Source organism: Cyclobacterium xiamenense, assembly GCF_900109255.1.
In the GTDB taxonomy this organism is placed as follows: domain Bacteria; phylum Bacteroidota; class Bacteroidia; order Cytophagales; family Cyclobacteriaceae; genus Cyclobacterium; species Cyclobacterium xiamenense.
In genome coordinates this window covers 1,038,087-1,094,773 of record NZ_FNZH01000001.1, presented here as the reverse complement: position 1 = coordinate 1,094,773, position 56,687 = coordinate 1,038,087, and the positions used below count along the sequence as shown (strand labels likewise).

56 protein-coding genes (2 of these 56 cut by a window edge) are annotated in these 56,687 nt (G+C 47.7%); 19 read left to right on the top strand and 37 right to left on the bottom strand.

The genetic code is table 11. From position 1 onward, the window contains the following. From BMW71_RS04120 to BMW71_RS04105, 4 genes are all read left to right on the top strand, one after another. Window positions 1-1,315, top strand: the 3' portion of a protein-coding gene (locus BMW71_RS04120; protein WP_092169777.1) for an aldolase/citrate lyase/malate synthase family protein. It extends 572 nt beyond the left edge of the window; 1,315 of the gene's 1,887 nt are visible here — the last part of the coding sequence; its start codon lies beyond the left edge, outside the window; it ends in the stop codon at window positions 1,313-1,315. A gap of 18 nt (window positions 1,316-1,333) precedes the next feature. Further along, the gene (locus BMW71_RS04115) at window positions 1,334-3,043 is read left to right on the top strand and encodes an L-lactate permease (RefSeq protein ID WP_092169775.1); all 1,710 of its coding nucleotides are present in this window, start codon (window positions 1,334-1,336) and stop codon (window positions 3,041-3,043) included. A gap of 91 nt (window positions 3,044-3,134) precedes the next feature. Next, window positions 3,135-3,749 carry a SatD family protein gene (locus tag BMW71_RS04110; protein ID WP_092169773.1) on the top strand — a complete coding sequence of 205 codons (615 nt, stop codon included), beginning with the start codon at window positions 3,135-3,137 and terminating at the stop codon, window positions 3,747-3,749. Continuing rightward, window positions 3,746-4,456 carry a DUF3307 domain-containing protein gene (locus BMW71_RS04105; RefSeq protein WP_092169771.1) on the top strand — a complete coding sequence of 237 codons (711 nt, stop codon included), beginning with the start codon at window positions 3,746-3,748 and terminating at the stop codon, window positions 4,454-4,456. The genes BMW71_RS04110 and BMW71_RS04105 overlap by 4 nt, the downstream gene beginning before the upstream one ends. Window positions 4,457-4,741: 285 nt before the next feature. Here BMW71_RS04105 and BMW71_RS04095 read toward each other — a convergent pair whose 3' ends face one another. From BMW71_RS04095 to BMW71_RS04075, 5 genes are all read right to left on the bottom strand, one after another. Continuing rightward, window positions 4,742-7,237 (bottom strand): zinc-dependent metalloprotease, encoded by a 2,496-nt coding sequence (locus BMW71_RS04095; RefSeq protein ID WP_244891070.1) that lies wholly within the window; start codon window positions 7,235-7,237, stop codon window positions 4,742-4,744. Between the two features lie 282 nt (window positions 7,238-7,519). After that, window positions 7,520-8,683: an FAD-dependent oxidoreductase gene (locus tag BMW71_RS04090; RefSeq protein ID WP_092169765.1), complete on the bottom strand. Its 1,164-nt coding sequence runs from the start codon at window positions 8,681-8,683 to the stop codon at window positions 7,520-7,522. Window positions 8,684-8,924: 241 nt separating this feature from the next. Then, window positions 8,925-9,773, bottom strand: a complete 849-nt coding sequence (locus BMW71_RS04085; RefSeq protein ID WP_092169763.1) for a 5-oxoprolinase subunit C family protein — start codon at window positions 9,771-9,773, stop codon at window positions 8,925-8,927. Beyond that, window positions 9,766-10,488, bottom strand: coding sequence for a 5-oxoprolinase subunit B family protein (locus tag BMW71_RS04080; protein WP_092169760.1), 723 nt, complete (start codon window positions 10,486-10,488; stop codon window positions 9,766-9,768). Before BMW71_RS04080 ends, BMW71_RS04085 begins: the two co-directional genes overlap by 8 nt. Next, window positions 10,485-11,216, bottom strand: coding sequence for a LamB/YcsF family protein (locus BMW71_RS04075; protein ID WP_092169757.1), 732 nt, complete (start codon window positions 11,214-11,216; stop codon window positions 10,485-10,487). The genes BMW71_RS04080 and BMW71_RS04075 overlap by 4 nt, the downstream gene beginning before the upstream one ends. Before the next feature lie 130 nt (window positions 11,217-11,346). Here BMW71_RS04075 and BMW71_RS04070 point away from each other — a divergent pair, with 130 nt between their 5' ends. Then, entirely contained in the window at window positions 11,347-11,904 is a 558-nt protein-coding gene (locus tag BMW71_RS04070) for a DUF4136 domain-containing protein (protein WP_092169755.1), read from the top strand. Between the two features lie 13 nt (window positions 11,905-11,917). Here the strand turns inward: BMW71_RS04070 and BMW71_RS04065 are convergent, their stop codons facing one another. After that, entirely contained in the window at window positions 11,918-12,505 is a 588-nt protein-coding gene (locus tag BMW71_RS04065) for a Maf family nucleotide pyrophosphatase (RefSeq protein ID WP_092169753.1), read from the bottom strand. A 260-nt stretch (window positions 12,506-12,765) separates the two neighbouring features. Between BMW71_RS04065 and BMW71_RS04060 the strand changes: the two genes are divergently transcribed. After that, a complete protein-coding gene (locus tag BMW71_RS04060; protein ID WP_092169750.1) occupies window positions 12,766-14,016 on the top strand; it encodes an aminotransferase class I/II-fold pyridoxal phosphate-dependent enzyme in 1,251 nt (416 codons plus the stop codon). Between the two features lie 96 nt (window positions 14,017-14,112). Beyond that, window positions 14,113-14,286, top strand: coding sequence for a histone H1 (locus BMW71_RS04055; RefSeq protein WP_174238248.1), 174 nt, complete (start codon window positions 14,113-14,115; stop codon window positions 14,284-14,286). 45 nt (window positions 14,287-14,331) lie between these two features. Here the strand turns inward: BMW71_RS04055 and dapA are convergent, their stop codons facing one another. The 10 genes from dapA to BMW71_RS04005 all read right to left on the bottom strand — a co-directional run bounded on the left by dapA (window position 14,332) and on the right by BMW71_RS04005 (window position 23,696). After that, the gene (gene dapA / locus BMW71_RS04050) at window positions 14,332-15,225 is read right to left on the bottom strand and encodes a 4-hydroxy-tetrahydrodipicolinate synthase (protein ID WP_092169748.1); all 894 of its coding nucleotides are present in this window, start codon (window positions 15,223-15,225) and stop codon (window positions 14,332-14,334) included. A 4-nt stretch (window positions 15,226-15,229) separates the two neighbouring features. Next, on the bottom strand, window positions 15,230-15,724 hold the full coding sequence (locus BMW71_RS04045) for a DUF6913 domain-containing protein (protein WP_092169746.1): 495 nt from the start codon (window positions 15,722-15,724) through the stop codon (window positions 15,230-15,232). A gap of 19 nt (window positions 15,725-15,743) precedes the next feature. Then, on the bottom strand, window positions 15,744-18,212 hold the full coding sequence (ligA, locus tag BMW71_RS04040; RefSeq protein WP_092169744.1) for an NAD-dependent DNA ligase LigA: 2,469 nt from the start codon (window positions 18,210-18,212) through the stop codon (window positions 15,744-15,746). Between the two features lie 104 nt (window positions 18,213-18,316). Continuing rightward, complete coding sequence (gene xseB, locus BMW71_RS04035) at window positions 18,317-18,532, bottom strand: exodeoxyribonuclease VII small subunit (RefSeq protein WP_092169741.1); 216 nt, start codon at window positions 18,530-18,532, stop codon at window positions 18,317-18,319. Beyond that, the gene (gene xseA, locus BMW71_RS04030; RefSeq protein WP_092169739.1) at window positions 18,529-19,839 is read right to left on the bottom strand and encodes an exodeoxyribonuclease VII large subunit; all 1,311 of its coding nucleotides are present in this window, start codon (window positions 19,837-19,839) and stop codon (window positions 18,529-18,531) included. The genes xseB and xseA overlap by 4 nt, the downstream gene beginning before the upstream one ends. A gap of 127 nt (window positions 19,840-19,966) precedes the next feature. Beyond that, entirely contained in the window at window positions 19,967-20,428 is a 462-nt protein-coding gene (locus BMW71_RS04025; protein ID WP_092169736.1) for a Spy/CpxP family protein refolding chaperone, read from the bottom strand. Between the two features lies 1 nt (window position 20,429). Then, window positions 20,430-20,804: a hypothetical protein gene (locus BMW71_RS04020; RefSeq protein WP_092169733.1), complete on the bottom strand. Its 375-nt coding sequence runs from the start codon at window positions 20,802-20,804 to the stop codon at window positions 20,430-20,432. Window positions 20,805-20,837: 33 nt separating this feature from the next. After that, the gene (locus BMW71_RS04015; protein WP_092169731.1) at window positions 20,838-21,386 is read right to left on the bottom strand and encodes an RNA polymerase sigma factor; all 549 of its coding nucleotides are present in this window, start codon (window positions 21,384-21,386) and stop codon (window positions 20,838-20,840) included. A gap of 141 nt (window positions 21,387-21,527) precedes the next feature. Further along, window positions 21,528-22,475, bottom strand: coding sequence for a methionyl-tRNA formyltransferase (gene fmt / locus BMW71_RS04010; RefSeq protein WP_092169728.1), 948 nt, complete (start codon window positions 22,473-22,475; stop codon window positions 21,528-21,530). A gap of 6 nt (window positions 22,476-22,481) precedes the next feature. After that, complete coding sequence (locus BMW71_RS04005) at window positions 22,482-23,696, bottom strand: exo-beta-N-acetylmuramidase NamZ family protein (RefSeq protein WP_092170284.1); 1,215 nt, start codon at window positions 23,694-23,696, stop codon at window positions 22,482-22,484. Between the two features lie 38 nt (window positions 23,697-23,734). Here BMW71_RS04005 and BMW71_RS04000 point away from each other — a divergent pair, with 38 nt between their 5' ends. After that, a complete protein-coding gene (locus BMW71_RS04000; RefSeq protein ID WP_092169725.1) occupies window positions 23,735-24,955 on the top strand; it encodes an ABC transporter permease in 1,221 nt (406 codons plus the stop codon). Here BMW71_RS04000 and BMW71_RS03995 read toward each other — a convergent pair. The 12 genes from BMW71_RS03995 to BMW71_RS03940 form a co-directional block, all read right to left on the bottom strand. Continuing rightward, window positions 24,942-25,688, bottom strand: coding sequence for a polyprenol monophosphomannose synthase (locus tag BMW71_RS03995; RefSeq protein WP_092169722.1), 747 nt, complete (start codon window positions 25,686-25,688; stop codon window positions 24,942-24,944). The two genes, BMW71_RS04000 and BMW71_RS03995, sit on opposite strands and share 14 nt — an antisense overlap. A 119-nt stretch (window positions 25,689-25,807) precedes the next feature. After that, window positions 25,808-26,614: a tetratricopeptide repeat protein gene (locus BMW71_RS03990; RefSeq protein WP_092169720.1), complete on the bottom strand. Its 807-nt coding sequence runs from the start codon at window positions 26,612-26,614 to the stop codon at window positions 25,808-25,810. Window positions 26,615-26,869: 255 nt separating this feature from the next. Beyond that, window positions 26,870-27,970 carry a bifunctional histidinol-phosphatase/imidazoleglycerol-phosphate dehydratase HisB gene (gene hisB / locus BMW71_RS03985; RefSeq protein ID WP_092169717.1) on the bottom strand — a complete coding sequence of 367 codons (1,101 nt, stop codon included), beginning with the start codon at window positions 27,968-27,970 and terminating at the stop codon, window positions 26,870-26,872. Between the two features lie 9 nt (window positions 27,971-27,979). After that, a complete protein-coding gene (gene hisC, locus BMW71_RS03980; RefSeq protein WP_092169714.1) occupies window positions 27,980-29,059 on the bottom strand; it encodes a histidinol-phosphate transaminase in 1,080 nt (359 codons plus the stop codon). 2 nt (window positions 29,060-29,061) lie between these two features. Further along, entirely contained in the window at window positions 29,062-30,354 is a 1,293-nt protein-coding gene (hisD, locus tag BMW71_RS03975; protein WP_092169712.1) for a histidinol dehydrogenase, read from the bottom strand. A gap of 92 nt (window positions 30,355-30,446) precedes the next feature. Further along, a complete protein-coding gene (hisG, locus tag BMW71_RS03970) occupies window positions 30,447-31,307 on the bottom strand; it encodes an ATP phosphoribosyltransferase (RefSeq protein WP_092169708.1) in 861 nt (286 codons plus the stop codon). Window positions 31,308-31,630: 323 nt separating this feature from the next. After that, window positions 31,631-32,875 (bottom strand): glutamyl-tRNA reductase, encoded by a 1,245-nt coding sequence (locus BMW71_RS03965; protein WP_092169706.1) that lies wholly within the window; start codon window positions 32,873-32,875, stop codon window positions 31,631-31,633. 294 nt (window positions 32,876-33,169) lie between these two features. Beyond that, on the bottom strand, window positions 33,170-33,634 hold the full coding sequence (locus BMW71_RS03960) for a DinB family protein (protein WP_092169703.1): 465 nt from the start codon (window positions 33,632-33,634) through the stop codon (window positions 33,170-33,172). A gap of 97 nt (window positions 33,635-33,731) precedes the next feature. Further along, entirely contained in the window at window positions 33,732-34,751 is a 1,020-nt protein-coding gene (gene arsB, locus BMW71_RS03955; RefSeq protein ID WP_092169701.1) for an ACR3 family arsenite efflux transporter, read from the bottom strand. 208 nt (window positions 34,752-34,959) lie between these two features. Next, a complete protein-coding gene (locus BMW71_RS03950; protein WP_317041125.1) occupies window positions 34,960-35,727 on the bottom strand; it encodes an arsenate reductase/protein-tyrosine-phosphatase family protein in 768 nt (255 codons plus the stop codon). Between the two features lie 25 nt (window positions 35,728-35,752). Continuing rightward, window positions 35,753-36,637 (bottom strand): arsenite methyltransferase, encoded by an 885-nt coding sequence (locus BMW71_RS03945; RefSeq protein ID WP_092169698.1) that lies wholly within the window; start codon window positions 36,635-36,637, stop codon window positions 35,753-35,755. A gap of 37 nt (window positions 36,638-36,674) precedes the next feature. Further along, window positions 36,675-37,010, bottom strand: a complete 336-nt coding sequence (locus BMW71_RS03940) for an ArsR/SmtB family transcription factor (RefSeq protein ID WP_092169695.1) — start codon at window positions 37,008-37,010, stop codon at window positions 36,675-36,677. Window positions 37,011-37,505: 495 nt separating this feature from the next. Here BMW71_RS03940 and BMW71_RS03930 point away from each other — a divergent pair, with 495 nt between their 5' ends. The 3 genes from BMW71_RS03930 to BMW71_RS03920 all read left to right on the top strand — a co-directional run bounded on the left by BMW71_RS03930 (window position 37,506) and on the right by BMW71_RS03920 (window position 40,671). Beyond that, on the top strand, window positions 37,506-38,651 hold the full coding sequence (locus tag BMW71_RS03930; protein ID WP_092169690.1) for a sialidase family protein: 1,146 nt from the start codon (window positions 37,506-37,508) through the stop codon (window positions 38,649-38,651). Between the two features lie 247 nt (window positions 38,652-38,898). Continuing rightward, a complete protein-coding gene (locus BMW71_RS03925; RefSeq protein WP_317041124.1) occupies window positions 38,899-39,936 on the top strand; it encodes a dienelactone hydrolase family protein in 1,038 nt (345 codons plus the stop codon). A 303-nt stretch (window positions 39,937-40,239) separates the two neighbouring features. Continuing rightward, on the top strand, window positions 40,240-40,671 hold the full coding sequence (locus BMW71_RS03920) for a nuclear transport factor 2 family protein (RefSeq protein ID WP_092169685.1): 432 nt from the start codon (window positions 40,240-40,242) through the stop codon (window positions 40,669-40,671). A gap of 219 nt (window positions 40,672-40,890) precedes the next feature. On the opposite strand, the gene BMW71_RS03915 is transcribed toward BMW71_RS03920, so the two are convergent. Then, complete coding sequence (locus tag BMW71_RS03915; protein WP_092169683.1) at window positions 40,891-41,571, bottom strand: aspartate/glutamate racemase family protein; 681 nt, start codon at window positions 41,569-41,571, stop codon at window positions 40,891-40,893. Between the two features lie 437 nt (window positions 41,572-42,008). On the opposite strand from BMW71_RS03915, the gene BMW71_RS03910 reads away from it, so the two are divergent. After that, window positions 42,009-43,349, top strand: coding sequence for an aldehyde dehydrogenase family protein (locus tag BMW71_RS03910; RefSeq protein WP_092169680.1), 1,341 nt, complete (start codon window positions 42,009-42,011; stop codon window positions 43,347-43,349). A 717-nt stretch (window positions 43,350-44,066) separates the two neighbouring features. Continuing rightward, window positions 44,067-44,975, top strand: a complete 909-nt coding sequence (locus BMW71_RS03905; RefSeq protein ID WP_092169678.1) for an SAM-dependent methyltransferase — start codon at window positions 44,067-44,069, stop codon at window positions 44,973-44,975. 48 nt (window positions 44,976-45,023) lie between these two features. On the opposite strand, the gene BMW71_RS03900 is transcribed toward BMW71_RS03905, so the two are convergent. The 5 genes from BMW71_RS03900 to BMW71_RS03880 form a co-directional block, all read right to left on the bottom strand. Beyond that, window positions 45,024-45,449 carry a DUF4221 family protein gene (locus BMW71_RS03900; RefSeq protein WP_092169675.1) on the bottom strand — a complete coding sequence of 142 codons (426 nt, stop codon included), beginning with the start codon at window positions 45,447-45,449 and terminating at the stop codon, window positions 45,024-45,026. Window positions 45,450-45,539: 90 nt separating this feature from the next. Beyond that, window positions 45,540-46,922, bottom strand: a complete 1,383-nt coding sequence (mnmE, locus tag BMW71_RS03895; RefSeq protein WP_092169672.1) for a tRNA uridine-5-carboxymethylaminomethyl(34) synthesis GTPase MnmE — start codon at window positions 46,920-46,922, stop codon at window positions 45,540-45,542. Further along, window positions 46,923-47,375 (bottom strand): thioredoxin family protein, encoded by a 453-nt coding sequence (locus tag BMW71_RS03890; RefSeq protein ID WP_092169670.1) that lies wholly within the window; start codon window positions 47,373-47,375, stop codon window positions 46,923-46,925. 106 nt (window positions 47,376-47,481) lie between these two features. Continuing rightward, window positions 47,482-48,153 (bottom strand): metal-dependent transcriptional regulator, encoded by a 672-nt coding sequence (locus BMW71_RS03885; protein ID WP_092170279.1) that lies wholly within the window; start codon window positions 48,151-48,153, stop codon window positions 47,482-47,484. A 254-nt stretch (window positions 48,154-48,407) separates the two neighbouring features. After that, entirely contained in the window at window positions 48,408-49,334 is a 927-nt protein-coding gene (locus BMW71_RS03880) for a glycosyltransferase family protein (protein WP_143057547.1), read from the bottom strand. 231 nt (window positions 49,335-49,565) lie between these two features. On the opposite strand from BMW71_RS03880, the gene BMW71_RS03875 reads away from it, so the two are divergent. Both BMW71_RS03875 and BMW71_RS03870 read left to right on the top strand, forming a co-directional pair. Beyond that, window positions 49,566-50,384: a 2,3,4,5-tetrahydropyridine-2,6-dicarboxylate N-succinyltransferase gene (locus tag BMW71_RS03875; protein ID WP_092169665.1), complete on the top strand. Its 819-nt coding sequence runs from the start codon at window positions 49,566-49,568 to the stop codon at window positions 50,382-50,384. 17 nt (window positions 50,385-50,401) lie between these two features. Beyond that, entirely contained in the window at window positions 50,402-51,004 is a 603-nt protein-coding gene (locus BMW71_RS03870; protein WP_092169662.1) for a tetratricopeptide repeat protein, read from the top strand. 31 nt (window positions 51,005-51,035) lie between these two features. Here BMW71_RS03870 and BMW71_RS03865 read toward each other — a convergent pair whose 3' ends face one another. Continuing rightward, entirely contained in the window at window positions 51,036-51,758 is a 723-nt protein-coding gene (locus BMW71_RS03865) for an outer membrane protein assembly factor BamD (RefSeq protein WP_244891068.1), read from the bottom strand. 343 nt (window positions 51,759-52,101) lie between these two features. On the opposite strand from BMW71_RS03865, the gene BMW71_RS03860 reads away from it, so the two are divergent. The 3 genes from BMW71_RS03860 to BMW71_RS03850 all read left to right on the top strand — a co-directional run bounded on the left by BMW71_RS03860 (window position 52,102) and on the right by BMW71_RS03850 (window position 54,285). Further along, window positions 52,102-53,316, top strand: coding sequence for a BaiN/RdsA family NAD(P)/FAD-dependent oxidoreductase (locus tag BMW71_RS03860; RefSeq protein WP_092169659.1), 1,215 nt, complete (start codon window positions 52,102-52,104; stop codon window positions 53,314-53,316). Next, window positions 53,313-53,660 (top strand): hypothetical protein, encoded by a 348-nt coding sequence (locus tag BMW71_RS03855; protein WP_092169656.1) that lies wholly within the window; start codon window positions 53,313-53,315, stop codon window positions 53,658-53,660. Before BMW71_RS03860 ends, BMW71_RS03855 begins: the two co-directional genes overlap by 4 nt. A gap of 223 nt (window positions 53,661-53,883) precedes the next feature. After that, entirely contained in the window at window positions 53,884-54,285 is a 402-nt protein-coding gene (locus BMW71_RS03850) for a response regulator (protein WP_143057546.1), read from the top strand. Window positions 54,286-54,297: 12 nt separating this feature from the next. On the opposite strand, the gene lhgO is transcribed toward BMW71_RS03850, so the two are convergent. Together lhgO and BMW71_RS03840 are read right to left on the bottom strand one after the other, a co-directional pair. Then, window positions 54,298-55,497 (bottom strand): L-2-hydroxyglutarate oxidase, encoded by a 1,200-nt coding sequence (gene lhgO / locus BMW71_RS03845; RefSeq protein WP_092169651.1) that lies wholly within the window; start codon window positions 55,495-55,497, stop codon window positions 54,298-54,300. A 98-nt stretch (window positions 55,498-55,595) separates the two neighbouring features. Further along, a complete protein-coding gene (locus tag BMW71_RS03840) occupies window positions 55,596-56,291 on the bottom strand; it encodes a hypothetical protein (RefSeq protein WP_092169649.1) in 696 nt (231 codons plus the stop codon). Between the two features lie 139 nt (window positions 56,292-56,430). Between BMW71_RS03840 and BMW71_RS03835 the strand changes: the two genes are divergently transcribed. Continuing rightward, window positions 56,431-56,687, top strand: the beginning of a protein-coding gene (locus tag BMW71_RS03835; protein ID WP_092169647.1) for a Gfo/Idh/MocA family protein. Its footprint extends 937 nt past the window's final position; 257 of the gene's 1,194 nt are visible here — the first part of the coding sequence; its start codon is at window positions 56,431-56,433; its stop codon lies off the right edge, out of view.

Genomic DNA, 56,687 nt, shown 5'->3' with positions numbered 1-56,687 from the left:
GGGTTTTACTACCAAAATTTTCCGGGCAAGGGGTCTGCATTTGGATGATAGACACATTGAATTGGCAGGCGGGAATTCGTTTTCGGCGGCTATAGCTGACCTCACCTTGTACGTCACCAACAACTACCGGGCACTAATGGATGCCGGGTCATCGGTGGTCCTGTATTTACCAAAGATCCAAACCGCTGAAGAGGCGGGATTGTGGAACCGCCTAATCACCGCACTGGAGGAACACCTGGGATTAGCGATTGGTACGGTGAAAGTATACGTCTTGGTGGAACAATTGGAGGCTACGTTCCAGTTGATGGAAATTCGGGCGGTTTTGGGAAAGCACTTTGTGGGATACAACACCGGCCGCTGGGATTATATCAATAGCGTATCGGATGCCCTATCCTGGGATCAGGAGTTTATCAATCCCAATATAGAATCCATAGGCATGACCTATGGGTACATGCGAAATTACGAAGATAGGGTACGGAGGGCTGTAAATACGCCCGATAGGCAAGGAAACTACGCCTTATGGCAGGGAGGAATGGAACCGAATATCCCGGTTGGATCTGATGCGGGGGTTCAGTCCAGCATGGAAAAGGCGCTGGCCGGAGCAGGAAGAGAACAGCGGGAAGGAGCCAGCGGAAAATGGGTGGCTCATTGGAAAATGGTACACATCGTACGCCCCGTTTGGGAGCGTGTCGGCGAACCAAACCAAATGGGAAGGAAATTCCCACCGCTGGGCTATTCGCCCGAAGATGCGGCCGGATTGGTATTGCTGGAGGAGGCGCCACGGACCATACGGGGAGCAAGGAATCTGCTCAGTGTGGGCTTGCAATATGGGAATGCATTTGGTCAGGGGATGCAGGCGGCAGCGCTAAAGCCGGCGGATTTTTTCGGAAATGACGACGTTCTCTACCTGATGGAAGACATGGCAACGGGCGAAATTAGGCTGAGCATTCTTTGGGAGTGGTTACATAAAAAAGCAGTCATCACGGAAAATGATCCGGAGTCTGGCGTCAAGGCAGGCGATGTATTTACCCTGGAATTATTTGAACGATTACTTCGAGAAGAGTACGATAAATTACTGAATGCCAGTGATAAAGATGTACACGATTCGTCCAAAACCACCACCTTGCCCATTGCACGGCAAATCGTGGACGTATACGTAAAGGATTCCACCAAAATTCCTTGGTTTATTGACTTATTGAATATCAATCTGAACAACTATAACCAAAAAGAAGCGGAGAAGCGGATCAAGCTGTATGTGAAGCACCTGAAAGAAACAGGTCAGCGGATTACAGCAAATCTGGATTTTTCGGCTTGATTCTAACCTAATGAGCCTATGAGTCCAGACCTGATGTTTTTCCTTGCCATTTGTCCCATATTGGTGGCGGGATTGCTGTTGGTGGGTTTTAGAATCCCTGCCAGCACTGCCATGCCGATCACCTTTCTGCTGACAGTAGTAGTTGCCCATGTTTTCTGGGAGTTAACATTTCTTACCATTTTTGCGGCTGTTCTGCAGAGCTTCTTTATCACCTTTGACATCCTTTACATTGTTTTTGCTGCCATTCTCTTGCTTCATTTTCTAAGCTATTCCGGTGGGGTAGACACGATCCGAAATGGTTTCCAGGGAATTAGCCGGGACAAGCGCATACAGGTCATCATCATTGTCTGGTTATTTGGGTCCTTTATTGAAGGAGCTGCCGGATTTGGAACGCCTGCGGCCATTGTGGCTCCCTTACTTGTAGCACTCGGCTTTCCGGCTCTTTCAGCGGTGATTTTGGGATTGATGGTACAGAGTACTGCGGTGACCTTTGGAGCCGTAGGTACACCCATATTGGTCGGAATCAGAGGGGGCTTGGAGAATCCGGAGTTGACGGAAAGGTTGGCTTTGTTGGGTTGGGAATTTTCTGAAGTATTGCTAAAGGTAACGGCTAATTCAGCCATTATTCATGCAGTAGTTGGAACATTGATGCCGTTTTGGATGGTGCTGATGCTGTGTCGGTTTTTCGGAAAAAACAAATCCTGGAAGGAAGGCTTGCAGGTTTTTCCCTTTGCCTTGTTTTCCGGTTGTGCCTTTACCTTGCCCTACCTGTTGACAGGCCTGTATTTGGGACCGGAATTCCCATCCCTGATCGGCTCCCTACTTGGGTTGGGCCTGGTTGTGACTGCGGCAAAAAGGGGTTTTTTGCTTCCCAAAAAAACCTGGGATATCGAAGCCGAGGGGGATTGGCCGGAAAGCTGGAAAGGCAGCATGGATCTGCGTTCGGGAAAAGGGCACTCCTCCGAACCCAAATCGGCGATTTCCATGTTTCGGGCCTGGATGCCTTACCTGATTTTGGCCGGCTTATTGGTTATTAGCCGGCTACCCCAGTTACCACTGAAAGGTTGGCTAACCGGATTTTCGGTGGGTGTTGAAGACATACTGGGTACAGGTATTTCTGCGAGCAGTAACCCTTTGTACCTTCCCGGTACCTTGCTTTTGGTCGTTTGTTTGCTTACTTATTTCTTGCATCGAATGAACGGCCGGCAGGTTCGCGCGGCTTTTGGGGACAGTGGCCGGATGATTGTAAAGGCCGGTCTGGTGCTGTTATTCGCCGTTGCCATGGTTCGGGTTTACATTAATTCGGGAGAAACTGCTTCCGGGCTGGTGAGCATGCCGCTGTTGATGGCGGAATGGACGGCGAGAAAAGTGGGAATGGTGTATCCGTTTTTTGCACCGATGATAGGGGCGTTGGGGGCTTTTATCGCCGGAAGTAATACCGTTAGTAACCTGATGTTTAGTCTGTTTCAATACGGCGTTGCGACCAATTTAGGCATGGCACCTACCTGGATCCTGGCCTTGCAAGCAGTGGGGGCCGCTGCCGGTAACATGATAGCCATCCACAACGTGGTGGCCGCCTCTGCTACAGTAGGCCTGTTGGGAAAGGAGGGGATTGTGTTGAGAAAAACCATTTTCCCTACCCTGTACTACCTGGTTATGACCGGTTTGATCGGTTTGGTACTAGTTGGACTTATTGGCGTGGTGGATCGTTTTCTGATTAACGTCTGATTCTATCAATTAAATACATGATAAATTTGATTATCATCTAATTAATTGATATATTGGTTTATCGTATAAACGTACAATAAATGGACCCGATATGGTAGCAATTGTAACCGGTGACATCGTGGATTCGCGGAAGGTGGCGGCGGATCGGTGGATGAAGACCTTAAAGGAGGAATTGGCCACCTGGGGCAAAGCCGGTGAGGATTGGGAAATCTACAGGGGGGACAGTTTTCAGCTAAAGATTAAAAACCCGGAGGAGGGACTACTCGCGGCTGTGCGGCTAAAGGCAGCACTCCGCGCAATTAACGGATTGGATTGCCGCATGGGAATAGGGGTGGGGACAGAGGATTTTACGGCCACGCGTTTGCTGGAAAACAATGGTACCGCATACATTCATTCGGGAGAGGCCTTTGATAGCCTGGCCGAATACCGCCAGAAAATACGCATAAAGACGCCCAATTCGGAATTTGACGAGGAGATTAACCTTATGCTGAAAATGAGTCTGACTTTTATGGATCATTGGACGGCGAGTTCTGCCCGAATGATCCACCTCGTTTTCAAGCATCCGGATAAAAATCAAACGGAGCTTGGGGCCATGGAAAACATTAGCCAGCATGCGGTAAGTGCGCGCTTGTCGCGGGCCAATTTTTCTATTCTTGAATCCTTTCTGGAATATTTTCCCAAACGACTAAAAACGCAAGTTGGATGATTTTGCTGATAAAATTAGTGCTGGCCCACTTGCTGGGCGATTTTCTTTTACAGCCGGGGCGCTGGGTTCGGGCCAAGGAATCCAAAAAACTTCGCGCGGTGCCCTTTTACCTGCACCTATTGGTGCACGGAGCCTTGCTATTCGTGCTTTTGGCGGACCTGCGCTATTGGCCAATGATAGCCGGCATTGTGGCAACACACGGAATCATCGATATGGTGAAAATTCTCGCACAAAGGCCGACCACTCGTAGGTATTGGTTTTTCATCGATCAATCCGCGCACGGACTGGTTTTACTCTTGGCAGCCATTTATTACGAGCCCGGCCTTATCCCCGGGTTTTTCTTGTCCGAGCGCCATTGGCTGTTGCTTACCTTGTGGTTTTTTTTATCCATGCCCGCTTCGGTAATTATTCAGACCGTTATTTCCAAATGGACGCCATTGCCTGACGATACAGGCGCTTCCCTGGATAAAGCGGGTCAATACATCGGTATTTTGGAACGATGGTTTGTTTTCGCCTTTATTCTGGCTGGAAGATGGGAGGCCATCGGTTTTCTGGTGGCAGCCAAATCCGTTTTTCGTTTTGGCGACTTGCGCCAGTCAAAGGACCGGAAACTCACCGAATACATCCTGATCGGTACCTTGCTGAGTTTTGGCCTGGCCATTTTCTGCGGGCTGCTGTACGAGCTGTTTCTTTTGAGATATTCCTAAACCTTCTAGCCCTGAAAAATCGCCTGTAAAACAAGGGACTTGCTGGACCTGTTTTCAGGTACGGTAAGGAGGGGAACTGCCTTTCGGATCCGGAAAAAGAGGCTTTTGATGGCTTTTATGGAGGGTATCTTACTTTTCTGGCCCGGATTGGCGAAAGATCATTGGCTGAAATCGGTGCTTGGTGATCGACCAAACAAAAAAAAGGAGGAGGTAACCTACCTCCTCTTTTCCTTTCCAACTTATTAAAGATTAAAAAATTAACCCTAGTTAATGAATAAAAACCAATCAATAGAGGAGGCAGGGTTCGGCCCCATATTCCGTTAGCTGCCCGATCGGAGCTCCGGCCGGAGCGGGCAATGGTTCCAGTAGTACAAATTTTTCAGTCGGATTTTGTTTAAATTTCTCCAGTTGCTCCAGGCAGTACGCTATGTGTGCTTTTTGGGCAAATTCCGTTGGTTTTTGCTCGCCCATCCAACTTTTTAAATCCACCATTTTCGCCAGCGTAAGCGCCTTTACCTGCGCCGGCGCGGAAGCATTCGTGGCCAGTTCCATCAAATGCTGCAGTACCAGTTTCTCTACGGATCGCTTTATTTCAGCTAGATACCCGGATGGGGCCGGGGCGTACCAGGTTCCCTGGAGTATCCTTTCCAGGCATTCGTCCAGCCGGAGTTGTCCCGGGTCCAATGCCGTTTGGCTGACCAGCCTTGCTGCCCGTTCCGGATGAAAGAGGAAGCTTAGGCTGTGATGGGCCGCAATTTCTGCCGGAGCTATGGGGTCGAATACCAGCCCGGTATGTCGCTTGAATACTTCACGTGGATTTGGGTTGTACCCGAACGGCCTGGGAGGTAACTGCTCCAGAACGTGTACAGGAATGGCAAGCGTTTCCGGATCCAGGGTTTGGAGTAGCTGATCCAGAGCGCTTAGTTGAATGTTACGGGATACCGCTTTGTGAGCCTCCCTGCGGTCTCCCTTCAATGCATATCCGTAGTCAACCCCCCCAATGATCTTCGCAGCCGCTTCTACCTGGTACCGATGCAACAGGTACACCGGAACCAACAATTCTTCCAGTTTTGCCAAAGGGACTCCTTTTGGAAGTAGTTTGGGACCGAAGTTTGCCAATGCCTTGCTTCGGATTGCCAGGGTGTTTTCTAACTCCCGAACGGGGTCTGCACCATTGTCCCAGAGGTGTGTTTCCGGGTGGGCAGAACCCGCTGGTCGGGCATCTTGATCCGAAAGGAAATCCAGGCCCTCTTTTCGGTATTGCTGAACCCATCGGTCAAAGGCTTCCTGTTCACTAAGCCCCTCTGGTATGCTCGCATAGGCCATTTTAATCGCTACCTTATCCCAGCTGCCGATTCCTTCGGCGTAGGCATCCGACAGGTCTATGGAACCGTCTTTTGTAAGGGATAACGTGGGATGGGGGTAGTCCATTACCGAGGTCCTGCCTTTGGCGCTGGCAATGTAATTATGAGGCAAACCCAACGTGTGTCCCACCTCGTGGGCAGCCAACTGACGCATGCGGGCCAATGCCAGGTCCATCAGGGCTTTTTGTCCGGGTAGGCGCGCATCGAAATCCCCAGCCAATGCCTGGGCGATGAGGTAGTCTTGCCGCACGCGAAGCGATCCTAGCGTTACCTTGCCTTTAATGATTTCTCCTGTTCTCGGATCGGTTACCCCTCCTCCATAGGACCAGCCCCTGGTGGAGCGATGTACCCATTGTACCAAATGGTACCGGACATCCATAGGGTCCGCACCTTCCGGGAGAAGTTTTACCTGAAATGCGTCTTTAAAACCTGCTGCTTCAAATGCCTCGGCCCACCAGGAGGTCCCTTCCATTAATGCGGTGCGAATCGGTTCGGGCGTACCGGGATCGATGTAGTAAACAATGGGCTTTTCCACCTCACTGGGTGCGGTTCCTGGATTTTTTTTCACCAGTCGGTGCCTTCTCATGGTTTTTATTTCCAGGCTTTGGTCCACGCTGCTGGAGTAATCGAAATAGGTTAGTGCATTTACACCCGCTCTGGGATCGAAGGTCCGGCTTTCAAAACCTTCCGGTGGCAACTTCACAAAGGAATGGTGAAGCCGGAGCCGTATGGCGTTGGGTTCGGGAAGAATATCTCGAATGTAGTTGCCAGGTTGATTCCCTGTATAGGTAATACTTACTTCCACTTCCGTATTTTCCGGAAAGCTTTTCGTCCGCGAAAGATAGATCGCCGATCGGGAGGGGTCTACTTTGTAGGTTCCCTGTCCGGTTCTTTTGATGGTACTGCTCGCTTTTACGACATCCTGTAGAAAAAACTCCGTTCCATCCACCAGTATCCGGTCTTCTTCCCGGGCGAGGATTTTGAAACCCCAAAGTACCGAGGCCGCAAAGGATTCTTCCACGGCACGCTGTTCCAGCGTATGCTGCGAAGAGGCCCGGTAGGTGTAATTTTGGGCTTCCATCAACAATTTATTTCCGATGACCTTGAATTGTACGATTTGCGAAGGATACAATTTGCCTCTATCGAGCCCGATATCGTTTGATCCCAGCCCGGCCGCTAGGGAGGGATAGTACAGCATTTCCTCTTCATCGGCCGGAACAGCCATCAATAAATTACCGGTCTTTTCATCCCAATACAGATCGATGAAGCCGGATACTTTTTCCATTCCCGATGTGAGCGCCGCAATGGAGGTTGCTTTTTCAGATTGAGAGAAAACGTTTTGTGCAACAGCCAATTGGAAATAGAAACTACTGCAGATTAAAAATCCTAGGCGAATCGGATACGTAAATGCGTTCATGGAGTTTAGGGTTAGTACGCTATAAAAATAGGTCAACAGCAGGCAACTAGCAATTACTCCAGAGAATTGGCGTCGAGAAATCCCAGCTGGGATCCTTCATACCGTATCAAAATCAATAACCGGATTCGCAACAGTTCCGTTTTTAATCGGTTAATTGCTAACCTTACCGGTCTCAAAAAATGTTTTTTCAATAAATTTTTCATAAATTTGAAATGAATTAGTTGTTAGTGGCTAAGTTCAACCTGAGGAAGCTCCGGTCCTAATCTGGAGTTTCCTCTTTTTCTATCCTTTTAGGTTCTCCATCATCGTTTCCACGGTGGTTAAAAACTTTTCCTTTACCAGCGGATCCGGAGTGGTATCCCAATTTCCCTCGATATGATTGCCTCCCAGCATGATCCCATCCCTGCGGGGTATGAAATAAACGCCCGACATATTGGCCCGATAGGTTAGCTCAGGTTGAGGGATCAAAAAGCAAAGTTGTCCCGAAACCGGCACCAGGTCGTTGTCGCCAAATACCTTCATTGCACCCAGTCCCGTACAATTAACGACGCATTTTTCCGGAAGTGCATCCACATCTTCCGGCCGTCCAAATTCCTTTATTTCAAGTTTTCCTCCGGCGAGTAGAAAATCGTTGGTGAGCATTTTAAGGTAGGAGGGGATGTTGAAGATGGTGGTGGGGTTTTTGGTAACCTGTTTGAACTTAAAGGGGTTTTCCCGACGGGACAATGCCTCTCCTTTGGGATAAAAATCCATTTCCTTCGTGATCAATTGTATCTTCAGCTCTGCCTCTTTTGGATTCGAGGAAGTGGTATTTTCTCCTTTGATGCTGTAGTTATCCATCCAGTCGACCACCTGATTCAGACCCAACATGCGTTGGTACGTATGGTACGAATGGTAGTAAGCCCGCTTAAATTTTTCCTGGAATTCATTTGTCACTTTATCCGGCTCGATTAGCTTGTGCGAGGGCGACCAGGTGCCGGTTGCCATGGCCGAAGTGACGTTTGGATACACATCTTTGGTGTAGATGGTGACTTCGTATCCTTTTTGCTGCAAGGTTCGGGCGGTAGATAATCCCAAAACGCCGCAGCCCATGACTGCGATTTTCTTCAAACTGGCATCCTCCGGTATTAGTTCTGCAGCAAGCATGGCGGAACCCCAGGAAAGGGACCAGCCGCTTCCGCCATGGCCGTAATTGTGAATGATGTGTTTGTTCCCGAGCTCTTGGGACTCAATACGGGGGCCTGAGCGACGAAACGGTCGTAATCCTACACTTTCTTTGATCACACGAGATGCCGAGATTTTTACTGGCGGCAATCGGGTCTTGCTTAAAATAGCAAAATCTGCATGCGCTTTCAGGGACTGCGCATACAGTCCATTGCTTAGACCAGCTGCCCCCAACGCAGCGATACCGACTTTTCGAATAAAGTCCCTTCTGTGTTCAATCATGTCAATGTGGTTAAAGTGATGGTTGTCTGCTGTTAGACTGGGCTTATTGAAAAATTGGGTTGTAGTCGTGGTTGAAATACAAATCAATATTATCAAATATTTCACGTAAAGTCAAAAAATAGGGTGAAAAAATAATTAATAGATTCCGTTTCGTTATAAAAAAATTAATAATGAGATTAAAAACACAGCCAAAATTTGTGGAATGAATTCTTGTTACGATGATGGGGTTTTCCCAAGCCTGTTAGTGAAGTTGAAAACGGAACGTGGCACCGGGCCGTAGTTGTGCAAGCTGAGACATGGACGAAACCGGCAGTTGCAAAACCCGATGATACCCACCAGTCACTTGCGCATCTTTCATAAGTACAATCAGTGTCCCAGCGGGGGTAAGCTGTACCGTACCGGGATACGTAGGGGTAGAAATCATTTCCGCTAATGCATGAGGGACTTTTTCCTCCAGTTGTATACCCATTCTATTTTGGTTCCTGGAAAGAGTAAAGGGCTGGTTCTGGAGCATTTCCTGCTGAGATTGCGCCAATAGGTAAAACGACGGGCCTCGAAATGCATCAATCATCCGGCTGCTGCCGGAGTTGCCTGATTTTATTTTTAAAAAGGACGGGGAAATGGGTTTTCGTTCCGGTTGATACGCTAGCTCGTCTCCCTGCGTGAACCTCGATTTTTCTGATATTCCCGGGTAAAAGCTTTTGCTTCCCATGGAAGTTTGGGTAAAAAAGACCCCGTTCATCGCCAAATAGGCCCATTGTCCGCTTGAAAACCGGGGAATAATCAACCGGCCTCCTTCGGGTATCCCGATGATTTGATTTGTTGTGTACAACTTGTTTTCGCAACGACACTCAACCTCGGCGCCCGTAAGTACGAGTTGACAGGCTGCTTCAAACTGGAGTACTACGTTGCCCATGTACAGTTCGATGCAGGCTTCATTTGAGGAACGGCGCATCAGGTGGTTGGCCAATCGAAACGCCATTTCGTCCATTGGCCCGGATAAGGGTACGCCCAGGTCAGCATGAGCTATTCGTCCCAAATCTTGCATCGAGGTCTGCAATCCGGATTTTTCAATATACAGTCTAGCCATGCTCCTCCCATTCTTCCCAGGAAAGGGATTCTTTCTGCTGCAATTCGTCAAAATACGCCAGGGATACCGGGTCAAAACGCAGGGAGTCGCCTGGCCGGAAAGGAACCTCTAGCCTTCCTTGTTTAAAAAACACTACTGGCGTTTTTCCCACCACGTACCAGCCTCCGGGGCTATCCATCGGATAAATACCCGTCTGGCTGCCTCCAATTGCTACAGAGCCGGCACCGATCTTTCGGTCCGGGTTTGTTTTTCGGGGAATGTGGAGGCATTCATCCAGACCGCCCAGGTACATAAATCCCGGCAGAAAACCATAGCAATAAAGCCGATAGGTGGTACGGGTATGCATTTCAATAAACTGGCTCAGGGCGAGTGACTTTTCTTCCAGGTAGCGTGTAAGCTCCGGAACGAGCTGTAGGTCGTAACAAACCGGTACCTTCCAGGAGCGAACCTGAGGACGATCGACCTCTTGCTCCAGGGATCGGGGCAGCCGATCGCGTAACTCGCTGACGCAGGATTCTGTATCCACGCCGGCGTTGACTTGCATGCCCAGCACCTGGTAGCCCTGGTACATCCGATGGATCTTCTCTGCCCAGTGCCGGGCCAACCAGTTTTTGACGATGAGCAGTTCGAAAAGAATCGGCTCGCTAATCGTTTCCGGCCAATGTATTTCTACGATGTCCGGTCCGATAGACACGATTTGAATGGGGTGGTTCATGGGCGTTGCATTGGCTTTGTTATTCCGGCAACCAATTTGGCGATCGCTACTGCCTGCGGATGGTCTCCATGGATGCAGATGGTTTCGGCATTGATCGGATGAAAACGGCCATTTACGGTTTTCACCTGCTTTTTGTTAATAAATAAGGCCACTTGCTCGCCGATTTCTGCCAAATTGGTCAAAACGGCCTCTGGGTGAATTCTTTCGAGCAGTTGGCTGGCCGAAAGGTAACGCCTATCCGCAAAAACTTCATGGACTATCCGGACACTTCTAGCGCTTGCCGCTCGCTCAATGGCCGAACCAAAGGGCGCATAAATTTGCTGCTCGGGAAATTCACGCTGCAAAAAATCGATCAGATTCTCCGCCAGGAAACTGTTGGAAAGGCTTTCCAGATACAAGGCCCCATGCAGCTTGATATGATGCAGGGAAGCTTTTTGGGTTGTTGCAATCGCTTTTACCCGGTGAATTTGGTTCCGAAGGCTGCTTTGCAGTTCCTCAAAGGGAATATCAAGTGGTAGCCGACCGAAATTTTTCCGATCGGGATAGGAGGGGTGGGCGCCAACCTTTACTCCGTGATTCATTGCCAGTTTTACGGTCGCTGCGATGGTTTCATCGTCTCCGGCATGCTCGCCACAGGCGATGTTGCAACTCCCCAAATAAGGCATCATGGCCGCATCGGAGGGCATGCCTTCTCCAAGATCGCAGTTAATTTCTATTTCTTCACGCATGACGATTGGCGATTATCCCAGGTGTATTCGAAGGTGTATGTCAAAGCGCCCGTGCAGTTAAAATCTTTAGACATCCTACAACATTCTGGCGTTGAATTTCGTCTTGAAGGTAAAAATTACGAATTAATTTATGAAATATAGCTGCAGCATATTGTTGGCGTCGCTTTTGATCGGATTGGTTTCCTGCAGTCCGGTACGGGTATTTTTGGAGAAAAATGAATTGGCAAGTGTGGAAGACTACCGGACATTTTTTGTGATCAACCAGTATTACGACAAGGATGCCTTTGAATCCCCGGTATTGGAGGATAATCTTCATAACAGCCTTACCCTCGGCATGGAATCGTTTGGCTTTGAGCAGAACATGGAAAAGCCGGATCTAATCGTCCGCTACAACACCAATCTTACCGACAGACAGAAGGAAATCAATACCATGCCCATGATGAGTCCCTTTGGTTGGGGCATGTATAGCCCCTGGATGATGCCCTATGGACCAAACATGGGGGGATTTCGGGTGGAGAATTACGATATGGGGGAGTTGGTGGTTGACTTTATCGATACCCGGCAGGACAAAGTAGTCTTGCGAATCAGCGCGGTGGGTGAAATAAACAAGCCCCAGCAAAAAAGCAGAAACCTGGAAACCTCTGTCGATAAAATCCTCAAGGCATTTTCAAAAACCATTGCTACCTGAGGTTTTCCCGGGATTAATACCGTAGGTCATAGGTTGACTTGATGACCTGGTATACTCTGTGTACCGGGAGTCCCATTACCGTGTAATAGGATCCCTGTATGGCGGTAATTCCGATCAAACCGATCCATTCCTGTATCCCGTAGGCGCCGGCTTTATCAAATGGCTGAAATGTTTTGATGTAGTAATTGATTTCCTGATCATCCAGTGCGGAGAACGTTACCTCGGTGCTGTCTGAGATCAATATATTGTGCTGCAAGTCTCGAATGCATACGCCGGTAATCACCTGATGGGATTTGCCTTGCAAGACCTGTAGCATCTCTCTTGCTTCCTTTTCGGTCGCCGGCTTATTCAATAGCCTGTCGCCGGAAACGACCACTGTATCTGCCGTGATTAAAACTTCCTCGTCATAGAGGTAGGGAAGAAAGGCTTCCGCTTTCTTTTCTGCGAGGTAGGTAGCCACTTTGTTTTTATCCAATGACTCGGGAAAGGATTCGTCTGTATCCATGGTTTTTACAGAAAAAGAAAAACCCAACTCTTTTACTAGTTGTTGCCTTCTCGGTGATTTTGAAGCGAGTACGATGGTTTTGTTAATGATTTCCATATATTGGTGATAAGTAGTACGTAGTCCGACCGATCCGGGTGAGCAGATCTGCTGCCCAGGGTGGACCGGCTAGTGGTAGCAGTGAGGTAATGGAAACAAAAGTAGGAATTCTGTGGAGGAAAGCATCCATGACCCGGCTGGGAAAGAATATAAAAGCCAAAAGTCGGCTTAATTTTGCGGAAACCAGTTAAATATAGTAGTTTTGGAGGTTTAAATTCCTTAGTAAAGGTAGCGTTGTTTTACATCAAAGTAATTGCACATTGGATATATTTGAAAAACTAAACACCAATCTCGGTCCCTTGGGAAAGCATTCCGAGTTATCAGAAGGATACTTTATGTTTCCAAAACTTGAAGGGGAGATTGCCCCCCGGATGCGGTTTAAGGGGAAAGAGGTATTGACTTGGAGTCTCAACAATTACCTGGGGCTTGGAAACCACCCGGAGGTCCGCGAGGCCGATGAAGCGGCTGCAAAAAAATGGGGTGCGGCCTATCCCATGGGTGCCAGAATGATGTCCGGAAACACCGATCTCCACGAACAGCTGGAAAATGAGTTGGCAGCCTTTGTAGGAAAAGAAAAAGCGTATTTATTGAACTATGGTTACCAGGGAATCATGAGTGTTATCGACTCCCTTATTGACCGAAAAGACGTAATCGTGTACGACGGTGAATGCCATGCTTGTATCATCGATGCATTGAGAATGCACATGGGCAAGCGATTTGTGTTCCCTCATAACGATATGGAAAGTCTCGGCAAGCAATTGAAGCGTGCCGAGCGGCTTACGAAAGAAACCGGAGGAGGCATACTGGTCATCACGGAAGGAGTATTCGGAATGACGGGAGATATGGGGAATTTGAAGGAAATTGTGAAATACAAGGAGTCCTTTCAATTTCGCTTGTTGGTGGACGATGCACACGGCTTTGGTACCATGGGCAAGACCGGGGCAGGAAGTGGCGAAGAACAAGGGGTGCAAGATCAGGTCGATCTTTATTTTTCTACCTTTGCTAAGTCCATGGCCAGCATCGGTGCCTTCATTGCGGGGGATACCCGGGTGATTCATTATTTAAAATACAACATGCGATCGCAAATATTTGCGAAGGCGTTGCCGTTAATAATGGTAGAAGGAGGTTTGAAGCGGCTGGAAATGCTGCGAAGCAGGCCCGAATTTCGAGAAAATTTGTGGAAAGTAGTAAATGCGCTGCAGAACGGATTGAAAGAAAAAGGCTTTAGTATCGGTACCACCAATTCCCCGGTCACGCCGGTAGTGCTAAATGGTACGGTGGGTGAGGCGGCGACACTGAGCAAGGATTTGCGAGAAAATTACAATATTTTCTGTTCAGTAGTCATTTACCCTGTGGTTCCGAAAGGAATGATTATATTGCGCCTTATTCCAACCGCAGTTCATTCATTGGAAGACGTAAAGGAAACCATTGCCGCATTCGAAGCCATCAAGGGTAAGTTGAGCAGTGGTTTTTACAAAACCACGGAGCTTGCAACCTCATTTGGTGAATAATGGTAGAAAAAACGGGTCAAACTGTAGTTTTATAAACATTTTAACTATATTGAATCAAAAATTAATCTCATCATCAACCTAAATTAACTTTTAATTATGAACAGATTTAGTGAAATCAAGGATCTTATCATGTCGCTGGAAGCTGATTTTGAAAAATTCTACGATAAGAAAAATCAGGCAGCTGGCACAAGGGTAAGAAAAGGCATGCAGGATTTGAAAAATTTGGCTCAGGATATCCGAAAAGAAGTTCAAGACATCAAGAATTCTTAATCCGTAAAAAAAGGGAACCATTTTAATGTTCCCTTTTTTTTTGTTTTATTCCAGATGCGGCGAATAAAAAAGTCGCGTGTTCACGGCAGCTGCCGTTGCTTTAATTCTGTTTTTTAGGTCTTCCGATGCGCTCACAAGGGGTAGTCTGACAAAATCGTCGCATAGTCCCAAAATTTGCATCAGGCATTTTACCCCCACCGGGTTACTTTCTTCGTACATCAGTGGGTTGATGTCCAGTAAACTAAATGTTCCTTTTTTTGAATACGTGTCATTCCCATGAATGATGGATCCGATGATTTCTGGATAGGCATTTGCCATGACCGAAATCACGCCTTCCGCACCGATGCTTCGCATCGGAGTAGTGCTCATGTCGTCTCCTGAAATCAATAAAAAATCATCCGGCTTGTCCCGGGCAATCCGCATGCATTGGTCCAGATTTCCACTGGCCTCTTTGATGCCAATAATGTTGGGATGTTGGGCGAGCTGCAGGGTGGTTTGGTGGTTGAGGTTGGACATGGTCCTGCCTGGCACGTTGTACAAGATTACCGGTACCGGGCAGCGGTCTGCAATGGCCTCGTAATGGGCAATAATTCCGGTTTGACTGGGTTTATTGTAATAGGGACTGACGGAAAGGATAGCGTCGATTTCCGAGAAATCGATTTCATCCATGGCAGCAAGTACCGCTTGGGTATTGTTTCCTCCCAATCCGTATACAATTGGAAGTCGCTGTCGGTTGACTTTTTTTATGAATGCCAGTACTTCCAATTTTTCTGTTTCCGAAAGCGTAGCCGACTCTCCCGTGGTACCCTGTACTACCAGGTAATCGACGTTGCCCAGAATGACATGCTCGACTACCCGTTCCAATGCAGGGTAATCAATCGCTCCACTTGCTTGAAATGGGGTAACCAATGCCACTCCGGTACCTTTGAATTTTTTCATTTTACTAATTGATCTGCTTTAAATATTTAATCAATAATGCCGTACCCGATTGGATATCTTTTTCCTCCTTGTTTAACATCAAATCCAGATAAGGCTTTAGCTCTTCGCTAAAAAAACCCATGCTGTACGATGACGCTTGTAATTGAAGCAGATAAAGGGTAAAGTAATTCAGCTTTTCAGAAGTAAAAATAATCAAATCTGGTCGAACGGAAAGTAATTGGTTTAGTTTTTCTCCTGGTTTACCAAATAGTGTAAAATCTTTGTAGGAAAACGCCTGTTCATCCACAGATTTTTCGTCGTAGTAATTTCCGAGGATTTCAATTTTTTCACCGAGATCCCGATGCACCACCGCCGCTATCTGGTCGATCTCCTCCTTATCGTTGCCCAATATTGCGATGGTTTTGATATTCTCTATGTGCAATAAGATGGACTTCTGGGTCTTCAATTTCCTTGGTTTCTCCAAAGCATTTTTTACAAAATATTCCCTAATCCACTTCATTGTGTGTTGTTTAATCTTTTTATACGGTTTTACAAATTTCCAGGAATTCCTGCTCAGACACGAGGGGAATTCCCAATTTTATGGCCTTTTCCTTCTTGCTAGGCCCCATTTCCTCGCCCTCCACGATAAAATCCAGATTTTTTGAGACGGATTTTGCATAGGTGCCTCCATGCGACTCGATAAAGGCCACAATCTCGTCTCGTTTAAAATGATTTAATCGCCCGGAGGCAAGAATTTTCTTGCCTTCTAATGCCCGACTGGTGAGTTTTGTATCGTCCTCTTCTATAGCGAACCGAAGCCCCTGTTTCTTTAGCCGGTCAATAAGGGTCAGGTTTTTTGGGTCGGAAAAAAAGTAGCGAATACTTTGGACCAGGGTTTCCCCGACGCCGTTGATCTCCAGCAATTCCTCGTCTGTGGCTCCTATTAAATGGTCGATAGTTTTGAAGTGCCGGGCCAGTAAAATCGCCGTATTTTCACCAATATTGCGTATTCCCAGGGCAAACAATACTTTTGGAAAGGGTTGAGCGATGGACTGTCGAATCCCTTCCATCATGTTTTGGATGACCCCCTCCTGAAACGTGCCTCCTTTAAGTTTATTTACCTGGTCCATGTAGCCCCCCTCTATCCGCAGCCCACCCCGGATCAATAGGTCATGCAAGGTGCTTTTATTTTTGGATAGTGCGGTCAACTGCCCCAGGTTTTCCCTTCCTTCCGGTAGAATGCATGCCAAAACACTGGCCACGGGAACAAAATCTTCCACTGCATCGAAGTCCTGATTTTCGAGAAGGTCAATAAGGCATCGCAGACGGGCCGGGTTTTCTGCCTTTTTTCCAGAAATTTCAGCCAATTGGTCGGCAAAAATGCTGATTTTTTTAAGTAAGCCGGTCGATTGCTGACTTTCCAAAAAGGTTTCAATCTCTTTCAGCCTTACCTGTTGGGTAAGGGCGTATAAGGCTTTTTTTATTCCGACCAGCAAGTAGCCCTCGCTGCTTTTTGTGTAGTGATCGTCCGAAACCTCCAGGCCTAGCAAGCATTCCCTTTTTTCCGGAAGGTCGTAAATATCCGCCAGATTACTTAGGTAGCCTTGTTCAATCAAGCTGCGCAGCCGTTCGGTACCCAACGAATCAATATCCATCGCTCTCTTGGAGACAAAATGCTCCATTCTCCCCAGTATTTGGGGCGGACAACCGGCCTCGTTGGGGCAAAAGTGTTTGGCTTCACCCTCTTTTCGTTCCAGTGGGCTGCCACATTCCGGACAGGTGGCGATGAAGCGGATCGGTTCGCTGTCGTTGTCTCTTTTTTCACGAACTACCTCGGTTATCTTTGGGATAATTTCTCCTCCTTTTTCCACGCGTACCACGTCCCCTTCGTGCAAGTCTAGCCGTAAAATTTCGTTGGCATTGTGCAAGGAGGCCCGCTTGACAGTCGTTCCTGCGAGGGAAACAGGAGAGAGGTTGGCGACAGGTGTAATAGCGCCGGTTCGGCCCACCTGGTAGGTTACCGAGAGTAAGGTGGCCGTGGCGCTTTCTGCCTGGTATTTAAATGCAATGGCCCATCTGGGGATTTTAGCGGTATAACCCAGCTCCTCTTGCTGCTGGTAATCGTTTATTTTTACGACCACACCATCCGTTTCCACCGGCAATTGGTGGCGTTTTTCCCGCCATTCCTCAATATAGGCCAGTACTTCATTTACGTCACTACATTTCTTGAAGGTGGGGGAGATATTGAAGCCCCAGGATTTTAGCCGATCGATCGCCTCGTCGTGCTTGTCCATGGGTAGCTCATCGGCGATCAATTGATACAGGTAACAATTCAGTCTTCTTTTGGCGACAACTGCCGAATCTTGCATTTTTAGGGTTCCCGAAGCGGCATTGCGAGGGTTTGCCAAGGGCATTTCACCCCGATTTATCCGCTCCTCGTTGATCTTCTCGAATTCTCTTCGCGAAAGAAAAATTTCGCCGCGCACTTCAAAATAGCTGGGAAGGGATTTGTCTCCCCGAATAACCAGTGGAATGGTGCGAATGGTTTTGACGTTTTCGGTAACCACATCTCCTTTGTATCCATCTCCCCTGGTGACGGCACGGATTAAAAGTCCATTTTCGTAAACCAGACTAATGGCTACCCCGTCAAACTTCAACTCACAGAGGTATTCAAAATCCCGGTGGCCCAGCCCTCTTTCTACCCGCTCGTCAAAAGCGTTCAATTCCTCTCTCGAGTAGGTGTTGCCCAACGAAAGCATGCGAACTGCGTGGGTAGCTGTTTCGAAACTCTTGGTAATCGTTCCGCCTACGCGTTGCGTGGGACTATCCGGCTCCCTTAACTCCGGATAGAAATCTTCCAAAACCATTAGTTTGTCCAACAACTGATCAAACGCAAAATCACTTATTTCGGACCTGTCTTCCTGGTAATACAAGTGATTGTGGTAATTGATGGTTTTTGTCAATTCTGCGATTTGTTTTTCCGCCTCTTCTTTGCTTGGTTTGTTCATTGAAAAAAAGTCCACATATCCTCTTTCAAATGTAGTATTTTTGGTTCATATACCATGTACCCCAGCTGTAATTCGAGGAAGTTTCGCTCATTTTTCCTGGGGATTTAGTCCAGTGAGCCATCTTCCTCGATAAAGGAATTCTTTATTTCCTCTTCGGTCATTTTCAATTTCATCTTGCAGGTTTTTACCAGTGTACTGGCTTCCCTGACCAATTGTGTAAGCTCGTCCATGCCCTGGTCCTGCTCTTCCAATTGAGAAACAATGGTTTCCAATCGCTTGAGTGCCTCGTCGTACGAAAGGCTTTTTGTGGGTTTTGTCATGCGGTATCAATTTTTTTAATTTGGGAAGTGATTTTCTTATTCGGACTGTACGTAACGATCGTGTCTCCGGATTGAATCCTGGTTTTGTGCAGCGGAACCCCGTCTTTTTCCGTGCGCGTATACCCTTTGGATAGAAGGTAGACCGGATCGGAACGCCGTATGGTTTTCTCGTATTGTTCAAGCTTCAGAAGGGACTGTTGCAAACGAATGCTGCTGGACTTTTTTAGGTAAAACTGCAAGTTGGTTACCTGGATGCGTTTTTTTTCGAGTTTATGCAGGGATAGTCGCAGGGTTTTTTGTGCGGAGCTGTCCAACTTGTTTTTTTCACCACTCACTTTTCCGTAAAAAAGGTTTTTAAGCAGGTGAACGTTTCCGAGCAGCCTTTCCGAGGCCAGATTTAGTTTTTTTTGGGTGTACCGTTCTACGTAGACCATCTGTCGCCGCAGGGAATCTTCGTATTCTTGAAATCCGGAAAGAATAAAGCTAGCCACAGCTGTCGGGGTTTTTAGCCGGGTATGGGCCACCAGGTCGGCGATGGATTCGTCGCGATCGTGACCGATTCCCGTGACAACCGGGAGAGCGGCATTGGCGATGGTTTTTGCCAACTCATAGGCATCGAAGCAATCCAGGTCCGTTTGGGCACCGCCTCCCCGGATAAGTACCACCATGTCAAATCCCTCCGTCAATTGAAGTTCTTCGACCCGGTCAATGGCCCCAATTATTTCGGATACCGCATTGTTTCCCTGCATGGAGGCCTGGAAAAACCGCACATGTACCCGATAGCCATAGGGATTTTCCGTCAATTGATTGACAAAATCACCATATCCGGCCGCTGTCACCGAACTAATGAGGGCAATTTTTTGACTTACCTTTGGGAGTACAAACTGTTTGTTTTGGTCGAAAAGTCCTTCTGCTTTCAGTCGATCTATGATTTCCTGACGCTTTCTTGCACGCTCCCCCAGGGTGAAATTAGCGTCGATGTCCTTGATCACCAGACTAATGCCGTATAGTTCATGAAATTGAACCGTAACAAGTGCCAAAATATTCATCCCGCTTTGCAAGGGCGTACCCGTCACCGATTCGAATTTTCTCCGGATCGTCTGGTAGGTGTAGGACCAAATATTGCCCCGCATTTTTGCCACGATCCCCGAAGAAGCTTTCTCAACAAGGTCCAGGTAGGCATGTCCTTTTACGGAATCCCTGAGCTCGCCGATTTCCGCGATTACCCAGTAGCTGGGCAATAGGTTGGCATCCAGGGTTTGCTTGATCTGTTCGTTGAGTGCTGCTAAAGTGATGGCCTGTTGCATACCACAAATAAACAAAAAATTACCGTGTCTAAACCAAAAAAACCGGCTCTTTGCCGGTTTTGTGGTAGCCGTTCCATTTTCGTTTTGAAAAGAACAGAATAAGATTGGTTTAGTTTGCTTACTTTCGTTAGTTTTCGGGCTGTCGTTCGCGTTCTTTTTCCCGCTCTCGTCCCTGCATGCGGTAAATGTGGCGGGCAAAATCCCTATTGGTTTCGTTGAGTCGCAAAGCTTGTACGGGCGTCAATGTTTCGGAGACCTTGCCGAGGAATTCCTTTTCCTGCTGTAAAAGTGCTTGTTGGAGGTCGAAACGCTCTTCCATCAATTCCTGTGCTACCGACTGGGTAAGCCCATCTTCCTTTGCTTTTTTGGAAATACGGTACAGCTCTCGCATTAGTTCTTTGCGGCTATCCTCGTGTTCGTTATACAGCGGCCAGAATTTTTCTGCCTGTTCCGGGCTAAGCGATAGCCGATTGGTAATGAAAGCCACCCGTGCCGCTTCCAATTTTTCCCGGTCTACCCGCTTTTCCCGTTGCCCGTAGCCAGGAAGGGAGCAAGCGAACAAAAGCCCGATTACGATCCAATTTTTCATATCAAAACAAAATTTCGTTCAACAACAACTCCTCGTCTTCCGCTCCCAATTCAGATCGCCACTCCGCTGCCGTTATCGCATCCAGGAGTTCGTTTGGATTATCTGCCAGCAGCAATACATCAACCTCATCCCAGGTACCAGCAGTAATGTAATAATCGACCTCTTCATTAATGGCTGTTTGAAAATTGGTAGCGTCGCTTTCTACACGCGGAACCAACACAAAGGCAAATCCAACCACGAAGACCACTGCGGCTGCCACTCCAGTGAGGTACAACTGCCGAATCCGCTGCTTTCTTTTCCTCAGGATTCTATCCGGCAGGCTATCAAAATAGTTTTCCGGAGTTTTAAAGATCGATTCTTTTGGAAATTTGTTCATACGATTGATTAGACAGGTAATTTTAACAAAGGTTTACTCTTCCTTCAGAATTTCTTCAATTTTTTTTACCGCATGGTGATAGCCCGCTTTCAATCCGCCCACAGTGGTTTGGGTCATTTTGCTAATTTCCTCGTACGGTAGATCTTCGAAGTACCTCAAATTAAAGACCAAACGTTGTTTTTCCGGTAAGCGGATGATTGCCTTTTGCAATTTACGCTGTATTTCGTCCCCATCAATAAGGGAGGAGCGGTCCAGGTATCCCAACATCACCTCGTGATGGTCCTCCATGGAGAAGAAATTTCTCCGCTTTTTCTTTTCTAAAAAATTAAGGCTTTCGTTGACAGCGATCCGGTATATCCAGGTGAATAGTGTGGATTTCCCATGGAAGGAGTCGATGTTTTTGTAAGCCTTGATAAAGGTATTTTGCACGATATCATCTGCATCCTCGTGTATGATTACCATTTTTCTCACCATCCCGTAGACCCGTTTCTGGTAGGTCTCCACGAACACGCGAAAGCCCTTTTCTCGGGTTTCGGGGTCTTTAATTAGCTCTAAAAGTTTTGCGTCAATTAGGGGTACCATTCGGCAACTTAGACCGGGTAAACCCGCAAAGGTTTAATCGCTGGTGCAAAAAGAATCGCTGCTTCCCTGGGTACGGGGTCAACCTGGGCGCGCACGTGGGGCTTGTCCCGGCTGTCGCTACCTTATGCAAGGTATGGCTTCTCATGGAAGACCGATTTCTTTTAGCGTGGCTGTATTTCCCCGCAAAAAATCCGAGATTTCCATACGCTTTTTGCCTGCCAACTGGAGTTCCATTATCGCCAACACGCCTTCGCCGGTTTGAACGTGCAGGTAAGTTTGGTAATCGGTGGTAAATTCACCGGGTTGCAGCCCCTGTTTGCTTTGGTCCACGAGTTGGCTTCGGTAGAGTTTACACATCCGGGAACCGAACCAACACCAGGCCGCGGGATAGGGCGATAGTCCCCTAATCAGGTTGTGAAGCTGCACAGCGGGGTTTTTCCAGTCAACTTCGCAGGTTTCCTTGTGAATTTTTGGTGCCTGGTGCACGGCTTTTGATGGATCCTGGGCTTTTGGGTGAACGGAGCCCCCTGCTATGGCTTCTACCGTTTTGCGTACCAGGGCGGCTCCTTTGTGCATGAGTCGGTCGTGAAGCGTGCCCGCGTTGTCTTCGGGTACTATCGGTTCTTCCTCCTGAAACAGGATGTTTCCCGTATCGATTTCCTGTTGGAGAAAAAAGGTGGTCAGCCCTGTTTTTGTTTCACCGTTTATCAATACCCAATTTATCGGGGCAGCTCCCCGGTAATCCGGTAAAAGGGACGCGTGTAGGTTAAAGGTCCCCATTTTCGGCATGGACCAAACGACCTCCGGAAGCATTCGGAATGCCACTACTACCTGCAGGTCTGCCCTAAATCCACGTAAGGTCTCCAAAAATTCCTGGCTTTTCAGGTTGGGAGGTTGCAATACCGGTAATTGATGCTCCGTTGCAAATGCTTTTACCGGTGAGGGTTTGGGCTTTCTTCCCCTGCCTTGTGGCTTGTCCTGGGCGGTGACTACTGCCACAACGTTCCATCCCTCCTGTACCAGCAGTTTCAGGGAGGCAACGGCAAAATCAGGGGTGCCCATAAAAAGGATTCGCAATTTTTTTTTCATAATCAATTAATCATAAATCAGGTAGTTAGCCCGGATTCGTCGGTAGTTGTCCAAATCTTCTTCCCAGGATTCCCTGATTTCTGTCGCCGAGGCTCCGTCTAAAATGGCTTTTCTCAATTGGTCGCTTCCAGCGAGCTTGTCAAAAAAAGCATTGAAGAATCCGGTACCCGTATCGGCTATTCGAAAGGCCTCCAGTAGGTAGTCCAGCGTAAACCGATGGCTCAAGGGCTCCGATCGGAGGTCTTTTCCATAACAGACCTTATCTTGCTGCGGAGGGTTTTTGGACATGCCCTCGATGCTTACCGGAGTAAAGGTGAATTCCCCAAATTTCGGATCGGGATACCCATATACCTGAAAGGGAAACACGGTGCCTCTACCCAGGCTGATGTCTGTGCCTTCAAAAAAGCAAAGGGAAGGGTAAAGCCGGATGGAAAGGTCGTTGGGAAGGTTTGGGGAGGGTTTTTCAGGAAGTGAATAGGCGTCCGAATGCTGCCAGTTTTTGATGGTGATAATATCGATTTCTGCGTTGATTCCGCCTTTTAGCCACCCTTCTCCGTTGATCATTTGGGCCAACTCGCCTACGGTAAGCCCATGGACTACCGGTATGGGGTGCATGCCCACAAAACTTTCAAAACCGGGCTGAAGCACGGGTCCGTCGACGTAATCTCCGTTGGGATTTGGGCGATCCATGATCATCAAGGGCTTGCCCTGTTCCGCGCAGGCTTCCATGAGGTAATGAAGGGTGCTGATAAACGTGTAGAAACGAACGCCCACGTCCTGTATGTCGAAAATGACCACATCTACATCCGCCAGGGCTTCCTGCGACGGTTTTTTTGAATCTCCATAGAGCGATACCAGCGGAAGCCCTGTTTTCGGATCCACCTGGTTTTCTACCTTCTCTCCGGCGTCGGCATTTCCCCGGAAACCGTGTTCCGGCACAAATACCTTTTGTACGGATATGCCCTCCTCCAGGAGAAAATCAACCAGGTGTTTGGATTCGCCCTGGGTTAACACACTCGTTTGGTTGACCGCCAAGGCCACGCGCTTGTTTCTCAGCTTAGGTAGGTAGACCGATGGGCGATCGGCGCCAGGCATGATTTCGGTATCGTTTTGGGAGGGCAGGGGCTCTTTCCTGCCGTCATTCGAATCGGTTTTGCTTGTGCAAAATGCCAGGCTACCAAACAAAAATACCGGGAGAAGTATTAATTTTACGTGCTTCATGTTAATTTGCATTTCAGTTAACAAAATAAACGACTTCATTGAACCTTTCCTACTTCATTGCAAAAAGAATCAGTTTTAAAAAGACGGGAGGTTTCACCGGTACCATTCACCGGATTGCCGTAGCCAGCATTGCGTTGGGGCTTTCCATCATGATTGTGTCCTTTTTGATTTTGGAAGGCTTTCAGACGGTCATTGCCGACAAGGTTTTTTCGTTTACAGGTCATTACCAGGTCAATCGGTTTGTCATGAGTCAGGCGCTTGACGATTCTCCGACCAGTACTTCCAGTAGTTTTTATACCAATTTCGCCTCCCTGGATTACATCCGGCACGTTCAGTCCTATGCCAATAAGGCAGGCCTTATTAAAGGAACGGACGAAGTTGAAGGCGTCATGATGAAAGGAGTGGGCCCCGAATTTGACAGCCTATCCTTCAAGGCCTCGTTGATCGATGGTAGGTTCCTGCAATTTTCGCCGACTGGCAACCCTTCGAATGAAATCATTCTCAGTGCAAAAATTGCCCGGAAAATGCTCCTTTCCGTGGGTGATCAGGTTACGATGTATTTTGTGCAGGATCCACCCCGTTTTAGGCGGTTGAAGGTAGTGGGGATCTACGAGACCTTTCTTGAGGATTTTGACGATAAAATCGTCATCGGCGACATTCAACTGATACGCGTGCTTAACGATTGGGACGAAGACCAGGTCGGAGGCTTTGAAGTTTTTTTGAAGGATCCGGCACTAATCGACACCTACGAAGCCGCCCTCTACGACTACATCGATTACGATTTGCGCCTGGTGAAAGCTACCGACAAGTTTATGCAGCTATTTGACTGGCTCGAGTTGCTAAACAACAACGTGTACGTGTTCTTATCCTTGATTCTTTTTGTTGCAGCCTTCAACATGGTATCCATTCTATTTATTCTGATTATGGAACGAACGCCCATGGTCGGGCTGCTGAAGGCCTTGGGTGCAAAAAATGCCCAAATCCGGAATATTTTCATTTGGAATGGCATTCGGATTATCGGCAGGGGCTTGCTATTGGGAAACCTAATCGGTCTGGGTTTCGGATTCATCCAGGACAAAACGCATTGGGTAAGCCTAAACCCTGAAAATTATTACATGAGTTACGTACCCGTTTTTTGGGATTGGTCCACCATTCTGGGCCTCAACCTGTTGGTCTTGTTGGTCACCACCACGGTGCTGTTTTTACCCGCGATGATCATCAGTAACATCAATCCGATTAAATCGATCAAGTTTGATTGACTGGGCGGTATTTTTTCACCATGCTTTTGAGCTTCATGTAGATTACTCCAAAAATCGCTTCCCGAAAGATGTGCTTCGACATCTTGGATTCTCCTTTGGTCCGGTCGGTAAAAATGATCGGGACCTCGTGGATGGAAAACCCCAGTTTCCATGCGGTAAATTTCATCTCTATCTGGAACGCGTACCCAATAAACCGTACCTTGTTTAAATCAATGGCTTCCAAAACCCTCCTGCGGTAACAAACAAAACCGGCCGTGGTATCCCGTACAGGAATACCGGTGATAAACTGCACGTATTTGCTGGCGAAAAACGACATCAAAACGCGGCCCATTGGCCAATTGACCACATTGACCCCGGAAACGTACCGAGAGCCAATCACCAGGTCGCGGCCTTTTTCGCTGGCTGCTGCATACAGACGGCTCAGATCCTGCGGGTTGTGGGAAAAGTCCGCGTCCATTTCAAAAATAAATGCATAGCCCTTCTCCAGGGCATAAGCAAACCCTTCCAGGTAAGCCGTTCCCAAGCCCAGTTTCCCGGTTCTTTCTTTCAAAAAGACCTTTCCGGAATACATTTTTTGCATGTCCCGTACCAGGTCCGCTGTTCCATCCGGAGATCCGTCATCGATGACCAACACATCAAAATTATCCGGCAAAGACAAAACTTCGCGGATAATGTCCTGGATATTCTCCATTTCATTGTAGGTTGGGATAATGACTAGCTTGGAATTATTCATCATTCAGACAACAAAAGTAGAATTAAAAACGGTATTTTCTTTGGGATAAAGAAATTACTGATCCAAATCGGAAGTTAAAAAATGCAAATGAAAAAGTTTTCCGGAAAATATCCACCAAATTATCGCGTAGCCGCGCATCGTTGGAGGTTTGCTTTCGCCAACGGATTTCCATTAAGAGCAGCTGTTTCCAAATCGAAGCAGGCTTGTCTGGGGTTTTTTTCAATCAGGCAGAGAGCCCTTCGTGCAAGCGCTTCGTAGTGCTTGGGGTTTTCCTCTAATACCCGGTCAAAATCCTCTACGGCCCATTCCCTGTACCCTAGTTTCATCAGGGCAAAACCCCGATTATAATTGGCGGTAAGGTTATCGGGCTCGATTTCCAGGTATTTATTAAATGAAACGATGGTACCTAGTCCATCACCCGAATAGGCCATGGCAATGCCCATATAAAAATGCGGCATGGGTTCCTCCGGCTTAAGCCGAATCGTTTCTTCCAAAAACTCCACGGCACTTTTGTAACGGCCGTTTTTGATCATTGAGCGAGAAAGCAGCAGCAGTATATCGTAGTCTTTGGGATCGTGCATGGCAGCCAATAAGAGGTTTTTTTCAGCTGTTTTCAGATCATTTTGCTCCCAGGCAATTTTCCCAATTCCGGCATAGGCCTGGGCGTGTGTGGGACTTAGCGCCAAAATTTTCCGGTAATCGGCCAATGCCTCCGGATAGTTGCCCAATTCTTCGTAAGACCTGGCCCGAAGATGCAGGGCTTTGAGGTCAGTCCCGCTGATAAAAAGCACCTTGTTAAACTCGTCAATGGCCCGTTCGTATTGGCCATTCAGGTACAAATTCTCTGCATCCCGGTAGTTTCCGATGCAACTCGAAATCACTAGTAAGATACCTAATATGGTCGGAAATGCGGCGGAACGGGACATGTTGTCATTAATTAATTAGTTTTAAATATACCAATTATTCCTTTTCCAACAAAAAATCAATGGAATTTGATCCAGATAAGCAGCCACTTCGTATCTACCAACCGAAAGACGCTCGGGATAATGCCGCGCATAGCTACCTGGCTTTGCGGCCGAATGCGGCTTCCAAACACACGTTTACGGAAAAGAAGCAATACGATAAAAAACGGCTATTTTTTGTAAAGGGCTATCCAGAAACAGTGAGGATAGCCCTTTTTTTTACAACGATCCCTTGGTACTGGGAAGCTGATCCAGGGCTTGAAGGTCTTGGCGCACGGCCATTTTGATAGCTCTGGCGAACCCTTTAAAAATGGCTTCGATCTTGTGGTGTTCGTTTTCGCCTTCGGCTTTGATATTCAGGTTGCATTTGGCGGTATCGCTGAAGGACTTGAAGAAATGGTAAAACATTTCCGTCGGCATATCACCGATTTTTTCGCGCCTGAAGGTTGCCTCCCAAAGCAGCCAGGGTCTGCCGCCAAAATCCACCGCTACCTGAGCCAGGCAATCGTCCATAGGTAGTAAAAACCCGTAGCGGTAGATTCCCTTTTTGTCGCCCATCGCCCGAAGATACGCTTCTCCGAGTGCAAGTGCCGTGTCCTCGATGGTATGGTGCTCGTCGATGTGCAGGTCACCCACTACCTGTATATCCAGGTCGGTACTTCCGTGTTTGGCCAATTGGTCCAACATGTGATCAAAAAACGGCAGACCGGTATGAATGCAGCTCTTTCCCGTACCATCCAGGTTTAGCTCGATGGCTATTTGCGTTTCTGCGGTAGTCCGGGTCACGCTGGCTTTTCTTGCCGGCACTTTCAGAAAAGCGTACAACTCGTCCCAGGACGCCAGGCATAGGTCGGCTTCAGCGTATGGCTCCTCGTTAAAGTAGATGGATTTGCAGCCCAGGTTTTTGGCTAGTTGAACGTCCGTTTGTCGGTCTCCAATCACGTACGAATTCGCTAAATCGTAGTCGCCATTCAGGTAGGAGAGGAGCATGCCCGTTCCGGGTTTGCGGGTGGGAGCGTTTTCATGCGGAAATGTTTTGTCAATGTGAATCGCGGAAAAAACAACCCCCTCCTGTTCCAGGGTTTTGAGCATTTTGTACTGTGCCGGCCAAAAAGTCTCCTCTGGAAAAGAGGAAGTACCCAGGCCGTCTTGATTACTTACGAGTACCAACTCGAAGGTTCCCTCTTCGGCAAGCTTACTCAAATTAGTAATCGCCCGGGGAATAAACTCGAGCTTTTCCAGGCTATCTACCTGAAAATCCGTCGGAGGCTCCTTGATGATGGTGCCATCCCGGTCAATAAATAGAACCTTTTTCTTCATGCCTAATCGTTAGTTTTCTAAACCGGATGCAATGGGTGTGGCGAGTATTTCCTGCAGAGCACGGATAAATTGCTCGTTTTCTGCCTGGTTTCCCACGGTAATTCGCAGGCAATCACCGCAGTGGTATACCCCAGAGCGATCACGAACGATGATTTTCTTAGTAATCAACTGCTGGTATACCGATTTTGCATGGGGAACTTTTACCAAAAAGAAATTAGCATGTGAGGGATAGACTTTTTCTACACCCGCCGTTTTCTCCAGCTGCAGCCGAAGTTGTTCCTTCTGCACCTGAATCTCTTCGATCATCTGCTCCAATTTGTCGGTATTGCCGAGTGCCTTGATGACGGTGGCTTGAGTTAGTCCGCTGATGTTATAGGGCGGCTTGATTTTGTTGAGAATGGCGATAATTTCCCTGGAGGCGAATGCCATCCCCAATCGAAGTGCTGCCAATCCCCAGGCTTTGGATAGGGTTTGCATGACCAACAGGTTGGGAAATTCATCCAAAGCGTGAATAAAGCTGGGCTCGTCACTAAAATCGATGTAGGCCTCGTCTACGACCACCAGGCCTTGAAATCCCCGCAGTACGGTCAGAATGGACTCCCGCAACAGTTTATTTCCGCTGGGATTATTGGGTGAGCAGATAAAGATGATTTTGGTAGCTGCCGTTACGGCTGCTAAAACCTCCTCCGGGTTCAGTTGAAAATCCGGTGTCAGCGGTACTTTCCTGACAGGCACATCGTTGATACCGGCACTTACTTCATACATGCCATAGGTGGGAGGCATGATGATTACGTTGTCAATACCCGGTCTGCAGAAGGCGCGGAACAAGAGATCAATGGCTTCATCGCTGCCATTTCCAAGAAAAATGCGTTCGCTGGACACGTTTTTTATGTCGGCGAGTTTTTGTTTGAGCTGGGATTGATAGGGGTCTGGGTACCGGTTATATGCCTGGCCGGTGATGGATCCCAGAGGGTTTTCGTTGGCATCCAGGAAAATACCCTCGTTTCCACTGTATTCGTCGCGGGCAGAGGAGTAGGGTTTCAGTGCGGCGATGTGGGGACGCAAAAGCTGTTGCAGATCAAAACTCATTGTTACTTGCGGTTGACGAGGTAGTCTAAACGGACGGTAACGGCACGCTTATGGGCTTCCAGGTTTTCGTGTTGCGCCATTACTTCGATGGCGGGACCCAGGGACCGAATTCCTTCGGCGGTGATTTTCTGGTACGTGATTTTCTTCACAAAACTATCCAGCGAGACGCCGGAATAACTTCGCGCGTACCCGTTGGTAGGCAGGGTATGATTGGTGCCCGATGCGTAATCTCCCGCCGCTTCGGGGGTGTAATTTCCGATAAACACCGATCCGGCATTCACGATTCCCTGCACGGCCCGTTCCTCTTCTTTCACCGCTAAAATGAGGTGTTCGGGTGCGTAGGCATTGATCAGGTCAAGGGCATCTGTCATCTTTTCCATGACGATTGCGACGCTGTTTTCCAATGCCTTTTTGGCAATTTTTTGTCGCGGAAGTTCTTTGAGTTGCTCCTCCACAGCCGCCAGTACTTTTTTTACAAACTTTTCACTTGGACATACCAGGACCACCTGACTATCAACCCCGTGTTCGGCCTGCGAGAGCAGGTCGGCAGCGACAAAATCCGGGATAGCAGTATCATCGGCATAGACCAGTACCTCTGAGGGTCCCGCCGGCATGTCGATGGCTACTCCCTGTCGGGTAGCCAGCTGCTTTGCAGCGGTGACGTATTGGTTGCCCGGACCGAAAATTTTGTCCACCTGGGGTACCGAGGCAGTTCCATAGCACATGGCAGCAATGGCCTGGGCTCCGCCAGCCTTGACTATTTTCGTTATTCCAATTAGGGAAGCCGTATAGAGGATGGCGGGGTGAACCGCTCCCTGGGGGTCGGGGGGGGTGCACAAAACAATTTCCTGACATCCGGCCAACTTTGCCGGAATGCCCAACATCAATACGGTGGAAAACAGGGGGGCGGTGCCGCCGGGGATATACAAGCCCACTTTTTGTATGGCGACACTTCGTCTCATGCAGGTGACTCCCTGCATGATTTCCGAACTTATTGCGGGCATTTCCTGCAGCTTGTGAAACTTTTCGATGTTATACCGGGCCGTTTGGATGGCATCTTTCAGTTCGGTACGCAGTTTTGCGCCGGCAGCATTTCTTTCTGCATCTTCTACCAACAAGGAGTCAATTTCCACATGATCGTATTCCAGGGCAAACTTCTTAAGGGCTTTGTCCCCCTGACGTTTGACCTTCTTCATGATTGGTTTAACGATCTTTTCGATTTCTTTCATTTTATGAACGGGCCGGGCCAGCTCTTTATTCCAGGTTTTCGTATCGGGATTGATCAGGATTTTCATGATGCATGCGTTAAATTTCCCTAAAACTAATGTGAAACAGGTTGATTGATTCGATGAAACTATTCACAAATAAGGCCGAATTTTTTTCCAGATCAAATGACCATTTTTTCAATGGGCACTACCAGGATTCCCTGAGCGCCCGCCGCCCGTAATTCTTCAATGTTTTCCCAAAATTGATCCTCGCTAATAACCGAGTGCACGGAAGACCATCCCGCTTCCGCCAGGGGTAGAATGGTCGGACTGCGCATTCCGGGAATCAGTGAAACAATCGTATCCAGGGAGTGGTTCGGAGCATTCAGCAGCACGTACTTGTTTTTCTTTCCTTTCTGTACCGCGTCCATGCGAAACAGTAGTTTTTGTACGATTTGTCGCTTTTCCCCGGACAGGCCCCGGTTGCTGATCAATACAGCCTCGGATTGGAAAATTTCCTCTACTTCCTTTAGTCCATTCATCATCAGGGTAGAGCCGGAACTTACGATGTCGCAAATGCCTTCGGCCAGGCCGATGCTCGGGGCGATTTCCACCGATCCACTTATCTCGTGAATTTCTGCCTGTACCTGCTGGGTCTTGAGGTAGTCCCCCAGTATTTTCGGGTAGGAGGTGGCAATGTTTTTTCCCTCAAAATACTGGATCCCGGGGTAACTTTCACTCTTGGGAATGGCCAGGGATAGCCGGCATTTGGAAAAGCCTAGCTTTTTCAAAACGGTCACGTCCTTGTCTTTTTCTACCAGCTCGTTTTCTCCCACAATACCCAAATCGGCAACGCCGTCTGCTACGTAGCCAGGAATGTCATCGTCTCTCAAAAAAAGAAACTCAATAGGAAAGTTGGTGGCGGTGGATTTCAGTTTTCCCGTGCCGTTGTAAAATTTTATTCCACACTCTTTGATTAGTTTAAGCGATTCCTCACTTAACCGCCCGCTTTTCTGAACAGCTATTCGAATACTATTTTCCATGGATTACTGATACACTGGTGAATAAATTTTTTAGAGAGGCGAATCGATCGACTGGCACGATCCTTCTAAAAAGATCGCATCCGGGATTTAAGCGGAATGATGCCCTGCATGATGCCAACAAGCAGTCGCTGCGTGGAAAAATGAATAGGTATGGCAATTGCTCCCGGAGATTTTCATAACGATGCAAATTTAATGAGCGATCGCCAACAAGCAAAATAAAAACGGGATTACTAACGCAAAAAAGAGGCTCCAACCGGAGCCTCTCTATCAATAAACCAACCTAACCAAAAAATTATTTTTATTATTCCCGCATCTATAAAAAGTTAATTGTACAGAAAAAACTCATTAACAAGACGCTGGTAACTGACAAGATCCTTGTAAGGGGTGTGGTTTCGGATTTTATCAATCGATTTTTCCAACACCTGTTTATACCCCTGATCCGAGAGGATTTCCTTTTTTACCCGAGGTTTTTGGACGGTTATCACCTTAGGAAAGGGGGGCTCCAACTCCTCGCCCGGCATCAGTAGAGCCTTTGCCTCTTCGAGAATTTCTTCCGCTTTTTTTTTATCCAGCCAGTGGAAAAAGTGTTCGCTTTGCTGTACAAGCAGCGGCTTTACTTTTTTCAACCAGCTTTTGTTTATTTCCATTTTACCTTCGATCACCTGATAGATGTCCGCAAGTTCAAAAAAGACCACTTGAGAATGCGATTGCAGCGAATGGATCAATTCGCTTTTTACCGCCAGGTCAATAAGTATTTTCACGGAGGAAAAACTGGTATTGAAATAGTCGGTAACGATTAGGTCTTCACCATTCTCCAGCGTGGAAATTAAAATATCATTTTCCCGGATTACATTTGACAGTTGCTCAAAGGGCTCGTAAATAAATTGCTTCAATTCCGAGCCCCGAAGGTTACCAAATGGCTGAATGCTTTTTTCTACAATCACGATTCGTTCAAATCCCCGGCTTCGTAGGTTTTGGTAAACCTTTTTGCCCATGGCGTTGAAACCGAGAATTGCGATTTTGGGCTGTTTGATTTTTTTCACCAATTCGGCGACCATGTCCGCTACCGTGAAAGAAACCGAAAACGACGGTGCCTGGTAACTCACCTCTTTGCTTAAGTAGGCGTCGGTGCGCTGCAAAAAGCTTTCCCATTCGCTTAGAAGCGTGCCTTTCAATCCTGCTTGCCCGGAGAGGTCAAATGCCTCTAAAAACTGAGGATATAGCGGTAAGGCGCCATACGTGGTGGCCTGAACGCCAAAGCACAACTCAGAAAGGTGGGTAAGCGCGCTTTCCTCGTTGCAGTTTTGCTGAAAAACATTTTTTTCCGGAAGGTATAGGCCGGTTTTTATTTTTCGAAGGGCCGCGTATATCTCGTCCTCCTGTGGCCCGGCACTGTAGTAAAGGATTTCGGTTCTCTCGGGGGTAGACACGACCAATGCTTCGGACAGGTCGCAGCACTGCCTAACTTCTGCCAATAGTTCCCTTGACTCGGCCTGGGTCAAAAGGAAGCTGTTTTCCTGATTTTTTTGAAATCCTGCGCTGAAACTCAATAACCTGAACTGTCCCATTGTATGCTGTTTTAATTTGCTGTTTCGACTGGAAGAACCTACGAAGGCGCTTCCTGCTCCGGATTTCCCGGTTGAAAAATTTTATGATATAAAAGTAGCATATCGATTCCAGCCCGAGGAAATTATTCGGTGAACGAGATGCATCAATCGGTCAATGGGCTAAAACCGGGGGTAAAAATCGGCGCATTCGATGACAAAGTTTCAAAAATCGCCGGTAAATCGTACCTTGTTGCCGGTCAAACTGCGGCGAAATATACCCAAGACTGGCGTATAAAACTAGTGGTTGGAGTCGTTTTATTCCGGTATACGTCCGTATTTTACAGCAATTGCAAGTTGTCCGGCGTGGTAGGCGGTATGAGAGGTAATTCTACCCAATGCTTCTGCCTTGGTTTTTGCGCCAAACTCCTGGGTACGAATACTGGTTTCCCAATCGGCATCGGTTTGTTGCCGCAAAATTGAGCGCAGCGTTTCAAACGCAGACAAAGCGTAGCTTTTTATTGTATCCAGGTCGGTCCATTCTCCCGTGTCTTTTTTTGCAATAACGGTTTTAGCCGTTACCGACAGGGAAGAATCGCCGAAAACATTTTTCGCAAAGAGCAACTCCACATCTGCAATATGGCGTATGAGAAAGCCCACAGAATTTGGCGAGGTGCCCAATTTTTTTCGTAGGTCTTCGGGATTCAGTTCATCTAGCTGATTCGAAAAACGTGTTCTTGCTTCCTCCCAAAGTGCAAGTACTAATTCAGTATTTGTTTGCATAAAAAACGTTGATTTAATGATATACGTTTCGGTTCCGGATGGACCAATACCTGGCCAAGAACCGGAAGAAAGCCAAAAAGTAGCCGCAGTTTTTTTATCAATACGCCCACCGTTTGGCAAGTTGGACCAGCGAAAGCATGATCGGTACTTCAATCAGCACGCCTACTACCGTCGCCAGTGCCGCACCCGAACTCAACCCAAACAAGGCGATGGCGACCGCCACGGCCAACTCGAAGAAATTACTGGCACCGATCATGGAGGCCGGAGCGCATACCCGGTAGGGTAGTTTCAGGTACCTGCCCGCCACCCAACTCAGAAAAAAGATGACGTAGGTTTGCAGGGCTAATGGAATGGCGATCAAAAGAATGTGCTGGGGTTGGGCAATTATCTGCTCGCCTTGAAAAGCAAAGAGCAAAACCAGCGTAGTCAATAAGGCAAAAATAGAAAGTGGTTTTAGTTTTGGTAAAAATTTTGTTTTCAGCCAGTCCGCTCCCTTTTTCTGGATCAGGAGCCGGTTGGTTAGGTAGCCCGCCACCAGTGGAATGAGGACGAATACGATTACTGAGGTGACCAGCACGTCGTAGGGGATTTGGAAATCGGTAATGCCCAACAACAATTGTACGAGGGGAACAAAAGCTACCAATAGAATAAGGTCATTGACGGATACCTGTACCAGGGTGTAAGTGGGATCGCCATTGCTCAGGTAGGACCAGACAAATACCATGGCCGTGCAGGGGGCGGCTCCCAATAAAATGGCCCCGGCAATGTATTCGTCTGCTTGTTCGGGTGTTAGCCAGGCGCTGTACACCTGGTCAAAAAATATCCATGCAAAAAAGGCCATGGTAAATGGTTTTACCAGCCAATTGACGACTACTGTCAGCCCCAGCCCCCTGGCATTCTTTCCAACTTTTTTCAACGAGCTGAAATCCACTTGTACCATCATGGGATAAATCATTAACCAGATAAGTGCCGCTACCGGAATGTTTACATGTGCGATTTCCAGGGAGGAAAGGTAGCTCATGTTTTCTCCAAAAATAGCACCGATGCCGATACCTGCTGCAATGCAAAGTATCACCCAAACCGTTAGGTATTTTTCAAAAAAGCCGATTTCTTTCATCCATTTTTGCGTTTGGTGTGTGTTTGTTACCTGTTTTTCAATGCCTTGTTCTGATGCCTGCGCGTTGTTTCACGGCATTACCGTTAGGAATAGCCCGCCCCTCCGGTAACGTTTACCGACGTGAACGGGGCGGGGATGCCGGGATCGACCTTCTTTGCACCGTACAACATCGTGCAGAAAACCAATACTTGCTACAATCCGGCGGGTATCAGGAATTGACCCGGGACATTATGTAAAACATTTCGGTAGCGATTTGACGCGTGCGTTCGTCGTAAACCTCGGCTTCTTCGGACGTTCCATCTGCCTCCTTTGGATCCACGTAGGGGATGGGTAAGCGGAGGGATGCACCCGGGATGAAGGGACAATTTTTATCCGCATCCGAACAGGTCATGATGGCAGCAAAATTTTCAGAAGCGTTAAATGGATCGTCGTATTTTTTAGAAAAACATTCGATTACCTGTCCTTGATCTGAAAAGCTCACCATGTAATGCGGATTGTCTCCTGTTGTGTGGTTTACCCGGAAACCAGCACGTTCAATGGCAGCTACTGCCCTGGGATTAAATGCCGTGGTCTCGGTACCGCCGGAATACGTATGAATCCCTTCCTCCAGCCCGTAATACGCGGCGGCTGTCGCCGCCCAAATCTGGCTTAGGTGACTTCGTCGGCTATTGTGGGTGCAGATAAAGGTAAGGTTTGCCGGTTCGTTGGCTTGCTTTTTTTCCCGCACAAACAAGGCAACCTCCTGCAGCAGTTCCTTTCGGTCTTCAGGAATAGCCGCCATATCGGGAAGGAGGGATTGTACGTACTGGGCCAATTCGGGGTACAGGGCTGATGTTTCGGTTTTGTTTTCAGTAGACATGGTGACTTGAATTGCGTTGATTTCGGATACGTTCATGGTCTGGTTCTTCTTTGTCGAAGGCGAACAGGCAATGAAGAAGACGATAAGAAATAATGAAGGTACGGTAGATTGGCTCATAACAGTATATTTTCGGTATAAAACACTAGCAACAGCCCGTTCCTTCCTGGCAGGAGGCAGCTTGCTGGGTTGAAAAACGTGTTTTCTTGCTTTCGTCGGTAGCTCCTGGTTTTTCTGCATAGACGGTAATGCTGTAAATGCCGGTTCCTCCCTGGTTAAACGCCATTAGCTCCTCTGGCCGGAGGTATTTTCCCAAAATGTCCTCGGGAATGGAAATGGACTTTTCCTTTTGGAGGCGGATGTTTTGAAATCCAGCTTGCTTTATGTGCTGGAGGTAGCTGTCTTTTTGAATCGCCCCAGCCACGCATCCGGCATACATTTCGGCATCTTCCTTCAGGGCTTCGGGAAGTACGCCCATTAATACGATATCGGAGATACTAAAGTGACCGCCCGGTTTCAATACCCGGAAAATTTCCCGGATTACCTTTTCCTTATTGGGAACCAGGTTGAGCACGCAATTGCTGACTACTACATCGGCTACTTCCTCATTTACGGGCATGTTGTCGATATCGCCTTCCCGAAATTCCACGTTGTTATAGCCCATTTTTTCTGCATTGCGTCGTGCTTTTTGGACCATGGCGGGGGTAAAGTCGATTCCGATCACTTTTCCTTCCGGTCCGGTTTCGTGTCGGGCCACAAAACAATCGTTTCCTGCGCCGGAACCCAAATCGATGACGGTATCGCCTTTTTTGATTTTGGCAAATTGGGTAGGCAGGCCGCATCCCAGACCGAGATCGGCTGCTTCCACGTAACCTTTCGTTTCGGAATAGTCTTCCATCATGATGTTGTAAACCTTATTGGAAGGGGTCGTGGCTCCGCAGCACGAGGCGGCGTTGGTGGTTTTTTCCTGTGTTGCGATTTGCGCGTATTGCGCTTTTACTATGTTTTTTAATTCCTGATCGTTGCTCATGCTTTTGGATTTTTAAATTGTTCGTTGTGTGACTATTTTAACAGCAGTCCCCGGAAAGGGGAGCCGGGTACTGGTCAAAGAGTTGATTGAATTGGTTTCTAATTTCCGCCCAGCGGACGGGATTGATGCAATAGCTGATACGGGAGCCTTCAATGGTCCCCTGAATAATGCCAATTGCCTTTAATTCCCGCAGGTGTTGACTGATGGTCGGCTGCGCCAGTCCCAGTTCCTGTACCAGGTCGCCGTTTATGCAGGCGTTGGATTTCAGTAAGTAGTGAATGATCGCTACCCGTGCGGGGTGGTCAAATGCCTTTGCCGCGAGAGCCAGTTCATTTTGGGTTTCGGAAAATAGATTGGTTTTTGTAACGCCCATGTGTGATAATTATTTATTGCAATATTACGATATGCAGATGAGTGGCGCAAGCGATTCCGTTAGTTTTTTTCATTTCTACTCATTTACCTTTCCGGCATCAGGGACCGATTTACAGCGGTTGTTTTTCCGTGTTTTCTTCGGTATACGAGCCGGTACAGCTGAAACCCGGCGTGGATTTTTTGGGGTTTTTAACCCGTCTCATCGTAAAAAATGGAACTTTCGGAATATATTCCTATTATTGGGTAGTCGATGCGCGGATGGTTTGAACCAAGTTGTGTTGGATTGAGCCGAATACCTGCAGCTCACATGCAAGTATCCGTTCAGGCGGGCAATGCATGCGGGGGTACCCGCTGCATGTAAAAGTGGCTAGTCACAGAGAACGTCGGTACCGCAGGGAACAATTGGAAAGTGCAGCGAGGTGTATCGCTCGCACCGCTAGCGTAGGAAAAATTCGACCGGGTATTGTCCCAAAGCGTCCATTTTACAAAGCAAGGCATGAACTCAATTAACAGGAAAAAGGTATTGGGCCTCATTCTCGGTTTCACCATTGGCTGCTCCTATGCGCAGCGCGGAGAAAATGCGTTTTGGAACGAAGGAAACCCGATCATGGAAGTGAAAGAACTCTTTCCGACGGAACGGTTTCCCAATGTGGTGACGGCCAAGGACGGATCCATTGTCGCTACCTGGGGAAACCAAAGCTATCAGGTACGACGAAGCGAAGATGGGGGTAAAACCTGGTCTTCAATTACCACCCTGGCGAAGCCCGGATTTCAGGGAGGAGGCGTCACGGTGGACGAGGAAAGTGGGGATATCCTGGCTTTTGTCGAAGACAGTCATCCCATCGCGCCGCTTACGCTGTACCGGAGTAGCGACCAGGGTAGAACCTGGAATGCGGAAAAAACGACCATCCTGCCTGATAGCCTGGGAAATATTCCTTCCATGCACATGAACGAACACGGTATAACGCTTCGCTTTGGAGATAAAAAAGGGAGATTGATCCGTCCTACCCGGTATTACGGAGGCGGCAACGATCGCGAATATTGGGAAAGCCACTATACGAACGCCATCTATAGCGATGACGGGGGCAAGACCTGGCAAACCAGTGCGCCCTTTCCCGCAAAGGGTACCGGTGAAGCAGCCATCGCAGAACTTTCGGATGGGACGCTTTACTACAACTCCCGCAGGCATTTATCGACCGATGGCCTGAACCCGCGGATGCGGTACATTGCCCGAAGTCGTGATGGAGGGCATACCTGGGAGGAGCTTTCGGTAAGTGAGGTCTTGCCGGATGGGGATCAAAGTAGGGATTATGGTCTGATGGCCGGTTTGGTACGGCTTCCGATAGCAGGGCATGATATTCTCCTGTTTAGCAATATTGAATCTCCGGAGGGAAGGACACACGGTACGGTATGGGCCAGCTTTGACGGAGGAGAGACCTGGCCGGTAAAAAAACTGGTAGAACCGGGTGGCTTTGCCTATTCTTCTCTGACCGCCGGTAGGGCCGGTACGCCTAGCGAAGGGCTGGTGTTTCTGCTGTACGAGGGATCCGGGCATCCCAGCACCGTAGGTAAGATAGCGGTCTTTAACCTGGCTTGGCTGACCGATGGCAAAGACTGGCGTGCCTTTTTACCAAAGCGGTGAGCAAATCGCCCAGTGGCGGTAGTGATACGGGTTCGATCGCTGCATCCCCCGTCCAACATGCATACGAGGTATGCAACCTTTTTTTCTAATTGGGAACTATAAATAGCTGGTAATCAGTATTAGATACTATCTAATTGCATTTAATGGTTGTTACTAAGAAAAGGAGCATTTGGCGAACTGACCCGCAGGACCTTTGCGGGCTACCGTGAAACGAATTGGCAATTAAAAAAAGTAAAACCGATACAATATGCTTGTAAGTCGTCCATTAGTAACTGGGATTTTTATCGGAATTATCGGAGTCATTTGTAGTATGAGTCCGTTTTGTCGGGCGCTCGCCCAAACCAAATCGATAGCCATGGAAGATTTTATGACGGAGACCTGGAACAAAGCCGAACAACGGGAGAAACTGTACGCGCTGCTCGGTAGGCTTCCTGACCGGGAAAGACCTATTGGCGTGGAGCTGCTTTCGACCGAGGAAAGGGACGGGGTGATCATCCAAAAATTGCGGCTGGACATCAACGGGAAAGAGTCAGTTCCTGCTTATTTTTCCAAACCCAAAAATGCCAGCGGTAAACTGCCGGTAGTCCTGTTCAACCATTCCCATTTTGGGCAATACGAAGTAGGAAAGAATGAATTTGTCCTGGGCAGAAAAGAAATGCAGTCACCTCCCTTTGCCATTGCCCTTGCAAAAGAAGGGTATGCCGGTCTTTGCATCGATTCCTGGGGCTTTGGGGAAAGGTCCGGGAGGGCAGAATTGGATATCTTCAAAGAAATGTTGTGGAAGGGAGAAGTGCTGTTTGGGATGATGGTGTATGACAACCTGCGGGCCCTGGATTACCTGGTTTCCCGGGAGGATATTGATTCCAACCGCATTGCCACGATGGGGATGTCCATGGGCAGTACCATGTCCTGGTGGTTGGCGGCGTTGGATGAGCGGATCAAGGTGACCATCGACCTGAATTGCCTGACCGATTTTCATACCTTGGTGGAGCAAGGTGACCTTCGCCTTCACGGGATTTACTACTATGTTCCGGACCTGTTGAACCACTTCACGACATCCTCCATCAATGCCCTTATTGCTCCCAGGCCACATTTGGGTCTGGCAGGGGAGTTTGATCCATTGACACCCCTGGAAGGACTGGAAATCATTGATAAAAATTTAAAGGCTGTTTACGCCCGTGATGGGGCACCGGATGCTTGGAAATTGAAGATATATCCGGTTGCTCATGAAGAAACCCCAGAAATGCGGGCCGATATTTTGCAGTTTTTACGGGAATGGTTGTAACCATAAATCCAAAAATACCCAATTATATTCGTTTTTCGGAAAGACACCGAATGTGCGAAGTACCGCAGCACTGAGAAAAGCCAGAACTTATGAAAAACGGACGTGCACGAAAAAAACCTCGACGTCTCAAAGACCTCAAGGGTTGTGAAAATTGACCTTTGGGTTTTTCCAATCCCCGAAGGTCTGGTAAGACCTTCGTCACCTAGCATTTTATCTGCCGCCGGATCATCGGTATATTTTTGCTTCTGGGAATAGCGGCATTGACACGCAGGTTTTTTATATTTACGAATAAAATCACCGATCATGAAAAAATCACCTGCTTTTATTTTCCTGCTAGCACTGCTGGCAAACGGATGTGTTTCCCATTCCTCCTCTGAGGAAATTGACCAATCCCAGACCCAGGCCGTACTGGACCATCATTGGCAAACCTTCCTGGCAAATGACCTGGATGGGGTCATGGAGGACTACACAGAAGAATCCATTCTAATCACCCCCAATGGTACCTTTCGTGGGTTGGATGAAATCCGGGAAAACTTTGTCAACGCCTTTCGGGCCTTTCCCACCCAGGAAGCCAAGCTGACGCTCAGCCAAAGCCTGTCGGTGCAGGATGTGGGCTATATTTTGTGGGAGGCCGATACTCCGACGTTTAGCCTGAGCTTTGCTACGGATACCTTTATCATCCGAAACGGAAAAATCATTCGGCAAACCTACGCCGGAGTTCGAGTGGGGAAGTAGGACTTCGACTCCTTCCGATTTACGTGGCTTACCTGGCACCAGGCTTAGAAACTTGTTCCTGGAGATTTACGTGAAGGAACTCGCGTAGGCATCGCTTCCGAATGCTTCCTGGGTCCTCTGGTCAGGTTTCAGTTGGTATGCCTTCAGCAGCTTTCCTCCAGGCTTCGGAATCGTTTTGGCTAGAGTGTTGGCTAATTTTTCAATGCTTGTAACCACCAATCATTCCAGGATATAATCAGCAGCCATCCGGGCATGTAGCGTGGTGGTCGCAAGTAGCGGTAATGCGAACGCCGTTTTGTCCATCAGGATAGGCAATTCGGTACATCCGAGAATAATGCCTTCGCCCCCTTTTTTTTGAAGCAGGTGCATTTGTTCCAGAAAGAACGATTTTGCCGCTTCGCTAAACACACCCTGCGTGAGTTCGTTGGACACATACCAATGATTTTGTGCGAGATACCGTTCGTCGGGGATAATTGTTTGGATACCAAATTTCGTTGCCAAACGACTGGAAACGAAGGCGCCGGTCATGGTGGGCCGATTGCCCAAAAGGCCGAGGGTTTTCAGCCCTTTTTTCTTCGCCTCTTTTCCCACGGCGTCTGCGATGTGCAGTAGGGGTATGGCTAGGTGTGGTTGCACGAATTCGTAGACCATATGGGGCGTGTTGGCACAGATGACCAGGGCTTCGGCACCGGCTGTTTGCAGGGTTAGGGCAATTTCCAGGTACCTGGCATTGATTCTTTCTTTATCCTGCGCCCGCATCAGTTCGATATTCAGGCTGTAGATAAGCAATTCCGGATTTGCCTGCGTGCCGATCCGTTCGCTCACCATTTCGTTGATCAGGCGGTAGTAGACGATGGTCGCGTGCCAGGAAGTACCGCCAATTAATTCGATTTTTTTCATAGATACCTCGCTGAAATGTTTGTTCAAAGTAAGAAAAAGAGGGGTCTTTTCCTTGCTTCTCGGATCATTTCCTGGCAAATCGGGTACCTCAATGAGCCGCTAACGGCTTGGAGGTAGCAGGCAACCCAATGAATTTTCACGGAACGTAATGCAGTATAAACGCGTGTTTCAGCGCAGGATATCAGTGTTTTATTTGGTTTCGGGGATAGTTATACGGCCTTTTTTTTCCTATGGAACAAATTTACTGGTTTTTGGAACATATGGCACAACCCATTTGCTGCCTATTCCCTAGGTTTGTTCAGACGCTGCAGAACGTAAAGAAAAATTCCTTGTGATTTCCGACCTAAGCTAAAATTAAAAAAAAATGGAATATATACAATTTCCATGCAGCCATACATTCGCATACTACTTATCCAATTAACCTTAAACTTACTACAATGGAGACACAAACACTTTCGAAAGTTGACCTTGCTGCCGTATTTCAAAGTCAGCAGCGCAAAGCACTGCAATTGAAGAAATCCGCCGCTCAGGAGCGGATTGCCAGGTTGCTTACCTTCAAAGAAGCCGTTATTGCCAACATGGACAATGTCTATGAGGCGCTTTACAAGGATTACAAGAAACCAAAGGAAGAGGCGTCCGAGACAGATTCGGTTATTGTGGAAATTGACTTTGTTGTCGGCCTTTTGGAAAAATGGATGAAACCTCAGGTGGTTCCCACACCCGAAGGTTTGGGTGGCGCTGCATCCGTATCAAAAATTATTGTAGAGCCCAAAGGAGTTTGTTTGTTCTTAACTCCCTGGAATTACCCGATACTGCTAACCCTCAGACCGCTCGTTGCCTGTTTGGCAGCGGGAAATACAGTCATCATCAAGCCTTCTGAACTGACGCCTCATTCGTCCAAATTAATCAAAGAGATTATTGAATCGGTGTTTCCGAAAGAGGAAGTATTCGTGATGGAGGGAGGCGCAGATGTAGCATCGGAGTTATTGGAATTACCATTCAACCATATTTTTTATACAGGCGGCACACGGGTTGGTAAAATCGTGATGAAAGCCGCTGCCAATTATATGGCTTCGGTAACGATGGAACTTGGGGGCAAATGCCCTTCCATCATCGATGATTCAGCGGATTTCGCCGATGCGGCTGGTAAAATTGTGTGGACTAAATTTTACAACTGTGGTCAAACCTGTATTACCACGGATTATATTTTGGTATCGGAAAATTGCAAAGATGAGTTTATTGCTCATTTAAAAGGCACAATTGAACACCTGTATGGCGTTGGTGGACCCGGAATTGAAAGTTCAAACTATGGGCGATTGGTCAACAACAATCATTATCAGCGTGTAAAAAAGCTGCTTGATGATGCGCTGGAACATGGGGCTACATTAGTGATTGGAGGGAAGACAAATGAAGGGGAAAACTATATTTCCCCTACGTTGCTTGATAATGTCGATCCGGATCTTGCCATTATGAAAGAGGAAATATTTGGGCCTTTACTTCCGGTGTTAAGCTACAAAACCCTGGATGATGCCATTGACTTTGTCAATCAAAGAGAACGGCCGCTGGGACTGTATGTGTATAGCAAAGATAAAGGTGCAGCTGATAGAGTTATAAATAGCACCACCGCGGAAGGAAGTGTTATCAATCATACATCGGTACACTATATGTCGCCCCATCTTCCCTTTGGAGGAGTAGGTACTAGCGGCATAGGAAGAGGCAATGGATATTTTGGGTTTATGGATTTCTCAAATCAACGGCCTGTTTTGGAGATGCCCTAAGCGATGCAAAAGAAGGAAAGTAAGCGAGCACTACTTTCCTTCTTTTTTTTGATAGGTTCCAACGATGCGGAGCGGTATTTCGGATAGGCAACTAGCGCGATTGACCTAAATAAAAATCGGTAGCAAAACGGGCGTTTTTTTTTCAGGCCCGAAAACCAACACAGCGGTATTTATCAAACCTACTTAAAAACAATGCGGGCTCATTTCTTTCTCATTTATCATTTCCCGGCGCTCGCCGCGTCAATAGGTCAAAAAATAAAATGTACACCAGGAAGGCCGTGCGCCTAGCCGTTGGATCCTGGAAGACAAAAATATCAACGGGAATCACCGGAGTCCGTTACTTTCGGATTCAGAACCTATACAAAGCTATTTATCATTAAGTTAACCTTTTGGTGGTACAAATCCTGTAGCCGATTATGCAGTTTTTTTTCTGAAAAATCAGTAGCTGGAATTATTCCCCCGGGATAAGTCATTTATTGTTATTAATCGCTAACTTTAAGAAAGCGTACAATAGGAACGGAGATAACGAGTAAAAAATAGAACCGATCAGTTTGTAAGCCGGCAAGATGAAACCAGTGTCGGTAAAATAGATGCCCTTCGAAAATACGCTATGGAATCGGCCTATCATTGGGATTGGGAAAAAACTGGAATCTAAATTAAAACGCTCGGAGGCTGATAGTAAAAGCGGGAGGGTGATCACAAAAAACATCATTGACTATGGCCAGCAAGCAGGATATCGATTATACCTATTCCAAAATGGACAAAATTTGGAGGTGGAGCGTTGGGGAAACGGCTGATTTTACCGGGGCTAAGTATGATGGTGATTTTTCACTTTCACTGGAAGCGGCCCAGCGAAATAAGCATGCATTTATTGCTGAAAACCTGGAAATAAAAGCGGGTGATCGGGTACTGGATATCGGTTCGGGGTGGGGTCCGTTTTTAACTTATATCAAAGAATTGGGTGCAATAGGAACTGGAATTACACTTTCGGAGGGGCAATACAATGCTTGTAGGCGCAATGGCCTGGATGTACATATTTGTAATTACCGCGACCTGACCCCGGATACATTTGGAAGATTTGATGCCATTGCATCGGTGGGGGCATTCGAGCATTTTTGTTCAGTGGATGAGTACAGGGCGGGTAAACAAGATGACGTTTATCAAAACTTTTTTAAAATTGTCAGCAGCCTCATACCGGTGGGCAAGCGATGTTTTATCCAATCCATGGTATTTGATAAGGGCATGATAGACATTGACACTGCCGATATCCATGCGCCTAAGGATTCTAATGAATATTTGTTAGCGCTGATTATGAATGAATTTCCCGGTTCCTGGATCCCGTATGGAAAAGAGCAGATCATAAAAAACGCCGCTCCGTATTTTACACTCGTTACCGAACACAGTGGCAGGCTGGACTACATTGAAACCATCAAAGTTTGGCGGCAAAAACTGAAATCTTTTGGCTGGAAGAAGTACTGGGCCTACCTACAGCTTGTTCCTCAACTATTTACTGACCCTTCGATGCGTAAACGCCTGAGCAACTTGAAAGTAGCCCCTATCAAAGTTGCGTTTGAACGGGAAATTTGGGATCACCACCGCCTGGTGTTTGAAAAAGTAAGTGATTAGTTTCAACCTCAACCTTCTTCGAGGGGATTTTCCTTCCATCCTTCCAACTCATCGTTTTTTCAGAGGTCTAAAACGTAAAATCAATGACTGCAAAACCCAATTCGTCTTCGATATTGACATAGGACCATGTAGATTATTGGCTAGTTTGGGGTCAATTCCTTCCGGCACCACTTGTAGACTTTCGGCCATTTCTCCGTTGGTATTAAATATTCCCTGCGTATTATTGCCGCTAATAAATAAATCCCCTTCTGGTCCCAACTGAAACCTAACCCTGTAAGGCCCCCCGACTTCATTCGGCCCTTCTTTCTGAAATGGTGTTTTACGAACCAACTTGAGGTCATTCAAATCTACTTCTACCAAGTTCAATGGTTCATTTTCAAAAAACAGCAGTTTGCTTTCGTCCTGGTTAAGGGCTTTAGCTCCTAGTCCTGAGCTAAGGATGAAAATATCATCACCTGAATCTACCGGGCTAATTCTTCAACAATCATTTTAGGTGTTATTAAAATCGAGGGTCAATCACTAATTTTCACGGTGAAACCTTCGAGGTTTTGAAAACCTCAAAGGTTACTTTCCGATACAAAACTTACTAAAAATATTCGCCAATAAATCGTCTGTTGTAATCTCTCCCGTTATTTCGCCCAGGTAATGCAGGGAACGGCGGATATCCATGGCCAGAAAGTCATTGCTCACTTCCTGATCCAAGCCTCCCAAAACATCTAGCAGCGATTCCCGGGTACGGGTCAGGGAATCAAAGTGCCGGATATTGGTGACTACCGTATTGCCGGTTCGGAATTTGTCCAAATTGACCTGTTCCAGGATCTTTTCTTTCAATTCCTCCAGGTTTTCTTTTTTTCCCGCGGAAATGAAAAGGGTATCTGGGTGGGCCTCTTTTAAAATAGTGATAAATTGCGGATTACCCTTATCCAGTTTATTCGCTACTTTAATAAAGGGTACCCCGATGTTTTCCAGCTTGTTTAGGTCTCGGTTGATTTCCACCAGATCGGTATCCCCCAAATCAAACAAATACAGAATCAGCGAGGCGGATTTCATTTTTTCCCGGGTGCGGCTGACCCCCATGGCTTCGATGGTATCGGTGGTCTCACGAAGTCCGGCGGTATCGATAAAGCGAAATACCACGCCGCCCAGGGTGATTTCGTCCTCAATGCTATCCCGGGTGGTACCGGCAATATCGGAAACAAGAGCCTTCTCTTCGTTGAGCAGGGCATTGAGCAGGGTGGATTTACCGGCATTGGGTTTTCCGGCAATCACCGTGGGAACTCCATTTTTGATCACGTTGCCCAGGTCAAAGCTGCTGATTAGCTGCTCCACCACCCGTAGCAGTTTTTCTACCAGTAGCCGCAAATCGTCCCTACTGGCAAATTCCACGTCTTCTTCCGTAAAATCCAGCTCCAATTCGATCATGGAAGCAAAATGAATCAACTTTTCCCGTAATTCCCGGATATCCGAACTAAAACCGCCGCGCATCTGGTGCAGGGCAGCTTGATGAGAGGTCTCCGAATCGGAATGGATCAGGTCGGCCACGGCCTCTGCCTGGGCCAGGTCAAACTGCCCATTTAAAAAAGCCCGCTGGGTAAACTCTCCAGGCTCTGCAGGCCGCGCGCCCTGGCGTACCAACAAGCGCAATACCTGATTGACAATATAGGAAGATCCGTGGGTGGAGATTTCCACGACGTTTTCTTTGGTAAAGGAATGGGGCGCGACAAACAGGGATACCAGCACTTCGTCGATAATCCGGTCTCCATCCCGGATTGTTCCAAAGTGAATGGTGTGGCTGGCCTGCACCTCCAGATTTTTCCCAAAAAATACCCGGTTTGCCATTTGTATGGCTTCTTTTCCGGAAAGGCGAATAACGGCAATCGCCCCCACGCCCTGCGGGGTGGCCAGTGCTACGATGGTATCATCGACGCGACGCAGATAGGTAGCCATTTATTGCTTGAAATTTTCCAGCAGAGCTACCAGGGAGGAAACAAAAGGTTTGGCTTCCCGGTATCCCGGCAATTGGGTGATGTTTTCCATGGCTGCATCCATGATCACAAAATTGGGGTAGGACTGAACCCGCATGGCCCGGGCCATGTCCTCCTCGGAATACTCCCGCCCCCGAAACTCAAATTTTTTCTTGCTGTCTTCGGCGTTCAACTTTACTGCATAAAAATTCTCATTCACGTAGGCAATCACTTCCTTATCGGTGAATGTTTCTTTGTCCATTTTCTTGCACCACCCGCACCAATCGGTATACACGTCGATCAGGATCATCTTGGGAGTTGTTTCTACCTTGTCGATCACCTCCTCAAAACTATACCAGGTAATCTCCTGCGCTTGTGCCTTTAGCTGCGTTGACACCAGCAACCCGATTACCAGGATTCCCACCATTTTCTTCATAGCTGTTATGTTTGTTTTTTTTAATTACAATAACTCTTCTATACGTTCACTCCCGTAGGAAGTTGACAAATAAACCAAAAAACGATTCGTACGGTTCCGTTCCTGCTTAGGAGGGATGCAGGCGTACTTGCAGGTTGGCCGCTACCTCCCGGGACAAGTAGGCGGTTTTGCCTCCGTCAATCCGCAATTCCACCGAGCCATCAAATTCAATTTTGTCCAACACCTCGACCTTTGCGCCGATGTAAATCCCCACCTTATCGAGGTAGCTCAAAAACGCGGCGCTGCTATTGGTCACCGCTACAACTTTGCCGGCTTTGCCAGGAGCCACCTCCTGTAAGAGTACCCGGGGGCTGCTTTCCCATTCCCCAAATTCATCGGGAATGGGATCGCCATGCGGATCAAATTTCGGAAAACCCAGGTACTCGTCCAGGCGACGTACGAGCACCGGCGCTTTTACGTGCTCCAATTCCTCGGCAATGGCCGCAACCTCGTCCCAGGCAAACTTTAATTTTTCAACCAAAAAAACCTCCCATAGTCGCTGCCGGCGTAGGATAAGTAAGGCCGTTTTTGTGCCTTCTTCGGTCAGGCTTACGCCATGGTATTTCCGGTAGGAGAGGAGCTGCTTCTCAGCCAGCTTTTTCAACATGTCACTCACCGATGCTGCTTTGGTTCCGGTCAGGGCTGCGATTTCGTTGGTCCCCACTTTTTCCCCGCCCTCCGCCAATAAGCGATAGATGTTTTTCAGGTAATTCTCTTCCGTACTGCTGAGCTGTATCATCCGCATGTTGTCAAGTTTTTTGTAAATATACGATTTAGGGTTGTCTAAAAAAATATTTAAATCAAGTCTAAAGCGAGTGTGGATAACCGAAAATTCGACGGGTAATAAAATTTAGATTAGTCTAAAAATAAATCACCAATCAGCTAAAAAAGATATAAAACACTAATAGTAAGGTGTTTACAACAGGAATTCAGTGACATGACGGCATCCCATGGCTGTCAGGAGGTGTATTGGAAAAGTACAATTTACTTATTTCAGAGGGTATCTAAAAAGGCAAGGAAGCGTTTTTTTTCTTCTTCCCAGCTTACTTCGTTGCCGGGAGGCTGTTGGTAAAACTCCATGGACGTGAAGCGCTGCCAGGTCTCGGCGATGTCCAGGCGATCCAAAAAGTCGACTTCCATACCGGCCGGATAGGAATCCATCAGGGCCTTCCATACCGGATTGCATGAGATCAAAAGGGGTTTCTGCTGGGCGATTCCCTCGTACAATTTGGTGGGGATTTTGGCGGCAATACTTGGCAGTAAGCGGTAGGGCAAGAGTAGTACATCGGCATCCTGAATGCGTTGTTCAATCCAGCTGCCTGGGACGGGGTTTGCGGAGAGATGCAGGTGGATTTGTGGGTGGCTGCTCGCTTCGTGCCGGAGTTGTTCGGCAAAGCCTCTCAGGGGGCAGTGTCCCAGGATTTCCAACCGTGCACCGGGCAGTAGTTCAGCGAGTTTACTAAACCAGCGGACGGCATCTAGTGTGCCATATGCCTCCGTGATGGTGCCCGTAATCAATAATTTTGGGGCTGTTGGCCGAGCTAGTTTAAACGGTGGTACCTGACCAAGTGGTTGTACGGCCTTGTTTTCGAGCACAAGGGCCCGTTTTAACTCGGGCATTTCCCGAAGGTAACAAGCTTCTGCGAGGAGATGTGCGTCTACAAATGGGCGGGTCGTAGTTTCCGCTATCCAAACCAGTGCCTCTGCCATGGGGCGGATCAGGGCTGGCAGGCTGTGGTTGTAGCGAATATTCTTCCGGTAGTTTTCCTGAACGTCGTAAATAAGTCGGTAGCCGAGTAGCCATTTTCCGAGCATGCCAGCCGGTAACAGCTCAAAAGTGGTGACAATCAGGAGAAGAGGTTTGATACGAAAAAGATGAAAGAGAAACGGGAAGGATACCAGAATTCGGGCGGGGTGCATCCTGGATTTGGAAAAAATTTCGATAAAACGGATATTTTTTATTTTTGGCGTTTTTTTTGAAGAAAAACCTATGATGTTTAGGTGGTATTTATTTGTTTCACGCATTGAAAATCCCAGCTTATGCAACATTCTGGAATCGTCTACAGGTTTGAGGACAGAAGCTATGGCTACCGGGATTTTTTTGCGCATAGTAGTAAGAACCATTCAAACAAAGCTAACAGTTTATAACTTATGGAAGAATTACAGCACATTATAGAAAAAGCCTGGGAAAATAGGGATTTATTGAATGAAAAAGACGTACAGATAGCCATAAAAACTGTAATTGCCGATTTGGACAACGGTTCCCTGCGTGTGGCTACCCCTGCAGAGGATGGGTCCTGGAAGGTAAACGATTGGGTTAAAAAAGCTGTAATTCTTTATTTCCCAATTCAGAAAATGCGAACCATCGAGGTGGGACCCTTTGAATTTCACGATAAAATGGCACTAAAAACCAACTATGCCAAGCAAGGTGTACGGGTGGTACCCCACGCGGTTGCGAGGTATGGCGCGTTTCTTGCTAAAGGTGTGGTGATGATGCCTTCCTATGTAAACATCGGAGCTTACGTGGACAGCGGTACCATGGTGGACACCTGGGCTACGGTCGGTTCCTGCGCCCAAATTGGAAAAAATGTCCACCTGAGCGGCGGTGTAGGCATTGGAGGCGTGTTGGAACCCATTCAGGCAGCGCCGGTGATCGTGGAAGACGGGGCATTTATCGGTTCCCGGGCCATTATCGTAGAAGGCGTTCGTATCGGGCGTGAGGCGGTCGTTGGCGCAGGGGTAACCCTTACCGCCAGTTCAAAAATAATCGACGTCACCGGAGATTCTCCTGTAGAATACAGGGGTTATGTACCTGAAAGATCGGTAGTTATACCAGGTTCTATAAACAAAAAGTTTAAGGCAGGAGATTTTCAGGTACCCTGCGCGCTAATCATCGGGAAGCGAAAAGCTTCCACGGATCTAAAAACTTCACTGAACGAAGCCTTGCGGGAAAACAGTGTAGCTGTCTAAAGAATTTGAATCAACCTATGAATTTAAGTAAAAACCTATTGACCCTGATTGGGGTAACGTATTTAGTTGTCTCCTGTGGAGACAGTTCTTCCATGAAGGGGGACGAGTATTACAGCGATGGCCAATACGAGGAAGCGATCGTTGCCTATGCAAGTTATTTGGAAAAAAAGCCAGGCAATGTGAAGGCCCTTTACAATAAGGGGCGAGCCCATGAGGAATTGGCCGAGTTCAAAGAAGCGGAAACGAGTTTCAAGGCGGCACTTGAACAAGAGCCTAAAAACATACAGGTACTGCTTAGCCTGTCCAATTTGTACCACCGAAACGGAAATCCTGAATTAGCCCTCATGTATGCAGACAATGCGGTGGAAATATCCGGGGCACCTTCCATGGCTTATTTTTTAAAGGCCAGGTCCATGCACCGCATAGGAAATGTAAAGGAGGCACTGCGCGAGTATAACGCGGCGATAAAAATGAGTCCAAAAAACGGGCAATACTTTTACTACCGGGGAATGTTATATGCGGCTACTGAGGATATGGCTAAAGCTTGCAGTGATTTTAAGACGGCCTTGGAGAACGGGTTCGAGGAAGCACAGGCATCCATTGCAACGTATTGCCCCTAATGATCGGAATGACTGCTCCCATATTGCCCGGTTAAGGGGCGGTAAAAGTCGCGGCTTCTTCCGTATGTAGGTGGTCGCATACCGTTTCCGAGCCGATCGTCCCATTCCCGCTACAGGTGGGACAGTCGCCATGTTCGAGCAGGCTTCCTTCGCATTGCGTACAGGTAAGTCTTCCCTGGCCCTTACACCGTTCACATTCGAAGTATTCCACAATATTGAATACGTTCTTTTTGGTCACCATTCCGTCTCCAGCACAACGGCTGCAGCCGATGATCCCCCTGCCTCGGCATAGCGAACAGGCCTGATCGGTGTGTCCTTCTCCATCGCAGGTTGCACAGGTAGCATAGCGATATCCTTTCGCATCGCAGAGATTGCAGGCTTTTATGGCCGCAAGGGGGGACTCAAGCTTCTGCAACAAATCTCTTGCTTCGCTGTAATGTTCTCCCTTAAAACCGTTTAGGTCCAGGTATTTCCTGACAAAGTTTTCGCTATTATGGTATTGTCCGAGCTGGTAGAGGGTTTCCGCAAAATGGAATGGCATTTCAGGCGGTATGGGCAGGTTACTGGCAATAAGTTCCCGAAAATGGCCATTCGCCTCCGTGTATTTTTCATTGGACATGGCTGCGAGCGCCATTTCCATAAGCCTTGCGGTGGACCCCAGGCTGGGTTGGTGCTGTGCCCAGGCGGTGATTGGCCCCAAAATAAGAAACAGTGCTAGTAGAAATTTTTTATAGTTATTCAAACCACTCGTCATAGGTTGCCTTTTTTTTCTAACTCTAATACCATGCTATCCGGAAGATGAAAAAAGCAGTCGATCCCGGAAAATTATTCTAAACTATCTACTGATGGGAGATAATCCAATAAAGGTCGGTTTGATTTTTCAATTTTTAACAAAAAGGTCAGCATTTTATACGAAGGGATGGTGGATATCGAAAAGCACCTGGAAAAAACAAACGGGTACCACCGCATCGCTCTGTCCAAAACGTTTCGGTTTTTCTTTCGGTGTATTTTTTTTTCGACGATTGGGCATGAAATTCTTTAAAAAGGGATAATTTTGAGATCATTTCAGACATTCACCAGTAAAATTGCGGAATCGTATGATAATCGGTGTAGTTGGCGGAGGTGCAGCAGGTTTTTTTGCCGCCATACATGCCGCATATTCCGGACACAACGTTATTCTCTTTGAGAAACACCGGAAAGTACTTTCAAAAGTATTGATCTCCGGTGGGGGTAGGTGCAATGTTACCCAGGGAATAGCCAATGCAAACGAGCTTCTGAAGGGCTATCCCAGAGGGCGCAGTTTTTTGAAAAAAGTGTTTACGCATTTCGGTACAACGGATACGCTGTCCTGGTTTGAGAATCGGGGTGTACCACTAAAAACGGAAGCCGATGGCCGCGTATTTCCAAAGAGCGACGATTCGCGCTCCATCGTATCTGCGCTTGTTAACGAGGCAAAACGGCTGGGGATACGTGTGGAATTAAACCGGGGAGTGGAAAGTGTCGAAACATTGACGCCGGGTTTTCGGGTACGGGGAAAGGATTTTTCGGAGCGCGTAGACCGCTTGATTGTTTGTTCGGGAGGAAGTAGCAAGCGGGAAGGCTATGGGTTTCTGGAAAAACTTGGGCTCAACCTGGTTCCTCCCATACCTTCCTTATTCACATTCAATACGCCGGAAACCGAATTGAAAAAACTTCGAGGGCTGAGTGTGCCGAGTGGGCACATTCGCTTTGAAGGAAGCAAACTCAACTATTCCGGCCCGATTTTAATCACCCATTGGGGCCTTAGTGGTCCGGCAGTTCTGAAACTATCTGCCTTTGGTGCCAGTTGGCTGCACGAAAAGTCGTATCAGGCCGTGGCCTTGATTCGCTGGGACGCGGACTTTACACCCGAGGGGCTGCTACAAGCCTTGCAGGCATATAAAAGCAATCATCCCCGCAAAATCATTCACAAAAACCCGCTGTTTGGATTGCCCGCCCGGCTGTGGGGATTTTTGGCATCGGTAGCGGAAATCGAGGAGGAATTGAAGTGGGAAGCGGTCAGCAAAAAAAAAATAAATAAATTGATAGAAAATCTTTTCAAGTTTTCATTAAAAATCTCAGGAAAAACTACCTTTAAGGAAGAATTTGTTACTGCCGGTGGGATTGCCCTCGATGAAATTGACCCGAATACGCTAGAAAGCAGAAAATACCCGGGTTTGTTTTTTGCCGGGGAGGTCATTGATGTGGATGGGATTACCGGAGGATACAATTTTCAAGCCGCCTGGAGTACCGGATTTTTGGCAGGTAAATCGTCAACGATCGAAGAATTATGAATAAACCATTTAAGAATATCGATTTCCACAAAATTGAAGCCATGGTGGAAGACGATGAGGACTTCAAAAACCAGCTTTTGGAGGCCATTGAAATAGCCGTAACGGAATTGGAAGCCAGTTATCTCCGTGGAATTGAGGAAAAAAGCATGGCTATCATCAAGCAAGCACGGCACAAAATAAAGCCCACGTTGGGATTGTTTGATTTGGAGCGATTGGGAGTCTCCCTGGGGAATGGAAAGCGGCTCATGATAGAGCATGGATTTGGGGAAGGCATCGACGGCCATATACAGGAATTTCGGGAAGCGGTGCAGGCAGTTTTGGAAGAAGTGAAGACCTATCGGTGACGATCCTACACCGAAATGCGCCATTTCATCGCATCCCTGGCCTTCCTGTCCGATGGTCCCTGCAAAAATAAAGAGGAATACTGGTCCGGTATAGTTTCCCTGAAAAGTAGATGAAATCAATTGCATCGGCTATATTTGTCGTGAACAGAGGGCTCGTTGCCTGCACGTGCCTGGAAAGGTACGTACCTGGTTTCTGGCTGGATTTAAACAGGATGTGTTGCGTATGAGCATAAATTTAATGATGGTTGACGATAGTGAAGTTGATACCCTACTCGTGGAAAACGCCCTTTTAACCGATTGTGAGCCCGTTGATTTTCAAACGTTTAGCGATCCGGAAGTTTTTTTGGCCCATATTGCCTCCGTTCCACTGTCGAATACCAGCCTGGTTTTACTGGACATCAACATGCCGAAAATTAACGGCTTTGAGGTGTTGGAAAAAATCAGGTCTTCCCCGGCCTGGAATTTGGTCCCTGTCATCATTTTTTCCACCAGTTCCAACGAGCAGGATGCGCAAAAGGCCCTGCAGCTTGGTGCCAATGCCTATTTAACCAAGCCACTAAAAATAGACGATTACCAACAGATGATTCGCTCCATGCTCGCCTTTTGGAAATTCCACCGGCAATAATCTACTGATTTCTCAAAGTTTAGCCAAAACCATCGCAGAAACCTTGTCACCAATTGACAAAGCACTGGTGGCGGCTGGAGATGGAGCATTGAGCACATGTACCGCCTGGGCTGTTTCGTAAATCGCAAAGTCATCCAACAAGCCACCAAATTTATCGCAGGCCTGAGCCCGTACACCGGCGCCGCCTGCTTCGAGATCGGATTCCTGAATATCCGGAAGCAATGCCTGCAAAGCCCTGGTAAAGGCCTTTTTTGAAAACGAACGTTTGTACTCGCCCAAGCCGGTTTTCCAGTATTTGGCGGCCACTTTTTGCAAGCCTGGCCAACTCACCGCTTCGTAAAATTCCTTTAGGCTAAAATCGCTTTTTTTGTACCCTTCTTTTTTAAACGCCAATACGGCATTGGGTCCTGCTTCCACGCCTCCTTTCATCATGCGGGTGAAATGCACACCCAAAAATGGAAAATTAGGGTCTGGAACCGGATAGATCAGGTTTTTTACCAGGTATTGTCGTTCTTTTTTGATCTTGAAGTATTCTCCCCGAAAGGGGATAATGCGAATGTCAGGGGCTACCTCCTCGTGCAAGGCCGCAATCTTGTCTGCGTACAAGCCGGCACAATTTACCAGCAGCCTGGTTTGGATCTCTGAAGCCGAAGTAGTGAGTAAAATACTGTCCCTTAGGTTACTTATTTTCAGCACCTTATTCCCTGTTAAAATAACGCCACCGAGTTGCTCAAATTCACGGGCATAGGCAAGCGCAACAGCCTTGTAATCGACGATTCCTGTCTGTGGTACGTGCAGGGCACCTACTCCCTCGCAGTAGGGTTCGTACTCTTTTAATTCTTCACGTGTAATCGACCGGACCCCTACCAACCCATTTTGCAAGCCCCTATCCAATAACATGTTGAGTTGAGGCAACTGCTCTTTTTCCGTCGCAACTACTACCTTTCCCGTGATTTCAAACGGCACGGCATGGCGCTCACAAAATGCCACCAATTGCCGGTAGCCATCGATGCAGTTTTTTGCTTTCAGGCTTCCAGGTTTGTAGTACAGGCCTGAATGTATCACCCCGCTATTGTTGCCGGTCTGGTGGCGGGCAACGGCCGGTTCTTTTTCAACAATCAAAACCGAGAGGTCGGGTCGTTGGGATTTCAATTTCATTCCGGTGGCCAGGCCGACAATGCCTCCGCCAATAATGGTAATGTCGTATCGCATACTCCTTGTTTACGTCGAAAACAAAGATAAGGCTAGCAAGCCAAAATGTATCCATGCCTGCCCCGAAGTTGGACAATATTTTTACAAGCTCCCAGGCCTCACCAGTTTTCGTCTTCCGCTTCTCCTAGCTGCGTTCCCGATTCGGGTGGATTCCGAAACCAACCAGCCTGTTCCGGTTCAAAATCCAATGTAGCGCCTAGCAATCGTTCGTTGGTTTCCAAAAGCACCTGGTAGGTGGGATGTTGCACGTGTTTTGGGATCTTGCAGAGTCTGGGATCGTCCTTTTGTATACCAGAACCGGCGGTGAATAGAAAGGGCCAGAGGGTCTTGGAACAGGAATATCCGATGCGGTCTACCGGATAATGGGCCAGGTAAGCGCTCACTTTTTCGTTAATCTCCCTAAAAAACTGTTCGGATTCTCCCAGGCGTACGCGGGAACCTGCCCGGGATTTCCCCTTGGTTTTGAGGTATTTTATCTGGCTTTTTCCCTGCTTTTTCCGAACCATGTAAGCGCGAAAGACATGGTGGGAGAGATTGTTCCCGTTTTCAAAATAGCCGACTGCCGCGATTCCAGCCCGGATTAAAAACAGCACCCAATTCTTTTCCTCGGGAGTCGCGCGCTTGGATACCGGATCCCAGCTATAATTCCAGGGCAGGCGCAATCCACCGATCCGCGATCCTTCCTTGAGTAGCGAAAGCTTGTGCCGGGAAGGAAGGTATTCCAATTCCATACCGTGTTCTGCGGTCCATTGGATCCATGCGTTGATGAAATGAGGCTTGATGAATTGATGCATGCGGCTTGTGAAAAGGGTTGCATTAGCAGTTCTCCGACATTTCTTTTGATCCGGGAAAAAGAGATAGATTCGAAGCAATAATTTTCATTACCGGTCAATTTTACTACTTTTAATTCGCTAACCCAAAAATACGAACCGAATGAATATTGCCATGCTTGGTTCGGGCTTTATTGCCCGTTTTTACGCCACTACCCTACATGCCCAACGACGGAAGGACCGCATCCATTCAGTCTATTCCCGAAACCTAACCCATGCCAAAACCTTTGCTGCCGATTTTGGGCTGGAAAGGTACAGCAGCACGATGGACGAGATCATCCAGGACCCCGAGGTAGATGCGGTGATCGTTGCGTTACCCAATCATTTGCACGAGGATGCGGTACTGGCCTGTGCAGCTGC

Excerpts from the sequence above, each read along its gene's own strand:
- BMW71_RS04095 (WP_244891070.1), bottom strand. The coding sequence starts at position 7,237 with ATGAACGCATTTACGTATCCGATTCGCCTAGGATTTTTAATCTGCAGT.
- BMW71_RS03995 (WP_092169722.1), bottom strand. The coding sequence starts at position 25,688 with ATGAATAATTCCAAGCTAGTCATTATCCCAACCTACAATGAAATGGAG.
- fmt (WP_092169728.1), bottom strand. The coding sequence starts at position 22,475 with ATGAAAAAAAAATTGCGAATCCTTTTTATGGGCACCCCTGATTTTGCC.
- ligA (WP_092169744.1), bottom strand. The coding sequence starts at position 18,212 with ATGAACAAACCAAGCAAAGAAGAGGCGGAAAAACAAATCGCAGAATTG.
- BMW71_RS04090 (WP_092169765.1), bottom strand. The coding sequence starts at position 8,683 with ATGATTGAACACAGAAGGGACTTTATTCGAAAAGTCGGTATCGCTGCG.
- BMW71_RS03960 (WP_092169703.1), bottom strand. The coding sequence starts at position 33,634 with ATGCAAACAAATACTGAATTAGTACTTGCACTTTGGGAGGAAGCAAGA.
- BMW71_RS04075 (WP_092169757.1), bottom strand. The coding sequence starts at position 11,216 with ATGCGTGAAGAAATAGAAATTAACTGCGATCTTGGAGAAGGCATGCCC.
- BMW71_RS03840 (WP_092169649.1), bottom strand. The coding sequence starts at position 56,291 with ATGCATCAATTCATCAAGCCTCATTTCATCAACGCATGGATCCAATGG.
- BMW71_RS04020 (WP_092169733.1), bottom strand. The coding sequence starts at position 20,804 with ATGAACAAATTTCCAAAAGAATCGATCTTTAAAACTCCGGAAAACTAT.
- BMW71_RS03855 (WP_092169656.1), top strand. The coding sequence starts at position 53,313 with ATGAATAAACCATTTAAGAATATCGATTTCCACAAAATTGAAGCCATG.
- BMW71_RS04025 (WP_092169736.1), bottom strand. The coding sequence starts at position 20,428 with ATGAAAAATTGGATCGTAATCGGGCTTTTGTTCGCTTGCTCCCTTCCT.
- BMW71_RS04065 (WP_092169753.1), bottom strand. The coding sequence starts at position 12,505 with ATGGAAATCATTAACAAAACCATCGTACTCGCTTCAAAATCACCGAGA.
- BMW71_RS04015 (WP_092169731.1), bottom strand. The coding sequence starts at position 21,386 with ATGGTACCCCTAATTGACGCAAAACTTTTAGAGCTAATTAAAGACCCC.
- BMW71_RS03910 (WP_092169680.1), top strand. The coding sequence starts at position 42,009 with ATGGAGACACAAACACTTTCGAAAGTTGACCTTGCTGCCGTATTTCAA.
- BMW71_RS03890 (WP_092169670.1), bottom strand. The coding sequence starts at position 47,375 with ATGAAGAAAATGGTGGGAATCCTGGTAATCGGGTTGCTGGTGTCAACG.
- xseA (WP_092169739.1), bottom strand. The coding sequence starts at position 19,839 with ATGCAACAGGCCATCACTTTAGCAGCACTCAACGAACAGATCAAGCAA.
- BMW71_RS03990 (WP_092169720.1), bottom strand. The coding sequence starts at position 26,614 with ATGTCCCGTTCCGCCGCATTTCCGACCATATTAGGTATCTTACTAGTG.
- arsB (WP_092169701.1), bottom strand. The coding sequence starts at position 34,751 with ATGAAAGAAATCGGCTTTTTTGAAAAATACCTAACGGTTTGGGTGATA.
- BMW71_RS03870 (WP_092169662.1), top strand. The coding sequence starts at position 50,402 with ATGAATTTAAGTAAAAACCTATTGACCCTGATTGGGGTAACGTATTTA.
- BMW71_RS03965 (WP_092169706.1), bottom strand. The coding sequence starts at position 32,875 with ATGGGACAGTTCAGGTTATTGAGTTTCAGCGCAGGATTTCAAAAAAAT.
- BMW71_RS04005 (WP_092170284.1), bottom strand. The coding sequence starts at position 23,696 with ATGAAGCACGTAAAATTAATACTTCTCCCGGTATTTTTGTTTGGTAGC.
- BMW71_RS04070 (WP_092169755.1), top strand. The coding sequence starts at position 11,347 with ATGAAATATAGCTGCAGCATATTGTTGGCGTCGCTTTTGATCGGATTG.
- hisB (WP_092169717.1), bottom strand. The coding sequence starts at position 27,970 with ATGAAGAAAAAGGTTCTATTTATTGACCGGGATGGCACCATCATCAAG.
- hisG (WP_092169708.1), bottom strand. The coding sequence starts at position 31,307 with ATGGAAAATAGTATTCGAATAGCTGTTCAGAAAAGCGGGCGGTTAAGT.
- BMW71_RS03940 (WP_092169695.1), bottom strand. The coding sequence starts at position 37,010 with ATGGGCGTTACAAAAACCAATCTATTTTCCGAAACCCAAAATGAACTG.
- xseB (WP_092169741.1), bottom strand. The coding sequence starts at position 18,532 with ATGACAAAACCCACAAAAAGCCTTTCGTACGACGAGGCACTCAAGCGA.
- BMW71_RS03920 (WP_092169685.1), top strand. The coding sequence starts at position 40,240 with ATGAAAAAATCACCTGCTTTTATTTTCCTGCTAGCACTGCTGGCAAAC.
- hisD (WP_092169712.1), bottom strand. The coding sequence starts at position 30,354 with ATGAAAATCCTGATCAATCCCGATACGAAAACCTGGAATAAAGAGCTG.
- dapA (WP_092169748.1), bottom strand. The coding sequence starts at position 15,225 with ATGAAAAAATTCAAAGGTACCGGAGTGGCATTGGTTACCCCATTTCAA.
- BMW71_RS03860 (WP_092169659.1), top strand. The coding sequence starts at position 52,102 with ATGATAATCGGTGTAGTTGGCGGAGGTGCAGCAGGTTTTTTTGCCGCC.
- BMW71_RS04080 (WP_092169760.1), bottom strand. The coding sequence starts at position 10,488 with ATGAACCACCCCATTCAAATCGTGTCTATCGGACCGGACATCGTAGAA.
- hisC (WP_092169714.1), bottom strand. The coding sequence starts at position 29,059 with ATGAGTTTTGATCTGCAACAGCTTTTGCGTCCCCACATCGCCGCACTG.
- BMW71_RS03885 (WP_092170279.1), bottom strand. The coding sequence starts at position 48,153 with ATGATACAGCTCAGCAGTACGGAAGAGAATTACCTGAAAAACATCTAT.
- BMW71_RS04105 (WP_092169771.1), top strand. The coding sequence starts at position 3,746 with ATGATTTTGCTGATAAAATTAGTGCTGGCCCACTTGCTGGGCGATTTT.
- BMW71_RS03930 (WP_092169690.1), top strand. The coding sequence starts at position 37,506 with ATGAACTCAATTAACAGGAAAAAGGTATTGGGCCTCATTCTCGGTTTC.
- BMW71_RS03865 (WP_244891068.1), bottom strand. The coding sequence starts at position 51,758 with ATGACGAGTGGTTTGAATAACTATAAAAAATTTCTACTAGCACTGTTT.
- BMW71_RS03945 (WP_092169698.1), bottom strand. The coding sequence starts at position 36,637 with ATGAGCAACGATCAGGAATTAAAAAACATAGTAAAAGCGCAATACGCG.
- BMW71_RS03925 (WP_317041124.1), top strand. The coding sequence starts at position 38,899 with ATGCTTGTAAGTCGTCCATTAGTAACTGGGATTTTTATCGGAATTATC.
- BMW71_RS03875 (WP_092169665.1), top strand. The coding sequence starts at position 49,566 with ATGGAAGAATTACAGCACATTATAGAAAAAGCCTGGGAAAATAGGGAT.
- BMW71_RS04110 (WP_092169773.1), top strand. The coding sequence starts at position 3,135 with ATGGTAGCAATTGTAACCGGTGACATCGTGGATTCGCGGAAGGTGGCG.
- BMW71_RS03850 (WP_143057546.1), top strand. The coding sequence starts at position 53,884 with ATGAGCATAAATTTAATGATGGTTGACGATAGTGAAGTTGATACCCTA.
- BMW71_RS04055 (WP_174238248.1), top strand. The coding sequence starts at position 14,113 with ATGAACAGATTTAGTGAAATCAAGGATCTTATCATGTCGCTGGAAGCT.
- lhgO (WP_092169651.1), bottom strand. The coding sequence starts at position 55,497 with ATGCGATACGACATTACCATTATTGGCGGAGGCATTGTCGGCCTGGCC.
- BMW71_RS03915 (WP_092169683.1), bottom strand. The coding sequence starts at position 41,571 with ATGAAAAAAATCGAATTAATTGGCGGTACTTCCTGGCACGCGACCATC.
- BMW71_RS04045 (WP_092169746.1), bottom strand. The coding sequence starts at position 15,724 with ATGAAGTGGATTAGGGAATATTTTGTAAAAAATGCTTTGGAGAAACCA.
- BMW71_RS04115 (WP_092169775.1), top strand. The coding sequence starts at position 1,334 with ATGAGTCCAGACCTGATGTTTTTCCTTGCCATTTGTCCCATATTGGTG.
- BMW71_RS03880 (WP_143057547.1), bottom strand. The coding sequence starts at position 49,334 with ATGCACCCCGCCCGAATTCTGGTATCCTTCCCGTTTCTCTTTCATCTT.
- BMW71_RS03950 (WP_317041125.1), bottom strand. The coding sequence starts at position 35,727 with ATGAGCCAATCTACCGTACCTTCATTATTTCTTATCGTCTTCTTCATT.
- mnmE (WP_092169672.1), bottom strand. The coding sequence starts at position 46,922 with ATGGCTACCTATCTGCGTCGCGTCGATGATACCATCGTAGCACTGGCC.
- BMW71_RS03905 (WP_092169678.1), top strand. The coding sequence starts at position 44,067 with ATGGCCAGCAAGCAGGATATCGATTATACCTATTCCAAAATGGACAAA.
- BMW71_RS04085 (WP_092169763.1), bottom strand. The coding sequence starts at position 9,773 with ATGGCTAGACTGTATATTGAAAAATCCGGATTGCAGACCTCGATGCAA.